This is a genomic window from Stenotrophomonas sp. STEN056 (genome assembly GCF_056759635.1).
Genome location: NZ_JBRRDL010000003.1, coordinates 114,287 through 171,957, shown reverse-complemented (window position 1 = coordinate 171,957; position 57,671 = coordinate 114,287). Strand labels below are relative to the sequence as shown.

Below are 57,671 nucleotides of genomic sequence, written 5' to 3'. Positions count from 1 at the left end.
GCTGACGCGGCTGCGCTCGCGCGCGGAGCGCGAGGCGATGAAACGCTTCCGTCTGTGGCTGTTGGCGCAGGAAAGCGGCTTGGTCCGCTAGCGACGGAGCAGGAGCAGAAGCGCCCCCTCCCCAGCCCTCCCCTTGGCTGCGCCAAAGGGAGGGGGTGGGTCATGCGCTCTGGTAGGACACCGCCAAAGCCGCATTCGCCCCGATTGCCGCTTTGGCCCCCTCCCTTTGGCGCAGCCAAGGGGAGGGCTGGGGAGGGGTTGGCTTTGGCCGTCCGCCTGCAGGAAATCCAGCACCACCGGCTTCGCGGCCGAGGCCGCTCCTACCCGGAGCCGCACCTGCCGGCGATCAGTCTTCCAGCATTTCCATCCAGGCGGCTTCGGCCTGTTCCAGCTGCTGCGCCAGCACCTCGCGCTCACTGCCGAGCTTGCCCATCTTTGCCGCGTCGGCGTAGTTGGCCGGATCAGCCAGTTGGCGGTCCACATCGGCCAGCGACGCACCCAACTGCTCCACCTTCTTCTCCGCCGCTTCCAGCTTGTGCGGGTTGACCGGCTTCTTGCCGCTGGCCGGCTTCACCGGCGCAACCGTCTGCACCACCGCCGGGGCTTCAACCTTCTCGACACGGTCGGCCTTGCTGCGTGAGCCCTGCGCGCTGGCGCGGGTGCGCAGCCATGCCGCGTATTCGTCCAGGTCGCCGGCGAACGGCTCGACCACGCCATCGGCCACGCGCCAGAACGTGTCGCAGACCAGGCCAATCAAATGGCGGTCGTGCGACACCATGACGATGGCGCCTTCAAACAACGCCAGCGCTTCGGCCAACGCCTCACGCATTTCAAGGTCAAGGTGGTTGGTCGGTTCGTCCAGCAGCAACACATTGGGCTGCTGCCAGGCGATCAGGGCCAGCGCCAGACGCGCACGCTCGCCGCCGGAGAAACCATCCACCGGCTCGAAAGCGCGGTCGCCGGGGAAGTTCCACTTGCCCAGGAAGTCGCGGAAGTTCTGGTTGATGCCGTCCGGGTCCATGTCACGGAAGTGATCCATCGGCGTCATGCCTGCGTGCAGCGACTCCACCGTGTGCTGGGCGAAGTAACCAATCTGCAGGTCCGGGTGGGCCATGCGGTCACCGGCCAGCAGTGGCAGGTCGCCGACCAGCGATTTCACCAGCGTGGTCTTACCGGCACCGTTCGGACCGAGCAGGCCGACACGTTGACCGGCTTCCAGACCGAAGCCGACCTTATCCAGGATCACCGCGTCCGGGCCGTAACCGGCTGTCACGTCGTTCAAGCGGATCAACGAGAACGGCAGCTTGGCCGGCGGCGAGAACTCGATACGGAACTCGCGCTCGGCACGCACCGCCTCGGTACCGGCCATCTTGGCCAGGCGCTTCATGCGGCTCTGCGCCTGGGTGGCCTTGCTGGCCTGCGCCTTGAAGCGGTCGATGAAGCTCTGCAGGTGGGCACGCTCGGCCTGTTCCTTTTCGTGCGCGATCTGCTGCTGGCGCAGGTGCTCGGCGCGCTGGCGCTCGAAGTCGGTGTAACCCCCGGGATACAGCCGGGCGGTGCCGCCATGCAGGTGCAGCGTGTGCGTGGCCACGTTGTCCAGGAATTCGCGGTCATGCGAGATCAGCAGCAGCGTGCCCGGGTACTTGAGCAGCCATTGCTCCAGCCAGTACACCGCGTCCAGATCCAGGTGGTTGGTGGGTTCGTCGAGCAGCAACAGGTCGCTGGGCATCATCAGCGCGCGCGCCAGGTTCAGGCGCGCACGCCAGCCGCCGGAGAACGCCGCCACCGGGCGGTCATGGGTCTCGGCGGGGAAGCCCAGGCCGTGCAGCAGCTTGCCGGCGCGTGCTTCGGCGTCATAGGCGTTGAGCTCAGCCATCTTCTGGTGCGCGTTGGCCACCGCCTCCCAGTCTTCGCGCGCGGCAGCAGCGGCTTCTTCGGCCAGCACCGCGGCGACTTCATCGTCCCCGCCCAGCACGTAGTCGATGGCGCGGTCGGGCAGCGCCGGGGTTTCCTGCGCGACGTCGGCAATGCGGATCTTGCCGGGCAGCGACACGTCGCCCTTGTCCGCCTCCAGCTCGCCACGCACGGCGGCGAACAGGCTGGATTTACCCGCACCGTTGCGCCCCACCACACCGACGCGGTAGCCGGCATGCAGGGTGAGGTCGACATTGGACAGCAACAGGCGCTCGCCCCGGCGAAGGGCGAAATTACGAAGGGCAATCATGAATAGGTCCGTTATAACGAAAAGGAATGTGCATGTGAGCAGCATTCCTGCGACGCGATTCTAGCGTTAACGAATACTTGACGTACTTCCCCTTCCCCCAAAAAAGGGATGAAGAAGTGATCGGCAACCTCTGCCGCGTGATGCGCAACCGCGCTTGCGCCGGAATTGCCATCAAAAGCAAATATTTACCCCCACCACAGACAGTTTGACTATCTGTAAATATTCCATTAATCCGTGATGACGCACCCAAACGAACCCGAGGCCAGGCCCGGGGCGCCGGTGTCGCCACTCATTACCGGAGCTGCAATCTGATGAACCGCAAGTCCAGTACGCTCGCTGTCGCCATTGCCCTCGTCCTTGGCGCCCCCGCCCTCCCCGCCCTGGCCCAATCCAGCGCCACCACCCTGGATACGGTGATCGTCACCGGCACCCGCGTGGCCGACCGCACCGTGGCCGAGTCGCAGTCCCCCATCGACATCATCACCCCGGAGGCGCTGCAGTCCACCGGCACTTCCGAGCTGGCCACCGCGCTGTCGCGCGCCCTGCCTTCGCTGAACTTCCCGCGCCCGGCCCTGACCGACGGCACCAGCGGCATCCGCCCGGCGCAGCTGCGCGGCCTGTCACCGGACCAGGTGCTGGTGCTGGTCAACGGCAAGCGCCGCCACACCTCGGCGATGATCAACGTCAACGGCAGCATCGGCCGTGGCTCGGCTGCGGTGGACATCAACGCCATTCCGATCGCCGCCATCGAGCGCGTGGAAGTGCTGCGTGACGGCGCCTCGGCGCAGTACGGCTCCGACGCCATCGCCGGCGTGGTCAACATCGTGCTCAAGGGCAGCGGCGAAGGCGGCAGCCTGGCCGTGGACTACGGCCAGTACTCGGCCGGCGACGGCAACAAGTACCAGCTCTCCGGCGACACCGGCGTCAGCTTCGCCGATGGCCGCGGCAGCCTGCACCTGGCCGGCCAGGTCAGCCAGCAGGATGAAAGCAACCGTGCCGGCCCGTACCAGGGCACCACTCCGAACACCAGCAACTTCCCGGACATCGGCGAGAAGACCTTCGTCGTCGGCGACCCGAAGGTGGATGCCAGCGCGGTGTCGGCCAACCTCAGCTTCAACTTCAGCGACAACATCACCGGCTACGCCAACGCGCTGCTGAGCAACCGCGACATCACCTCGTTCGCGTTCTATCGCTCGCCCAACCACAACAACCAGGGCGCGCTGCTGGCGCAGGTCTACCCCAACGGCTTCACGCCGCAGATCAACCAGTACTCCAAGGACCGTTCGGTCGTGGCCGGCATCAAGGGCAGCACCGAAAGCGGCTGGACCTGGGACGTCAGCGCCAACCACGGTGAGAACACCCTGGATTTCCACACCCGCAACAGCATCAACTACACCCACGGCCCGGGCAGCCAGACCAGTTTCTACGACGGCCGCCTGGAGTACAGCCAGGACATCTTCAATGCTGACTTCACCAAGGCGCTGGACTGGGGCCTGGCCTACCCGGTGACCCTGTCCTTCGGTGGTGAGTACCGCAGGGAAACGTGGAAGCAGTTGCCGGGCGAGGCGGCCTCCTACAACGACGGCGGCCTGGGCATCCCCGGCTCGCTGCTGGGCGCACAGGGCTTCGGCGGTTTCACCCCGAACAACAAGGTGGACGCCGACCGCCACAACTACGCTGTCTACGCGGGCCTGGAAGCTGACCTCACCGACAAGTTCTCCGCCGGCCTGACCGGCCGTTACGAGGACTACTCCGACTTCGGCGACAAGTTCTCCGGCAAGCTGTCGGCGCGTTATGCCTTCACCGACAAGGTTGCCCTGCGTGCCACCGCCTCCACCGGCTTCCGCGCGCCGTCGCTGGCCCAGCAGAGCTACCAGGCAGTGGCCAGCTCGATCACCGATGGCGTGTTCTATGAAAAGGGCACCTTCCCGGCCAGCAGCGCGGCGGCCCGGACACTGGGCTCGGCACCGTTGAAGGCCGAGTCGTCCACGTCCTACAGCGTCGGCCTGGTGCTGCAGCCGGTGGACCGCCTGTACCTCACCGTCGATGCCTACCAGATCGACATCGACGACCGCATCGTGCTGTCCTCCAACATCAACAGCACCCCGGCCGCGCAGGCGCTGCTGTCCGACCTGGGCCTGCCGCAGGTCACCCAGTTCGCCTATTTCACCAATGGCCTGGATACCCGCACCCGCGGCGTGGACGTCGTCTCCAGCTACACCGTGCCGTTCAGCGCCAGCAGCCTGGAGCTGACCGCGGCCTACAGCTACAACGAGACCGAGGTGAAGAAGTTCGCCGCCTCGCCGGCTGCCTTCGCCGCGCTGGGCATCACCCAGTCGCTGATCGGCCGCGATGAAATCGGCCGCGTCGAGGACAGCTTCCCCAGCGACAAGGGCATCCTCAGCGGCACCTGGCGTTCGGACCGTTGGGAGCTGGGCCTGTCGGCCACCCGCTACGGCAGCTTCACTGTGCGCAACTCGGCCAGTGCCAGCCGCGACCAGACCTACGACGCCAAGTGGATCCTCGATGCCTCGGCCAGCTTCAAGCCCAGCGAGAACTGGAAGCTCACCCTCGGTGCGGACAACCTGCTGGACGAATACCCGGACCGCGTGGAGAGCCTGGTGAACTCCACCTACGGGATGATGCCGTACAGCAACTACTCACCGTTCGGTTTCAACGGTGCCTACGTCTACGGCCGTATCAGCTACACCTGGTAAGGCCAGCCTGACGTCGTGAAAGGAATTGCCCCGGGGAGACCCGGGGCATTTTCTTTGGGGCCGGCGCGTGGGCTTACCCCTCCCCAACCCTCCCCTTCGCTGCGCGAAAGGGAGGGAGCCAAGGGCAAAGCTCGGCAAGCCCTGCAGCCTGCGCGGACTGCCCCCTCCCTTTCGCGCAGCGAAGGGAGGGTTGGGGAGGGGGGCCGTTGCACTTGCTTGCAACGGCAGCAAAGTCACTGCCCAACTTCGATCCATAAAAAAACCCAGATTTTTCATGCATTTCCCCTCACCAAACCGCGCATCGCCTTTAGAATCGAAGCACCCCACCCCCTCTGCGAGCCCTGATGCACCATGACACCGCCCTGATCAACATGATCGCCATCGGCCTGGGCCTGGCCTTCGTGCTCGGTGCCCTGGCCAACAAGGTGCGGCTGTCGCCGCTGGTCGGTTATCTGATCGCCGGTGTCATCGTCGGCCCGTTCACCCCCGGCTTTGTCGCCGACCAGGCACTGGCCAACCAGTTGGCCGAGATCGGGGTGATGCTGCTGATGTTCGGCGTGGGCCTGCATTTCTCGCTGAAGGACCTGATGGAGGTCAAGGCGATCGCCATCCCCGGCGCCATCGGCCAGATCCTGGTGGCCACCCTGCTGGGCTGGGGCGTGGCCGCGTTGATGGGCTGGCCGACACTGCATGGCGTGATCTTCGGCTTCTCACTGGCCACCGCCTCCACCGTGGTGCTGCTGCGGGCGATGGAAGAACGCCGCCTGCTGGAAACCACGCGCGGCAAGATCGCGGTGGGCTGGTTGATCGTCGAAGACCTGGCCTGTGTGCTGGCCCTGGTGATGATGCCGGTGATCGCCGAGGTATTCGGCCCGGAAGCCAGTGGCAAGGCCCCGTCGTTCGCCGGCCTGCTGGCGTCCATCGGCTGGACCTTCGTGCAGTTGGGCCTGTTCGTGGTGGTGATGCTGGTGGTCGGCCGCCGGGTCATTCCGTGGGTATTGGAAAAAGTGGCCGGCACCGGCTCGCGCGAGTTGTTCACCCTGTGCGTGCTGGCCATTGCACTGGGCGTGGCGTTTGGTGCGGCGGCGTTGTTCGGCGTGTCGTTCGCGCTGGGCGCGTTCTTCGCCGGCATGATGCTCAACGAGTCCGAACTCAGCCACAAGGCCGCGCATGACTCGCTGCCGCTGCGCGATGCGTTCGCCGTGTTGTTCTTCGTCTCGGTCGGCATGCTGTTCAACCCGGCCATCATCATCGAGCACCCGTGGCAGGTGATGGCCACGGTGCTGATCATCATGTTCGGCAAGTCGGCCGCCGCGTTCTTCATCGTGCGCGCGTTCGGCCACAGCAAGGGCACCGCGTTGACCATCTCCGCCTCGCTGGCGCAGATCGGCGAGTTCGCCTTCATCATCGCCGGCCTCGGTGTCGCGCTGAAGATCCTGCCAACCGAAGGCCAGTCACTGGTGCTGGCCGGCGCGCTGGTGTCGATCATGCTCAACCCGCTGGTGTTCGGCCTGCTCGACCGCTGGCAGGCGCGCCACAAGGAAACCACGCCCGAGCCGGAAGTCCCGGACATCCCGCCAGGCCCTTCGCTGGACCTGAACGACCACGCCATCGTAGTCGGCTATGGCCGCGTCGGCAGCGAGCTGGCCCAGGTGCTGCGTGACCGTGGCGTGCCGGTGCTGGTCATCGACGACAACCGCGAGCATGTGGAACGCGCCCACGCCGCCGGCATTCCCGGCATCCGCGGCAGCGCGGCCTCCGACAAGGTGCTGGCCGAAGCCCATCCCGAACGCGCAAAGATCGCGGTGCTGGCCATTCCGCAACCGCTGGAATCAGGCGAGGCCTTGGCCAAGCTGCGCGCCATCAACCCCAACCTGACCCTGCTGGCCCGCGCGCACAGCGATGCCGAAGTGAAGCATCTGCTTGAGCACGGTGCCGATGGCACGGTGATGGCCGAGCGCGAGCTGGCGTATTCGCTGGCGGAAATGATCATGGCCACCCCGCCCTACCGCAGCCTGCGCCCGGGCGCGACGCTGCCGCAGGCGGCCAGCAGCATCTGAACCCGCTTTTCGTAGGAGCGACCTTGGTCGCGAAGCTGACACCGCATACCGCGATGGGGCGGCTGCAATTGCCGCCCGAACGCTGCTTGCATTGCCTGTTCCGCGACCAAGGTCGCTCCTACGTTGCGGGGTTTTGTCAGCCTGCCAGCGGCAGGTAGATGTCCGCGCGCAGGATGGGCTCGGGCACCGCTTCAGGGTCGTCCAGGAAGTGGTAATGCAAGGGTGCGTCACGCAGCGCATGGCCACTGCCCGGCAGCCATTCGGCCAACAGCCAGTCCGTCGCATCCTCCAGCAGGCTGTAGCTGCCGACATGGCGCAGCCGCGCCACCGTGCCGCCAGACACGCGCAGTCGACGCAATGGCGCCGGCAGTTGCGGCAACTCCGCATCCAACGTTACCGCGCACTCAAACAACAGTTCCTCGGCCGGCAACTCGCGATGGTCACCCAGCGGGATGCCGATCAGCTGCTGCAGGTGTTCGACCAAACCCTGCTCCGCCGCCCAGCCGAACAGGTCGCCGAAGCGGTAGTCCAGATCATCAAAGGCACCCTGCGCGCGCAGTGCAACCACCTCAAACGGCTCCAGCGTGATGACTTCCACGCTCAACGGTGCATCCAGCTGACGCCGCGCCGCGGCCGGGCGTGCGAGCTGTTCGACATGCCGCGCGGACAGCGCCGGATCGGCGCGCAGTTCGGTGGGACTGGCATCCAGTGTCTCGCGCAGCACCCGGGCCAGCGCCTGCGGTGTGTCATAACCGGCCAGCAGCGCGATCTCGGTGATGCTGGCGTCGCTTTCGCGCAGCCGCTGCAGGGCCTTGAGCAGGCGCAGCCGCTGCACGGTGCGGCCAACCGTCTCGCCGGTCATGGCCCGATACACGCGGTGGAAGTGATACGGCGAGTAGTGCGCCACCGCCGCCAGCGCGTCCAGGTCCGGCAAGGGGCCGCCGGTGCTGATGGCCTGCTGCAGGCAGGCGATGACGCGATCCAGTTTCGGCAGATGCGAGGCGTTGGCTTTCATCGACGTTCTCCAATGGACGGTGCGTGCATTCCAGCGCGATGACGCCGTGGTCGCGTTTCCGATCTTGCGCTTGTATCAGCCACCCGCACCCGGCAACTGCGCCAGGTGTGCCTGGAGCAGCGATATCGCCTGCTTGACCTTGGCCGGCTGGGTCTGCCGATGCGGCGTAACCGCCCATACCGGCAAGGGCGACACTTCCCAGTCAGGCAACAGCCGCACCAGTACGCCGCTTGCCAGCAAGGGCGCCACATCCACGCAGGTCAGCACCGCCACGCCCAGCCCCGACGCGCACAACTGCCGCACCGCCGGCTGGTTCTGGCTGACGATGCGCGGGTGCTCGGGCACCAGCCGCTCCTCACCCGAGCGGGAATGCCGCCACGGCAGCCCGGGCGCCTGCGGCAGCCCCAGCCACTCCGTGGTGGGCACCTGCAGCGGATCGTCCGGCATGCCGTGCACCTGCAGCCAGGACGGCGCCGCGCACGGCCAGCGTTGCAGGGTGCCGATGCGCTGGGCCATCCAGTCGCTGTCGGGCAGCTGGCCAAAACGCAGGGCAAGGTCGATGCGCGCCTGCAGCAGATCGGTCCAGCCATCCTCGAAATACAGGTGCATCCGCAGTTGCGGGTGCTCGCGCAGCCATGGCCCGAGGGCCGGGCCGATGTGGTCGGCCATGCCCAACGGCGCGGACAGCCGCAGCTCGCCACTGGGCGCCTCGCGCGCGGCCGACAATTCGGCCTGCGCTTCGCCGGCCGCATCCAACAGCCGCGCGCAGGCGGCGTAATAACGGCTGCCGACATCGGTCAGCGCCAGGCGCCGCGTTGAACGGTGCAGCAGCGGCACCCCGGCCTCGCGCTCCAGCGCGCGCAGTTGCTGGCTGACCGCCGAGGTACTCATGCCCAGCGCGCGCGCCGCCGCGCTCAGCGAGCCGCGCTGCACCACCTGGGCAAACAGGGCCATGCGTTTGAAGCTGTCCATCGGCCACCTCCTTGGCGGCCATTGTGAAGCAAGGCTTCAAGGTAATTGTGGAATCTGGCGACTGCCGCCTTCATCCGGGCAGGAGGACACTGTTCCCCGTCCCAACCACTCCAGGAATCCCCCCATGAAAATCGCACTGATTGGCGCCACCGGCTTCGTCGGCAATGCCCTGCTGGAAGAACTGCTGGCCCGTGGTCACCAGGTCACCGCACTGGCGCGTGACCCGGCCAAGCTCGCCACCCGCCCGCAACTGCAGGTGGTCAAGGCCGACGTACAGGATGCCGCCCAGGTGCAGGCGGCTGCCGCCGGCCACGACGCAGTGATCAGCGCCTTCAACCCCGGCTGGGCCAACCCGAACATCTACCGGGACTTCATGAGCGGCACCCGCGCGATTGTCGCTGGCACCAAGGCGGCAGGCGTGAAGCGCTACATCGTGATTGGCGGCGCCGGCAGCCTGTACGCGCCGGATGGCACGCAGTTGGTGGATTCGCCCGACTTCCCGGCTGCGATCTACCCCGGCGCCAGCGCCGCACGCGATGCGCTGACCGAACTTCGCGATGAAACGGCGCTGGACTGGACCCAACTGAGCCCGCCGGTGGCGTTCCATCCGGGCAGCGCAACCGAGCGCACCGGCACGTACCGGGTGGGCAGCGACACCCCGCTCAACACCGGCGACGGCCCGGGCACGATCAGTGCTGCCGATCTGGCCGTGGCGGTGGTGGATGAGCTGGAAGCGCCGAAGCACGTGGGCAAGCGGTTTACGGTTGCCTGGTGAGTGGTTGAGGTTGCTTGTTGAAAGCTGCCCTCACCCCAACCCCTCTACCCCACGCGGGGGAGGGGCTAATGCACTACGACCCGCCGCACTCCTCGCCCCTCTCCCGGCGGGGGGAGTGGGGTTGGGGTGAGGGGAAGCTTCCAGCAAGCAGACCCAGCTCCCGATTCTCCTTCGCAGTGCCCGAGCTGCACTCAAGCCTTCGCCAGCGCCTGCTCCAAATCCGCCAGCAGGTCGTCGATATGCTCGATGCCCACCGACAGCCGCACCGTATCCAGCGTCACCCCTGCCTTCTCCAGCTCGGCCTCGTCCAACTGCCGATGCGTGGTGGATGCCGGGTGCGTTGCCAAGGACTTGGCATCGCCCAGGTTCACCAGGCGCGTGAACAGCTGCAACGCATCCAGGAAGCGCGCACCGGCCTCGCGGCCACCCGGCAGACCGAACGTCAGCACACCCGAACCCTGGCCGCGCAGGTACTTCTGCACCAGCGCATGCTCGGGGTGATCCGGCAGCGCGGCGTAGTTCACCCAGGCCACCTTGGCGTGCTTCTGCAGATACTGGGCAACGGCCAGCGTATTGCTGTTGATGCGGTCCATGCGCAGGGCCAGGGTCTCGATGCCCTGCAGAATCTGGAACGCGTTGAACGGCGAAATCGCCGCGCCCATGTTGCGCAACGGCACCACCCGCGCGCGGCCGATGAACGCCGCCGGGCCCAGTGCTTCGGTGTAGACGACGCCGTGATAACTCACGTCCGGCGTGTTCAAGCGCGGGAAGCGCTCCTTGTGCTCGGCCCACGGGAAACGCCCGGAATCGACGATGGCGCCACCCAGGCTGGTGCCGTGACCGCCCAGATATTTGGTCAGCGAATGCACGACGATATCCGCGCCGAAATCAAACGAGCGCTGCAAATAAGGCGTGGCGACGGTGTTGTCGACGATCACCGGCACGCCATGGGCGTGGGCGATCTTGGCGATGGCTTCGATGTCGGTGATGTTGCCGCGCGGGTTGCCGATGGATTCGACGAACACTGCCTTGGTGCGCTCATCGATCAACGCGGCGAAGGCCTGCGGGTCGCGGTAGTCGGCAAAGCGGGTATGAATGCCGAACTGCGGCAGCGTGTGCGCGAACAGATTGTAGGTGCCGCCGTACAAGGCACTGGACGCCAGGATGTTGTCACCGGCTTCGGCGATGGTCTGGATGGCGTAGGTGATGGCCGCCTGCCCCGAGGCCAGCGCCAATGCGCCGATGCCCCCTTCCAGTGCGGCGATGCGCTTTTCCAGCACATCGGTGGTCGGGTTCATGATTCGGGTGTAGATGTTGCCCTGCACTTTCAGGTCGAACAGGTCGGCGCCGTGCTGGGTGTCATCGAAGGCGTAGGCCACGGTCTGGTAGATCGGCACCGCCACCGCGCGCGTCGTCGGGTCGGGCGAATAGCCGCCGTGCACGGCGATGGTTTCAGGCTTCCACTGGGGGTCGGTCATTGCGGTGCTCGCGCGGGAAAGAATCGCTGACCATAGCCCAATGCCTGGATGTTGCTGTGGACGGTTGCAGTGGTTACTTGTGAGGAAGCACTATTTGCTGATGCTCTTTAAATGCTTGCATCCCTAGCTGGAAGCTTCCCCTCACCCCAACCCCTCTCCCGTAAACGGGAGAGGGGCTAATGCACTACGAGCCGCCGCACTCCTGGCCCCTCTCCCGCGTGCGGGAGAGGGGTTGGGGTGAGGGCAGCTCTTAAAGCTCTTGAAGCTTTGGCTCCGGCTCTCAACCCTTGCCAAACTGCAACTGCCCGCCACCGCCGGCTTCCACCTTGATGGTGTCGCCGCTGACGAACTCGCCGGCCAGAATCTTCTGTGCCAGCGGGTTTTCCAGCTGCGCCTGGATCGCACGCTTCAGCGGGCGCGCGCCGTAGATCGGGTCGAAGCCCACATTGCCCAGCACGTCGAACGCCGAATCCGAAACATCCAGGCGCAAGCCACGTTCGCCTAGGCGCTTCTCCAGGCCACGCATCTGGATGCGGGCGATCTGCTTGATCTGCTCCTTGTCCAGCGGGTGGAACACCACGATGTCATCCAGCCGGTTGATGAACTCCGGGCGGAAGTGTGCCTGCACCACGCCCATCACCGCGGCCTTCATCTGCATATAGGCTTCCGGGCTGTCGTCGCCGCTCATGTCCTGGATCTGGTGCGAGCCCAGGTTCGAGGTCATCACGATGACGGTGTTGCGGAAGTCCACGGTGCGGCCCTGGCCGTCAGTCAAACGGCCATCGTCCAGCACCTGCAGCAGGATGTTGAACACATCCGGATGCGCCTTCTCCACCTCGTCCAGCAGGATCACGCTGTACGGGCGGCGGCGCACGGCCTCGGTCAAATAGCCGCCTTCTTCGTAGCCCACGTAACCCGGGGGCGCACCGATCAGCCGCGACACGCTGTGCTTCTCCATGAACTCACTCATGTCGATGCGCACCATCGCGTCAGGCGAGTCGAACAGGAAGTCGGCCAGCGCCTTGGTCAGCTCGGTCTTGCCCACGCCGGTCGGGCCCAGGAACAGGAACGAACCGCTCGGACGATTCGGATCGGACAGACCCGCGCGCGAACGCCGCACTGCATCGGATACCACGCGGATTGCTTCTTCCTGGCCAACCACGCGGTTGTGCAGCATGTCTTCCATGCGCAGCAGCTTGTCGCGCTCGCCTTCGAGCATCTTGCTGACCGGAATACCCGTCCAGCGCGAGACGACCTCGGCGATTTCCTCGTCGGTCACCCTGTCCTGCACCAGGCGGAAATCCTTGCGTTCCACTTCCTGCGCGGCGGCCAGCTGCTTTTCCAGGTTGGGCAGCAGGCCGTACTGGATCTCGCTCATCTTGGCGAAATCCTGCCGGCGCTGTGCCGCTTCCAGGTCGAGCTTGGCTTTCTCCACCTGTTCCTTGATCTTGGTCGCGCCCTGCAGCGCAGCCTTCTCCGACTTCCAGATTTCATTGAGGTCGGAGAACTCACGCTCCAGCGTGTCGATATCGGTTTCCAGGTCCGCCAGGCGCTTGCGCGAGGCGTCGTCCTTTTCCTTCTTCAACATCTCGCGCTGGATCTTGAGCTGGATCAAACGACGCTCCAGGCGATCCAGCTCTTCCGGCTTGGAGTCGATCTCCATGCGGATGCGCGATGCCGCCTCGTCCATCAGGTCGATGGCCTTGTCCGGCAGCTGGCGGTCGGTGATGTAGCGGTTGGACAGCGTTGCCGCTGCGACCACCGCCGGGTCGGTGATCTCCACGCCGTGGTGCACGGCGTAGCGTTCCTTCAGGCCGCGCAGGATGGCGATGGTGTCTTCCACCGTCGGCTCACCCACGAACACCTTCTGGAAGCGGCGCTCCAGCGCGGCATCCTTTTCGATGTATTGGCGGTATTCGTCCAGCGTGGTCGCGCCGATGCAATGCAGCTCGCCGCGTGCCAGCGCCGGCTTGAGCATGTTGCCCGCATCCATCGCGCCCTCGCCCTTGCCGGCGCCGACCATGGTGTGCAGTTCGTCAATGAACAGAATGATCTGGCCTTCGTTCTTGGCCAGGTCATTGAGCACGGCCTTCAGGCGTTCCTCGAACTCACCGCGGAACTTGGCACCGGCAATCAACGCGCCCATGTCCAGCGACAGCACGCGCTTGCCACGCAGGCCTTCGGGCACTTCGTCGTTGATGATGCGCTGGGCCAGGCCTTCGACAATGGCGGTCTTGCCCACGCCGGGTTCGCCGATCAGCACCGGGTTGTTCTTGGTACGGCGCTGCAGCACCTGGATGGTGCGGCGGATTTCCTCGTCGCGGCCTATCACCGGATCGAGCTTGCCGCTTTCGGCGCGCGCGGTCAGGTCGATGGTGTATTTCTCCAGCGCCTGGCGCTGTTCCTCGGCGTTTTCGCTCTGCACGGTTTCACCGCCGCGCAGCTTGTCGATGGCGGCTTCAATCTTTTTCTTGTCAGCGCCGGCGCCGCGCAGCGCCATGCCGGCCGCGCCGCCATCGTCCACCGCCGCCAGCAGGAACCACTCGCTGGCGATGAACTGGTCGTTGTGCTGCTGGGCCAGCTTGTCGGTGTTGTTGAGCAGGCGGCTCAGGTCGTTGCCCATCGACAGGTTGCCGGCCTGGCCGGACACCTTGGGCAATGCATCCAGTGACTCGGCCAGCCGCTCGCGCAGCACCGGCACGTTGACGCCAGCCTGGGCCAGCAACGGACGGCTGCTGCCGCCAGTCTGGTCCAGCAAGGCGCTGAGCACGTGCACCGGCTCGATGATGTTGTTGTCGCGGCCGACTGCCAGGGACTGCGCATCAGACAGCGCTTTCTGGAAGTTGGAGGTGAGCTTGTCCATCCGCATGGGTCTTCTTCCTCAATGTCCGGGGGCCAGCACTGCTGGCGATACTGGTTCAGATGCGGTTGCAGCCGTGTGATTCAAGGGTGACAAGCACCCTCATTCAGCTGAAATCCGCTCTGCAGCCAGTATCGCCAGCCAGCCCGACGCAACATTGATCCAACGCAAACACCGGCTGTGCTCAGCCGCGCGTGATCGCCGCCCGGATCGACCGCAGCTGCTGCTTCACCGCCTGTTGCTGTGTTGCATCCAGGCGCAGCAGGGCTTTCTGCCCGACGGACAGCGACTGCAGCGCAGGATCAACGAAACGGTATTTGCCCTTGCCATCGGGCTCCACTGTCAGCGGCCGCGCCGGCTCGGGCGTTTGCAGCAGGTGGTCAATCACCGCCACCAGGCGGTCGTTGAAGTGCCCGTCCGGGTGGCCGATGTCGCGGTAGGCCTGTTGCACCAGCGGGTAAAACCGCACATAGGCCGCAGCAAGGTCATCCGCATCGGCGCGGGTGAACGCATCCACCCACGGCGCATAGCGCGCACTGTTGGCGGCGGCCAGCTGTTCATTGCCGGTGCTGCCGGGTTCCACCATCACACTGCCCGGCACCGGCCGCAGCGCCATCGCACTGCTGGGCAGGCTGGGCTGGGTGAGGTTGTCCACATGCACCACCACGCGCTGGATCAAGTGCTCACGCAGCAGCAGGGACAAGGCCTCGCCCGGGAGCAGGCCGCTCAGTACCTGCCAGGCCGATTCATCGCTGTCGGCCAAGGCCGGCAACGCCGCGTCGGCCGCTGCTTCCAAGGGGTGACGCGGCCCGGCGGGCGGTTCCTGTGCGACCGGCGGTGGTGTTGCCGGGCTTGCCGTCGCATCCATCGGCGGCGGCGCTACGGGCGCGGCCTGACGCAGTTGTGCCACGTCATCGCGGAACAACCACCAGCCCGCGCCGCCCACCGCGACAACACCCACCACAACCCACGGCCACACCACTGCTTTGCGCTTTTCCATCACTTGCACCTCTATTGCACGTGATGGTGTGACCCGGGCAAACCCGGCGGGTTCCCCCGCCGGTTCAATCCATTGTTTTCAGCGTGGTTTCTGCAGCGACATCAGGCCGATCACCAGCGCCAGCACCGCATAGGCCGCGCTCACCTGCAGGGTGATGGACTGACGCAGGCCTTCCAGCTGCCACGGCAGGTAAATGCCGCCGCGCGGATCGGTGGAATGGATCACACCAAACACACTGAGCACAGCAGCCACCAGCAGCAGGCTCACCGCCACGCCAGGACGTCGCTCGATCAAGGCGACCAGGGCGGCCGCCCACAGCATCGCGGTGATGATGAAACCATTGCCCAGCAGCTGCAGCGTGGCCACATCCGACAAGCCGTGGCCGTCAACCGCTGCATACAGCGGGGCCGCCGCCTCCTGGCTGACCCAGGTGCCAAATTTGATGTTGATCAGGTAGGCAATGGCCGGCAGGAAGGCCAACGCCACCGCGATGGCGTGCTCACGCCTGGTCTGCTGGAACGCCTGCACGGTGATGTCCAGGCCGACGAACACGATGATCGGTGCCAGCACTGCCACCGGCAGCCACTGCACCAGGCCGGCCACCACGCCCAGCATGCCGCCGATGCCGATGAACAGGCCGGTCAGCAGCGTGTAGCCACTGCGCGCGCCCAGGCGCTTGTATGCGGGCTGGCCGATATACGGTGTGGTCTGCGCAACGCCGCCACACACACCGGCCACCAGGGTGGCGATGGCTTCGACCAGCAGCACGTCGCGGGTGCGGTAGTCATCGCCGGCAGCGCGTGCGCTCTCGGCAACGTTGATGCCGCCCACCACCATCAGCAGGCCAAACGGCAGCAACAGCGACAGATACGGCACGGTCAACGGCAGGCCTTCGATGAAACCCAGTGACGGCAACGGCAGCGCCACCGCGAAGGAAATCGCCGGCGGCCACTGGAAGCCGGTCAACGCACCGGCCGCGCCCAGCCCGTAATACAGCGCCACGCCGACCAGCAACGAGAACAACACGCCCGGCAGGCGCAGCGGCACCACGCCGCGTGCGACCAGCACGTACAGCAGCACGCCCAGCGTCACCAGCCCGACCAGCGGCTGGCGCAGGCTTTCAATCAGCGGCAGGAAACCCAGCAGGGTCAGCGCCGCACCGCCGATGGAGCCCAGCAGCGCCGCACGCGGCACGTGGCGGGTGACTGCATCACCGACGAAAGACAGCACCAGCTTGAGCAGGCCCATCACCACCAGCGAGGCCATGCCCAGCTTCCAGGTCGCCATCGCCGCAGTATGTGGGTCCATGCCCAGTTGCTTGAAGCCGACAAAAGCCGGGCCCAGCACCAGCAGCGCCATGCCGATGCTGGTCGGTGCATCCAGCCCCAGCGGCATCGCGGTGACGTCATTGCGGCCGGTACGCGCGGCCAGGCGGTGCGCCATCAGCGTGTACATCAGGTTGCCGATCAACACACCGAGGGCGGTACCGGGGAACATGCGGCCGAACACCACCTCGGCCGGGAACTGGAAGACATTGACCAACGTCATCGCGATGAAGCCGAGGATGGACAGGTTGTCGACCACCAGGCCAAAAAAACCGTTGAGGTCGCCCGGCACGAACCAGCGTGCACGCGTGGTGGGGGATTGCGGGGAATTCATGGGGGAGTTCATCTGCAGGGCCGGCGTGGAACAGCCAGCGTAAGGGGAAGAGGAAAAGAGAGGCTCATGCCGGATCGGGCACCTTCACCCAGCCCAGCACCGGGCCGCGTGAGGGATTGTGGTAACGCACCTGCAACCAGCCATCGGCTTCGTCCAACAGTTCGACGCGGTCGCCCTTGACCAGATAACGCCGTGTGGCGGTATCACCGGCGCGGCTGTAGAGCGGCAGGCGGGCCGGCACCACCGACGCACCCCAGCCTTTCATCGGTGCGTCCTCCAGCGGCGGATCGAAGGCATCCCACAGCGCGCGCTCCAAGCGCTTGCCCGACGCATCCCAGGTGCTCCAGACCACCAGGATGCCCATGTCCTGCGGGCTATCCAGCGCCAGCACCTGCGCCATGCCGCCGGTTTCGACCAGCGCAGCGCGCATCGAGCGGTACAGGTAGAGGCGATCGCCCTGGTAGCGGTACACGTCGCTGTACCACATCGGCCCACTGCGGCAACTGCTGCTCAGCGTGCGCGCGGCGGGGTCCGGCGCCAGCGTCCACAGGCCGCCGCAGCTGACCTCCGGCGCCGTGGGCGCGTCCAGCACACGGAACTGGCCGCTGGCCGGTTCGTACAGGTACACGTTGAAGGATTCGTTGACCTGGCCCAGCGTCGCACTGGAGGCCAGGTCCTGGTAGCCATCGAAGTTGTAGTCCGCATGGTTCAAGCGCGTACCACCACCTTCCTCGTCGCTGGCAACCGGCAGTACCTGCCGGGTCTTTGAACGATTCGTGCCAACCTCAAGGGTGCCGTCTTCGTTCAGACGGGCATGCGCAGTCACACCCGAGGCAACCTCGAAGCGGATCTCACGCTCATCGGCAGCCAATGCCTCCGGCACCGGCAAGGCCAACGCCACGGCCAGCCAGGCAGCGGCGATACAGCAGCGGGAACCGGGTTCAAACAGTGTCATCGAAAGACTCATCAACGCGCGGAACAGGCCCGCAGGCTAGCCGATCCGGCCCGGTTCAGAACGAAACTTCCACCGGCTGCCGCGACCACAGCACCGACTGGTGTTGGGTGGCCTGCTTCCACGCCAGGCGAATGGCTTCGATATCGTTGCGCCGCTGCGGGGTGTCCTCGTGCAGCACCACCAAGACCTTGGTGCGCAGGCGGTTCGGCTCCGGTGCACCACGGAACAGCCATTGGCCGTAGGCGTCAAACACGGTCAGGCCATCGGGAAAACGCGGCGTCACTTCCTTGTCCAGGAAGGCCTTCCACTGCGCATCGCTGATGACGTCGGTCTGCTCACGCGCCGAGACGCCGTTCTCCTCGCCCACGCCGAAGTACAGCTCACTGCGCACCCAGCCTGCGGCCTCGGCCGGGCGCTGTGCGTCGCCGTGCAGCGCCGCACTGGCCTGCGGTGGGCTTGTCTGCGCAGCCGGCGTGGAGGCAACCGCCGTGCCGGCGATGCAGAACAACAGGGGAAAAACAACGGCGTGCAACTTCATGGGAAACCTCCGGAAACAGGAAATACGGTGGCATCCATTGCACCGCGGGGATATCGCACTTGTTCATGAGCAAATTGCCGATTGCGCTTGCAACCTGCAGCGAGTTAACGCGAAGATAATATATCGCTTCATCCGGATGGATGTAAGTCCGCATTTCCTCCCCCCCCTCGTCTTACCCCGGAGTCTGCATGTCCCGTTTCACCTCGGCCCCGCTCGGCCTGGCCATCGCGCTGGTGCTGTCTTCCCCCGCCTTTGCCCAGGACGCCCCGCAGGCGACCAACCTGGACACGGTGATCGTCACCGGCACCCGCGCGGTGGACCGCACCGTGCTGGAATCCACCTCGCCGGTGGACGTGCTCAGCGCCGAGGACATCCGCAAGGCCGGCGTGGTCAATGGCGAGCTGGGCAGCGCGCTGCAAGCGCTGCTGCCGTCGTTCAATTTCCCGCGCCAGTCCAATTCCGGCGGTGCCGACCACATCCGTGCCGCGCAGTTGCGCGGCCTGTCGCCGGACCACGTGCTGGTGCTGGTCAATGGCAAGCGCCGCCACAACAGCGCGCTGGTCAATACCGACAGCAAGATCGGCAAGGGCACCACGCCGGTGGATTTCAACGCCATCCCGGTCAGCGCGATCAAGCGCATCGAGGTGCTGCGTGACGGCGCCGGTGCGCTGTACGGCTCCGACGCGGTGGCCGGCGTGATCAACGTGATCCTCGACGACGCCCCGGAAGGCGGCGCCATCGAAGCCAGCTTTGGCGCGCACCACACCGACCTCAAGCCGATCAACCGCACCCTCACCGATGGCCAGACCAGCTTCTTCAGCGCCAAGGTCGGCACCGCGCTGACCGACGACGGCGGCTTCCTGCGCGTCGGCCTGGAGTACAAGAACCGCGAAGCCACCAACCGCGCGGGCTTTGACCAGGTTCCGCCGTGGGAAGCGCAGACGCCGGACAACCTGGCGCTGGTCGGCAAGCGCAATTACGCGCTGGGCGATGGCGCCAGCAAGGACCTCAACGCCTGGTTCAACGCCGAGATCCCGTTCGGTGCAACCTCCAAGGCCTACGCTTTCGGCACCTACAACCAGCGCGATACCGAAGGCGCCAACTACTTCCGCTACCCCGATGGCGAAGCCAACTGGAAGGAGCTGTACCCGAACGGCTACCGCCCGATTTCCGAAGGCGAGAACCTGGATGTGCAGCTGGTGGCCGGTGCACGCGGCGAGCTGGGCGACTGGAACTACGACGCCAGCCTGGACCACGGCCGCAACGAATTCACCTACCGCCTGCGCAACTCGCTCAACGCCTCGCTTGGCCCGACCAGCCCCCCCCGGTTCAAGACCGGCGCTTTCAGCTTCGAGCAGACCGTGGCCACCCTCGACGTGGGCCGCATCTTCGTGCGGCAGAACGACAGCCACAGCCTGGGCTTCGGCATCGAAGGCCGCCACGAACGCTATGAAACCGGCGCCGGTGACGCCGCCAGCTACGCCGCAGGCCCGTTCATCGACCGCCCGACCGGCTCGCAGGCCGGCGGTGGCCTGACCCCGCAGGACGAGGCAAACCTGTCGCGTGATGTGATCAGCGCCTACACCAGCCTGTCCTCCACGTTCGGTGAAAAGCTCTCCACCGACATCGCCGCGCGCTACGAGCATTACGAGGATTTCGGCGGTGAGCTGACCGGCAAGCTGGGCGCGCGCTATGCCTTTGCACCAGCCTTCGCGCTGCGCGGCTCGGTCTCCAACAACTTCCACGCACCGTCGCTGAGCCAGATTGGCTACGAGTCCACCTCCACCGGCTACACCGCCGGCGGCCAACTGGTGCAGGGCCGCCTGTTGTCGGTCAACAATCCGATCGCGCGTGCCCTGGGCGCCAGCGACCTGAAGCCGGAGAAGTCGATCAACTACAGCCTGGGCTTCACCAGCCAGATCGGCAGCCACTTCGACCTGTCGCTGGATCTGTTCCAGATCGACATCGACGACCGCATCGCGCTGTCGGAGAGCATCACCGGCGATGCGCTGACCAACTTCGTGCAGCAGCAGTTCGGCATCAGCGGCCTGGAAAGCGCGCATTACTTCGTCAACGCCGCCGACACCCGCACGCGCGGTGCCGAGTTCGTCGCCAACTGGCGGCAGTCGCTGGGCAACGGCGAGCTGCTGCTGACCGGCACCTGGAGCTACGCCAAGACCGAGCTGAAGAACGTGGTCGCCACGCCGTCGCAGCTGCTGGCACTGGACCCGGACTACGCGCTGTTTGGCGTGGAAGAAAGCAACACCCTCACCGATGCAGCACCGCGCACCCGCGCACAGCTGGCCGCCAGCTGGGCCAACGACAGCTGGTCGCTGAGCAGCCGCGTGAGCCGTCACGGCAGCGCCAAGCGCGTGTTCGACTTCGGCGGTGGTTACGAGCCGACCCAGACCTACCAGGCCGAGTGGCAGCTCGATGCGGAAGTGGAGTACCGCATCACGCCGCAGTGGAGCGTGGCCATCGGCGGCCAGAACCTCACCGACAACTACCCGGACAAGTCGAACGAGGACATCTACTACTTCGGCAACCTGCCGTATGACGTGTTGTCGCCGATCGGCAGCAACGGCGCGTACTGGTATGGGCGCGTGCGGTTTACGTTCTGATTGGGGGTTTCGGGGGATCGCTTGCCTGGAGCTTCCCCCTCACCCCAACCCCTCTCCCGCAAGCGGGAGAGGGGCTAGTGCACTAGGAGCGCGAGCGATCCGAGCCCCTCTCCCGCCTGCGGGAGAGGGGTTGGGGTGAGGGCAAGCTTCAAGCACATGAACCTCAAAACCCCCGAATTCATCCCGATTTAACAGCGCAAGGCGCTCCTTACGCCTGCCGGCCCATCCTGCCCGGTTCATCCCATGCGGAGGCGTATATGTTCGAGTCGTTGATTCGCGAAGCGGCCAACCGCTTTCATCTCGGCGACAACGCAGGGCGCCTGGTGCGCCAGCTTGTCGATACGATCTTTGACCCCGCCAGCGGTGGATTCTCCGGCCTGCGAAAACGCTTCACCGACGCCGGGCTGGACGATCTCTTCTCCTCCTGGATCGGCAAGACACCCGGCGACAACGTGCTGCAACCTGACCAGTTCAGCGCCGGCTTTGGCCAGAACCTGGCCGGCGGCATCGCCAGCAAGCTCGGCATCCCCGCCGCGGCGGTGAACATGGCCGGCGCCTGGCTGCTGCCCAAGATCGTGGGCCAGCTCACCGCCGGCGGCCGCATCCCCACCTCGCCGCCCGCCGATTACGACCGCTGGTTTGGGACTTCAACACCTGCCGCAGGCCGCGCCGATTCGGCCCTGCCCGCTGCGGCCTCCAGCAGTTGGTGGAAATGGCTGATTCCCCTGCTGGTGCTGTTGGCCGCGTTTCTGGCTTTCCGCAGCTGCAAGAAGGAAGAAGCCACCGCGCCACCACCTGCCGAACCCATGGCCGCCACGCAGCCAACCGCGGCAGTGGCTGAAGCCAATGCGCGTTTCGGCTTCGAGAACGTTGACGGCAAGGTCACCGTCAATGGCCAGGTGGCCAGCGACACCGACAAAACACGCCTGTGGGAAGCGCTCAAGGCGACCTTTGGCGAAGCCAATCTCAACGGCAACATCAGCGTGGACCCGGCCACCCTGCCCGCCGGCTGGATGGACAAGCTGGTCGTCGCACTGCCTGATTTGAAGGCAAACGGGCTCAAGTTCGGCTTCGATGGCAACAAGCTCAACATCGACACCAGCGGCCTGCCCGAAGCCGATCGTTTTGCGGTCAGCGAAAAACTGCGCAGCCTGTTCGGTGGCTTCGAGATCAGCGGCCTGTGGGACCGTGCCGCCGCCGCACTGGCCGGGCTGAAGGCCGGCTTCAGCAGCGATGCGCTGGTGAAGGCCTTGAACCTGATGAACATCTACTTCGACACCGGCTCGGCAACCATCACCCGCGACAGCGCCGAAACACTGAGCCGAGCGGCGGAAGCAATCAAGCAGGCGCCTGCCGGCACGAAGATCGAAGTCGGTGGCCATACCGACAACACCGGCGATGCTGCTGCCAATGTCACCCTGAGCCAGCAGCGCGCCGATGCCGTGGTTGCACGACTTGGCGAACTGGGCGTGGCAGCGGACTCGCTGACCGCGAAGGGCTATGGGCAGGACAAGCCACGCGCCAGCAATGACACCGACGAAGGCAAGGCGCAGAATCGTCGCATCGCGTTCACCGTGGCGAAGTGATTTTCGCTGCAGCTGTTGACGACAAACCGGCCTAAGGGTCGGTTTGTTTGCGGCATTGAATGCAGAACGCGAAAGCTGCCCTCACCCCAACCCCTCTCCCGCTTGCGGGAGAGGGGAGTGAATCATCACCGCGCGAGCTTTAAGCCCCTCTCCCGCAAGCGGGAGAGGGGTTGGGGTGAGGGCGCTTCGGCATTTGCGCCAAGGGCGCGTTCAACTCGATGGCGAAGCCACAACAAAACGCCCCTTACCTCTCCCTAACATCCATTGCGGCATAGTGGTCGGCATGCTCGAAGAACTACAGCGACCGCTTCCTCCGGCGCTGGCGAACAACGATGCGCTGTTTCTCGATGTCGATGGCACCCTTGTCGCTTTTGCCGACCATCCTGACAAGGTGATGCCAGCCGACGATCTGCCGCACCTGCTGTCCGCGCTCGCGCTGCACCTCAACGGCGCACTGGCTCTGGTCAGTGGTCGCAGCATCGCGCAGCTCGACGCCCTGTTCGCCCCGCTACGGCTTCCCACCGCCGGCCTGCACGGCGCACAACTACGACGCTCCGCCAACGCTCCAGCGCCCGCCTCCTCCACTGCCGACTGGCTGCATACGCTGCACCAGCGCGCGGAAAAGCTCGCGCACCAGCACCCCGGCATGCTGCTGGAAAACAAGGGCCAGGCGCTGGCCCTGCACTGGCGAAATGCGCCCGATGCAGCCGCAGCCATCCACGCCTTCGCACATGCACAACTGCCACGCTTGCCCGGCGTTCGTGTGCAACCCGGCAACCATGTCATCGAGTTCATCGCCGCCGACCATGACAAGGGCCAGGCACTGCGCACCCTGATGGAAATGGCACCGTTTGCCGGCCGCCGCCCGGTCTTCGTCGGCGACGACCTCACCGACGAGCATGGCTTCTCCGTGGCCGAGGCGCTGCACGGCCACGGTGTGCTGGTCGGCACCCGCGCCAACAGCCACGCCCACTACGCGCTGGCCGATGTGGAGGCGGTACATGCATGGCTGCGCGCAGCCGTGCACCCACACACGTAACCCCAGGAGGATGCAATGCACCAGTCCAACCTTGATCTGGCCGTCGTCGGCAATGGCAGCTATGGCGCCTTGATCGACAAACGCGCAAGGGTGGTCTGGAGTTGCCTGCCAGCGTTCGATGGTGACCCCGCCTTCTGCGCACTGCTCTCTCCGCGCGATCACGACGGCGGCGATTTCAGCATTGAACTGGAGGATTTCGCGGGCAGCGAGCAGCACTACATTGCCAACACCGCCATCCTGCGCACGGTGTTGCGCGACACACACGGCGGCGAGGTGGAGGTCATCGACTTCGCACCGCGCTGGAAACGCAATGGCCGCCTGTACCGGCCACCGAGCCTGATCCGCCGCATCCGGCTGCTGTCCGGCAGCCCGCGCATCCGCGTGCATGCGCGACCATTGGCCGACTGGGGCGCACGCGTTCCCGAAACCACCTGGGGCAGCAATCACCTGCGCTGGCTGCTGCCTGATTTCACGCTGCGCCTGACCACCGACGTGCCGGTGCGTTTCGTTCGTGACGCCACAGCATTCGTGCTGTCACAACCCATGGAATTCATCCTCGGTGTCGACGAAACACTGGACCGCACCCTGGCCGGCTACGCGCAGGAGGCGCAACAGCGCACCACCGAATACTGGCGCGAATGGGTGCGTTACCTCTCCATCCCATTGGAATGGCAGGAGGCGGTGATCCGCAGTGCTATCACCCTGAAGCTGTGCCAGTACGAAGACAGCGGCGCAATCATCGCCGCCATGACCACCTCCATTCCCGAAGCGCCGGGCAGCAGCCGCAACTGGGACTACCGCTACTGCTGGCTGCGTGATGCGGCCTTCGTCGTGCGTACCCTCAACCGACTGGGCGCTACCCGCTCAATGGAAGGCTTCCTGCACTACATCTTCAACCTGGCCACCAGCGACGGCAGCCTGCAGCCGCTGTACGGCATCGGCATGGAGGACAGGCTGGACGAGCACGAGGTGCCGTCGCTTGCCGGCTATCGCGGCATGGGCCCGGTGCGTCGCGGCAACCTGGCATGGATACAGAAGCAGCACGATGTCTACGGTTCGGTGGTACTGGCTTCGACGCAGCTGTTCTTCGACCAGCGCCTGGAAGCACCCGGCGATGCGCACACGTTCGCACGGCTGGAGCCGCTGGGTGAACACGCTTTCGCCCTGCACGACGTGCCCGATGCTGGGCTTTGGGAGTTCCGTGGCCGCACCTCGGTGCACACCTACACCGCAGCAATGTGCTGGGCCGCGTGTGATCGCCTGTCCAAAATCGCCACGCGCCTGCAGCTACACGAACGCGCAACGTACTGGCGCGAGCGCGCCGATGCCATCCAACAACGCGTGATGACGCGCGGCTGGAATGCGCACCTGGGCCACTTCACCGACACCTGGGATGGCCAGCACCTGGACGCGTCGCTGCTGCTGTTGGCCGACATCGGCTTCATCGATGCAATGGACCCGCGTTACGTCGCCACGGTCGAAGCGATTGGCCGCGATCTCAAACACGGCGACGCACTGTTCCGCTACATCGCCCCGGACGACTTCGGCACACCGGAAACCAGCTTCACCATCTGCACGTTCTGGTACATCGACGCGCTGGCGGCCATCGGCCGCATGGACGAAGCCCGCGAAATGTTCGAGAACGTGCTGGCGCAGCGCAACCATGTCGGCCTGTTGTCCGAGGACTTGGCTTTCAGCGATGGCGAGCAATGGGGCAACTTCCCGCAGACGTATTCGCATGTCGGCCTGATCACCGCGGCGATGCGCTTGTCGCGCAACTGGCAGGAAGCTTCGTGAGCCGGCTGGTGGTGGTTTCCAACCGTGTCGCCGTGCCGGGCGAATCGCGCGCCGGCGGCCTGGCCGTGGGCCTGCTGGCAGCACTGCAGGAGCGCGGCGGCATGTGGTTCGGCTGGAGTGGGCGCAGCGTGCAGGGCGAAAGCGGCGACATGCACGAGCAGCGCGAAGGCAGCATCCGCTACGTCACGATGGACCTGTCCAGGAAGGACCTGGACAACTACTACAACGGCTTTTCCAACCGCGCCCTGTGGCCGCTGCTGCACTTCCGCCTGGATCTGGTGGACTACGACCGCAGCAAGCGCGAAGGCTATTGGCGCGTCAACGCCCTGTTCGCCGACAAGCTGGCACCGCTGTTGCGCGAAGACGACACAGTGTGGATTCACGATTACCACCTGATTCCCTTGGCCGCCTTGCTGCGCGAGCGGGGCATTGGCTGCCGCATCGGTTTCTTCCTGCATGTGCCGGTGCCCTCGGCCGATCTGATCCAGGCCCTGCCCGACCACCGCGCCCTGTTTTCCACGCTGTACTCCTACGACCTGCTCGGTTTCCAGACACGGCGTGACGTGGACCGTTTCCAATCCTATGCGCGCCTGTTTGGCGGTGGCCGCCTGATTGACGCCAACTGGATACAGGCCTCCGACGGCCGCCGCGTGCGCACCTCGGCCTTCCCCATCGGCATCGACACCGAACACATTGCCCGCCAGGCCCGCACGGCCACCGGCAACAAGGCCGTGCGTGCGCTGCGCCAGAGCCTGGAAAGCCGCAAGCTCGCCATTGGCGTGGACCGGCTGGACTATTCCAAAGGCCTGCCCGAACGCTTCCACGGCTTCGAGCATTACCTGCGCCGTTATCCGCAGCAGAAGGGCAGCATGACCTACCTGCAGATCGCGCCGGTGTCGCGCGGCAGCGTCAACGAGTACCGCAAACTGCGGGGCGAGCTGGAACAACTTGCCGGCCACATCAACGGCAGCCACGCCGAAGCCGACTGGACGCCGTTGCGCTACGTCAACCAGAACTACGCGCACAGCACATTGACCGGCTTCTACCGCGAAGCCGCAGTGGGCCTGGTAACGCCGCTGCGCGACGGCATGAATCTGGTGGCCAAGGAGTACGTGGCCTCACAGGACCCGGAGAACCCCGGCGTTCTGGTGTTGTCCCTGCTGGCCGGTGCAGCCGATGAATTGAAGCAGGCACTGCTGGTCAACCCGCACGACCTGGACGGCGTGGCCGACGCCATCGCCACCGCCGCCAACATGCCGCGCCCCGAACGCATCGAGCGCTGGCGGGCGATGTTTGAACACTTGGGTACGCATGACATCAAGCGCTGGCGGCAGGATTATCTGCAGGCGCTGGAGGGAGAGTAATGAGCAGGGACTAGAGCGGCCCCCTCTCCCCAACCCCTCTCCCGCAAGGGGAGAGGGGCTCGGTGCACCGCAAGTTGAAGCGATGTTTGCAACTGCAGCTTTGAAGCCCCTCTCCCCTTGCGGGAGAGGGGTTGGGGAGAGGGGTTGGGGAGAGGGGAGAAGGGAGAAGGGAGAAGGAAAAAGTGCATCACTTCAGCCTCAAACCCATACCTCACTCCAAAAACCGCCCTCTCTGCTCCGCCGTCGGCAGAAAACAGGATTCATGCCGGCCAAACCATCTGTAGCGATTGCGCGCCAGCCAGCGGTATCCGCGATCACGCAGCGCCTTCGGAATCCAACGCGCCACTGCCGCCAGGCGCCACACACCGCCCAAACCACTAATCACGCGCACGATGGCATCGGTGTCGGTATAGGCCACGCTGCCCTCCACCAGCAGGAATGACAATGGGTCGTCCGGGTCCAGCCCATGCGCCGCCAGCAAACCACGCCCATGCGTGCCCTGCATCGCCGCAAACCGATAACGCCCGGCACGATCAAAACGCAGCAGGAAACGCACCCAGCGGCTGCACAACGCACAGGCGCCATCGAATACGATCACCGCGTTCTCAGTGCGCATCGGGCTCCGGCAACAGCCAGCCTTCATAACGGATCAGCCGCCCGAGCAGCGGCATCGATACATCCACCAGGAATTCATAGCGCCCGGCATGCTCGCGTTCGCGGCAATGCACCTGCGCAAACCAGCGGGTCGGCAACGGCAGGAAGCCGAACGCCCAGGCCCGCTCCGCACGCCACAGAATCTGCCCAGCCTCCTCGCGCAGGCCAAAACGGAAACGCACCGCGCCCAGTTGCTCAAACAGCCTGCCCTCGCGCTGCCACAGCCGCGAGTGCATCCGCGCCGTGCCGAACTGCCGCTGCCATTGCTCGCCCTCGGCATCCACCACGAACACCACGCTCACCGGCACGTCAGAGGTTGGCGGCAACCGTGCCAGCCACGCGCAGGGCGCCACCAGCCAATGCGTCCCGCGCAGCACCTGGCCCTGCCCGCTCCAGCATTGACGATGCTGCACCGAATGCAGCGCCCGCACCCGTGGCGGCAGCCGCTCGAACGCGGCACCCAGCACCTGCGCGAACAGCGGCTGGCGCATCAGCTCATCCACACCAGGGTGGCGATGCGGCCGCTGCGGCGGTCACGTCGATGCGAGAACCAGCGTGCCGGGTCGGCAATCGTGCACAGGTCGCCGCCGTGGATATCGGCCGGATTCATGCCAGCCGCCTGCAACCGTTGCCGGGCCAGCGCGTACAGATCCACCCGCCAATGCCCGGGCCGGGTGGCGACGAAGGCTGCCTCCGCCGCCGAGTGCGCCAGGAAGGCATCACGTACGTCGGCACCAATCTCGTAGTGCGCCGGCCCCGCTGCCGGGCCCAGCCAGGCGATGACCGCGTCGGCCGACGTGTGCATGGCTGCCAGGGTGCGCTCCAGCATGCCGTCGGCCAGCCCGCGCCAGCCGGCATGGGCGGCCGTCACCTCACGGCCGTCGCGCGCGGCAAACACCACCGGCAGGCAATCGGCGGTGAGGATGGCCAACACCACGCCAGGCACCGACGTCACCGCCGCATCGGCGGTCGGCTCGGCGTCGATGCCCTGCCCCAGCGGCGGCGCATCGAAACGCTGCACGCCGGTGCCATGCACCTGCCGCAGCCAATGCGGCGCCGAGGGCAAACCGGCCAGTTGCTGCAGCTCGTCCCGGTTGCGCTGTACCTGCAGCGGGTCGTCACCGTCAGCGGCGGTGCGGTTGCCCAGATTGAAGCTGTCAAACGGCAGCAGCGAGCCGCCGGCACCGTGGCGCTGCGTGGTGAACGCACGCACGCCAGCCGGGGCCGGCCAGTCGGCATCCCACAGCGGCGATGCCGGTTGCATCACCAGCGGCCCCGCTCACGTTCGGCAAAGGCCTGCGAATCCTCCCGTAGCGCCTTCATCAGCGCCAGCAGGTCAGCCGGGGTCGGCGCGGAGTTGCGGATCGCCTCGCCGCTGATCGGGTGCTGGAACTCCAGCGTCTCGGCATGCAGTGCCTGCCGCTTGAAACCGCGCAGCTGGGCGACCAGTTCGTCGCTGGCGCCCTTGGGCAGCTTCAGCGCGCCGCCGTACAGCGGGTCGCCGACAATCGCATGCTTCAGGTGCGCCATGTGCACGCGGATCTGGTGGGTACGGCCGGTCTCAAGGCGACATTCCAGCGCGGTATGCGCACGGAAACGCTCGCGCAGGCGGTAATGGGTGACCGCGTCCTTGCCGTCCTCGCGCACGCCCATCTTCAGGCGGTCGCGCGGATGGCGGTCAATGGCCGCGTCCACGCTGCCACCGGACACCAGCGCGCCCACCACCACGGCCAGGTACTGGCGATGCACTTCACGTGCGGACAGCTGCTCCACCAGGGCGGTCTGCGCCTGCACGGTGCGGGCCACCACCATCACCCCGCTGGTGTCCTTGTCCAGGCGGTGCACCACGCCCGCGCGCGGCACCTTGGCCATCTCCGGGTGGCGGAACAGCAGCGCGTTGACCAGCGTGCCGGTCGGGTTGCCCGCACCCGGGTGGACCACCAGCCCGGCCGGCTTGTCGATCACCAGCACATGCTCGTCCTCGTACAGGACCGACAGCGGGATGTCCTCCGGCAGCGCGGTGGTCTCGACCTCCAGCACCGCATTCAGGGTGGCCATCTCGCCGCCACGGACCGGATCACGCGGCCGTACCGGCTCGCCATCCAGCAGCACCGCGCCGGTTTTGATCCATTCGGTCAGCCGCGAGCGCGAGAATTCGGGGAAGAGCTCAGCCAGCACCGCATCGAAGCGGCGGCCGGCGGCCGAGTCGGGGACCTGCGCCTGGCGCAGGTTGGGGGAGGTGTTCTCGGACATGTTTCTGGACCGGGTAAATAGACGATTTGGGGGTCCTGACGGCAACAGTCAGTCGCAGGACAGGCCACTAGGCTATCATCGCCCCTTCGTATTCCTGCCGCGTCCTGCCCTGAACCCATGATCCGACGCTCTTCGCTGCTGTCCGCGCCCGTCCGCCTCACCGCCCTGCTGCTGGTCCTGGTTTTCGCCGCCACCGGCTGCCACCGCGGCGACAAGAAGAAGGACGCCGACGAAGGCGCCCCGGTTGAGCAGCTCTTCGAGAAGAGCCACAAGCTCATGGAAGGCGGCAACTGGTCCGGTGCCGAGAACAGCTTCAAGCGCCTGATCGCGCAATATCCGTATGGCCCGTACACCGAGCAGGCGATGATCGAAACCGCCTACGCCCAGTACAAGGCCGGCAAGAACGACGATGCCGTGTCCAGCATCGACCGCTTCATCCGCACCTATCCGACCCACCGCAACATCGCCTACATGTACTACCTGCGCGGCCTGGCCAACGGCAACCGCGACACGGTGTTCCTGCGCCGGGTGTGGTCGCTGGACCCGAGCCGCCGCGACCTGTCCACCCCGCGCCAGGCCTACGCTGACTTCAACATCGTCGCCGACCGCTACCCGAACAGCCGCTACGCCGCCGACGCGCGCCAGCGCATGGTGGTGCTGCGTGACGTGTTCGCCCAGCACGAGCTGGACGACGGCCTGTACTACGCCCGCCGCGGCGCCTGGGTATCGGCTGCCGGCCGCGCCACCTACCTGCTGGAAACCTACCCGCAGAGCGCCTTCCAGTACGACGCCGTGGCATTGCTGGGCGAGGCCTACACCCACCTGGGCAACAAGACCCTGGCCGACGACGCCCGCCGCGTGCTGGAGCTGAACCAGCCGCAGCACCCGTGGCTGGCCGGCAACTGGCCGAAGTACCCGTGGATGATCCGCAAGCTCAACCCGTTTGCCGGCGAGAAGTCGGTGGCCACCGGCCAGCGCAACGCCACGATTGGCAAGTAAGCGCGACTGCCGCAACGGAAACAGAAAAGGGGCCTGATGGCCCCTTTTCTTTTGGGTGATTGGGCGGCGGCTTTTCCCCCTCTCCCCACCCCCCCGCTCCGCGCCCCGGCCTTCGCTAGACGCGAAGGCGCTAGGAGAGCAGCGAATCAATGATTCGCAAGCTGCTCTCCGTCGCCCCGCAAGGGGAGAGGGGCTCGATGCACCACAAGTTGATGCGATATCTGCAACTGCAGCCTTGGAGCCCCTCTCCCTTTATGGGAGAGGGGTTGGGGAGAGGGGGAAGTGAAACCCTCAGCCCCGATACCCGTTGCTGATCGGATACCGCCGCTCGCGGCCGAACGCACGGCGTGACACCTTCGGCCCCGGCGCGGCCTGGTGCCGCTTCCACTCGCTGATGCGCACCAGTCGCAGCACCCTGTCCACCACCTCCGGCGCATAACCGGCACCGACGATGTCCTCGCGCGACTGCTCCTGGTCGATATAGCGGTACAGGATGCCGTCCAGCACGTCATAGGCCGGCAGCGAATCCTGGTCAGTCTGGTTTTCACGCAGCTCCGCCGAAGGCGCCCGCGTAATCACCGCCGGCGGAATCACTGGCGCCCCGCCCACCGTGTTGCGCCATTTCGACAACCCGTAGACCTCGGTCTTGTACAGATCCTTCAACGGCGCGTAGCCACCGCACATGTCGCCGTAGATGGTGGCGTAACCCACCGCGTATTCGCTCTTGTTGCCGGTGGTCAGCAGCAGCCCGCCGAACTTGTTGGACAGCGCCATCAGGATCACCCCGCGGCTGCGCGACTGCAGGTTCTCCTCGGTCACATCCGCAGCCTGGCCCTCGAACATCGCCGACAGCGACTGCATCAGCCCCTGGAACGCAGGTTCGATCGGCACTGTGTCCAGCTTCACGCCCAGCGCGCGGCACTGCTCCACGGCAAGGTCATTGGACAGATCGGCCGTGTAGCGCGACGGCAGGCTGACCGCGCGCACGTTCTCCGCACCCAGTGCGTCCACTGCCAGCGCCAGCACCAGCGCCGAATCAATACCACCGGACAGCCCCAGCCACACCGTGCTGAAGCCATTCTTGCGGCAATAGTCCTGGATGCCCCGGGTCACTGCGCGCCACGCCAGCGCGTCCATGCTCTCGTCGCCATCGTCGATCCAGCGCAGGGGCATGAAGCTGCGCGCGGCCACGTTGTACTCAACCAGCAGCATTTCCTCGGCAAAGGCCACCGCCGCCGGGTGCACGGTGCCGTCGCCATCGGCCACCACCGATGCGCCGTCAAACACCAGGGCATCCTGGCCGCCAATGGTATTGAGATAGGCGATACCCACCCCGCCCTCGGTGCAACGCTCTGCCAACAAGGCATCACGCTGGGCATGCTTGCCGCGTTCGTAAGGTGAGGCATTGGGCACCAACAGCAGCTCGGCGCCTGCCTGGATGCTGCCCATCATCGGCTCGGAGAACCACAGGTCCTCACAGATCACCAGGCCCACCTGCACGCCATTGACCTCGAACACACAGTTGCCGCCGTCCGGGTCCACGTCAAAGTAGCGGCGCTCGTCGAAGACTGCGTAGTTGGGCAGCTCGCGCTTGCGGTAAGTGGTGGCGACAGCACCGTCGCGCAACACGCTGGCGGCGTTGTAGACCACCGCCCCGGCGCTCTGCGGCCAGCCCACCACCGCCACGATGCCCTGCGTTTCGGCGGCGATGCGGCCCAGCGCCTGCTCGCAGTCGTGCAGGAAACCCGGGCGCAGCAGCAGGTCCTCCGGCGGATAACCGCTGATGGCCAACTCCGGGAACAGCACCACGTCGGCACCGTATTCATCGCGTGCCAGCTGCATCAACTCGATGATGCGCCCGGTGTTTCCAGCCACATCCCCGACCGGGAAGTCGAACTGGGCCATGGCGATGCGTAGCGATTGGGACATATCAACAACCTTCTGCTTGGCCCTCGCACCCGGCGCGGGCTGGATTGACCGACATTTCGCGGAGGATGCTTTCGCAGACCGCAGCGGTGTGCTTCAGCGCCTCATTATTCCAGAAGCGCAGCACCCGGTAGCCCCTGCTCCTCAGGAAGGCTTCACGCGTGATGTCGTTCAGGTCATCCGCGTGCTGGCTGCCGTCCAGCTCGATGATCAATTTGTGTTCAAGGCAGACGAAATCGACCACATACGGCCCGACAGGATGCTGCCGACGGAACTTGAACCCGAGCAGATGCCGGCCCCGAAGGAAGTACCAGATCCGCCGCTCGGCATCGGTCATCCGCCGGCGCAAGGCGCGGGCATTGTTGGTCTTGCTTCCTTTGCGCATGAACGTCTCCTTGGTCAGGGGACGATTGCCTGCCTGCGCGTTGATGGTGATCGGGAGAAGCAACCGGGTGGGATGGGAGATCTTCGCCGGCTGCAGTGCTGTTGGATTGCTGGAAGCCAGAGGCAAAACCCTGCCCTCACCCCTACCCCTCTCCCGCTGGCGGGAGAGGGGACAGCAACAGCAAAAAGCAAAACTTCCGACTTCGTTGGCTTCGTTGGCTTCGTTGGCTCCGGTAGCTCCTGCTCCTGCTCCCGCTCCCACTCCAGTTCTGGCTCTGGCTTTGGCTTGGGCTGTAGCTGTGGCTTGGGCCTTGCTGTGGCTGTGGCTGTGGCTGTTGCTGTGGCCTTGCCTTTGGCTGCTTTTTTTTTGCTGTCCCCTCTCCCGCCTGCGGGAGAGGGGTAGGGGTGAGGGCAAGCTTTCGCCTTTGATTTTGCCTCGGCTTCCGCCCCTCCCACCAACCCCAAAACAAGAAAGGCCACCCGAAGGTGGCCTCTCTCACATCACTGAAGCGCAGTCTTACTTGACCAGCTTCGCGATGGCAGCGCCCAGGTCGCCCGGCGAACGGACAGTGACAACACCGGCAGCTTCCATCGCTGCGAACTTGCCTTCCGCCGTGCCCTTGCCGCCCGAGGCGATCGCGCCGGCATGGCCCATGCGCTTGCCGGCCGGAGCCGAAGCACCGGCGATGAAGCCAACCACCGGCTTCTTCACGAACTGCTTGATGTACTCGGCACCGGCTTCCTCGGCGTCGCCGCCGATTTCGCCGACCATGATGATGCCTTCGGTCTGCGGGTCTTCGTTGAACAGCTTCAGGCAGTCAACGAAGTTCAGGCCGTTGATCGGGTCACCACCAATACCGATGCAGGTCGACTGGCCCAGGCCCACTTCCGTGGTCTGCTTGACCGCTTCATAGGTCAGGGTGCCCGAACGCGACACGATGCCGATCTTGCCCGGCATGTGGATGTGGCCCGGCATGATGCCGATCTTGCACTCGCCCGGGGTGATCACGCCGGGGCAGTTCGGCCCGATCAGCACGGTGTCCGGATGCGAACGGGTCAGCACGTTCTTCACGCGCAGCATGTCCAGCACCGGGATGCCCTCGGTAATGCAGACGATGACCTTGATGCCGGCAGCAGCGGCTTCCAGGATCGCGTCGGCAGCAAATGCCGGCGGCACGTAGATGACCGACGCATCGGCGCCGGTGCTCTGCACGGCGTCAGCAACGGTGTTGAACACCGGCAGGTCGATGTGGGTGGTGCCGCCCTTGCCGGGGGTCACGCCGCCAACAACCTGGGTGCCGTACTCGATCATCTGAGTGGCGTGGAAGGTGCCCTGCTGGCCGGTGAAGCCCTGCACGATCACCTTGGTGTTCTTGTTGATCAAAACTGACATTGGATTTCCTTCGGTGTCGGATCAGGCGGCGTTCTTGACAGCTTCAACGATCTTCTTGGCGCCGTCGTTGATGTTGTCAGCCGGGATGATGGCCATGCCGCTGTCGCGCAGCAGCTGCTTGCCTTCTTCCACGTTGGTGCCTTCCAGGCGCACCACGACCGGAACCTTGACGCCCACTTCCTTCACAGCGGCGATGATGCCTTCGGCAATCATGTCGCAGCGGACGATGCCGCCGAAGATGTTGACGAAGATGCCTTCGACCTTGTCCGAGGACAGGATCAGCTTGAAGGCTTCAATGACGCGCTGCTTGTTGGCACCGCCGCCCACGTCCAGGAAGTTCGCCGGCTCGCCGCCGTTGAGCTTGATGACGTCCATGGTGGCCATGGCCAGGCCTGCGCCGTTGACCATGCAGCCGATGTTGCCGTCCATGGTGACGTAGTTGATGTCCAGCTCCGAAGCGATCACTTCGGTCGGGTCTTCCTGGGTCTTGTCGCGCATGGCGACCAGGGCCTTCTGGCGGAACGCGGCGTTGTCGTCGCTGTCGAACTTGCCGTCCAGCGCGTACAGGTTGCCGTCGTCCAGGATGGCCAGCGGGTTGATCTCAACCAGCGCCAGGTCCTTTTCGTTGAACAGGCGGTACAGGTTCACCATGATGCTGGCGAACTGGCCGGCCTGCTTGGCGGTCAGGCCCAGCTTGAAGCCGAAATCACGGCCGTGGTAACCCTGCACGCCTTCAACGAAATCGACGTTGAGCGAGTGGATCAGCTCCGGGGTTTCAGCAGCAACCTGCTCGATCTCCACGCCGCCTTCCGAAGAAGCGATGTAGGTGATGGTCTTGGTGCCACGGTCAACCAGCACCGACAGGTACAGCTCCTTGACGATCTCACCGGCAGTGGTCACCAGCACCAGGTTGACCGGCAGCTCGACGCCTGCGGTCTGGTAGGTGGCCATCTTGGTGCCGAGCATCTTGGCCGCAGCGGCCTTCACGTCGTCGGTGGTCTTGCAGAACTTGACGCCGCCTGCCTTGCCGCGACCGCCAGCATGGATCTGCGCCTTGACCATCCAGGGGCCCTGGCCCAGCGACTGGGCAGCTGCAACGGCTTCGTCCGGGGTCGCAGCGACCTTGCCGGCCGGGACCGGGATGCCGTATTCGGCAAGCAGTTGTTTTGACTGGTATTCGTGGAAATTCATGCGTCACCGTGGGAATAGGAACGACCGCACGCATCTCCTCGGGCCCCCGGCTTGGGGCGCCAGCATGGACCGCGGCGGGCCCACTATTGTGGCCGAGCCGGCGGCGGCACGCAAAGAAGTCTGTACAAAAGGCCACGAGCAGCATGGTTTTTAGCGTTTTTTCAGCAACTTGCCGCCCCCGCCGGTTGTCCACAAACGTGTCGTGCCCAGTCCATGCGCGCCTATACTTGTCCGGTTCGCCCCTGGATAGGAGTCCGGATTGGCCCCCAGCCCCTCGCTCATCGACCGGATCGAGTCGATACCCCGGCGCGAGCTGTACTTTTTCGCGTTGTACCGGGTGCTGGTCGCCTCCCTTCTCTGTGCACTGGTGTTCGGCCCGCTGACCCTGCTGGTGGGTGAGGCACATCACCCCCTGCTGGCTGCCGCCGTCTCCATCGGCTACCTGCTGCTGGCTGCGGTACTGCTGTTCTGGGGGCGCGACGAGCGCTGGCTGCAGGGCATCGTGTTCTGGAGCGTGATGGTCGACATTGTCGCTGCCACCCTGCTCAGCCATGCACTGCCCGGGGCCAGCGCCGGCATCTCCATGTCGCTGCTGTTCAACATCGCCGCGGCCGCCCTGCTGCTGCCATTGTCACGGGCCTTGCTGGTGGCGCTGCTGGCCGGCATCGCCACGGTTGCCGAATTCGTCTGGGCCACGTTCGAGGCCATCAATACAACCCGCACCCTGGCCGAGCTGGCGATGTTCGTCACCAGCTATCTCGCGCTCGCGTTCATTTGCTACCAGATCGGCAGCCGCACCCGCCGCACCCAGCAATTGGCCGATCAGCGTGGTGCCGAGGTGGCCAACCTTGTCGAAGTCAACGAACTGATCATCCGGCGCATGCGCACTGGCGTGCTGGTGGTGGATACCAGCGGCCGCATCACCCTGGCCAATGAGGCTGCCACTGCGCTGCTGGGCGACATGGAAGGCAACCTGGCCACCGAACGCCCGACGCTGGCATCGGCCTCGCCCGAGTTGGCGCGTCGCCTGCAGCGTTGGCGCGGCGGCTCCCATGAAGAACAACAGCCACTGCAGCTCGCACCAGAACAGGTCGAAGTGTTGCCCCGTTTCGCGCGGCTGCTGGCCGACAGCGACATGACCCTGGTGTTTCTGGACGACACCAGCGTCGTCTCCAAGCGCGCGGAGTCCTTGACGCTTTCCACCCTGGGCAGGTTCTCGGCCAGCCTGGCCCATGAAATCCGCAACCCCTTGGCGGCCATCAACTACGCCACACAGTTGCTGGAGGAATCCGAAGACATCGGTGACGCCGACCGCCGCCTGCTGAAGATCATCCATCAGCAATGCCAACGCACCAACGGCATTGTTGAAAGCGTGCTGGCACTGGCTCGTCGTGAGCGCGCCAATCCGGAGAACCTGGACTTGGCCGCGTTCGTGCGCCGCTTCGTGATCGAGCACAAGCAGACGCTGTCATCGGACAAGGACAGCCTGGAAGTGATGATCAGTGAATCCTCGGTGCCGGCAATGATGGACCCGCGCCATCTGCATCAGGTACTCACCGCGCTGGTCCACAATGCGCTCAAGTATGGCCGCATGAACGATGAGCCGGCGCGGGTACGCATCCGCGTGGCCTCGGCCGAGCGCCATGCCGTCATCGACATCATGGACCGCGGCCCGGGCATCGCCGATGGCGTCGCTGCCCAGTTGTTCCGCCCGTTCTACACCACCTCCGAGCACGGCACCGGCCTGGGGCTGTATATCGCCCGCGAACTGTGCCGTGCCAACCAGGCCGAGCTGGACTATGTTTCGGTCCCCAGCGGGGGCGCCTGCTTCCGCCTCACCCTGTCCACCGCCCAATCCACCTTCACCCGCACCGCCCACTGATGCCTTCGGCCACGACGGCCGGTTTGGTGGACAGGGCGTTCCTCGGATATCGTTTTGCCCATGAATGCAGCACACAGCGCCCTGATCGTCGATGACGAACGCGATATCCGCGAGCTTCTGGTCCTGACCCTCGGCCGCATGGGCCTGCGCATCAGCACCGCAGCCAACCTGGCCGAGGCACGCGAACTGCTGGCCAGCAACCCCTTCGACCTGTGCCTGACCGACATGCGCCTGCCTGACGGCAACGGCATTGAACTGGTCACCGAAATCGCCCGCGACTACCCACGCACGCCGGTGGCCATGATCACCGCCTTCGGCAGCATGGACCTGGCGGTGGAGGCACTGAAGGCCGGCGCTTTCGACTTCGTCAGCAAGCCGGTGGACATCAATGTGCTGCGCGGCCTGGTTCGGCACGCGCTGGAGTTGAACAACAGCAGCCGCGCCCAGCCGCCCGCCCCACCGGAGAACGCAACCCGCCTGCTGGGCAGCTCACCGGCCATGGACGAGCTGCGCGCCACCATCGCCAAGGTCGCCCGCAGCCAGGCGCCGGTCTACATTCTTGGTGAATCGGGCGTAGGCAAGGAGCTTGTCGCCCGCACCATCCACGACCAAGGCGCGCGTGCCAGTGGCCCCTTCATTCCGGTCAACTGCGGCGCCATCCCAGGCGAGTTGATGGAAAGCGAGTTCTTCGGCCACCGCAAGGGCAGCTTCACCGGCGCCCACGCCGACAAGCCGGGCCTGTTCCAGGCGGCCAACGGCGGCACCCTGTTCCTGGATGAAGTGGCCGAGCTGCCGCTGCAGATGCAGGTCAAACTGCTGCGTGCCATCCAGGAAAAGTCGGTACGCCCGGTCGGCGCGTCGGCGGAATTGCCGGTGGATGTGCGCATCCTGTCGGCTACCCACAAGGATCTCGGCACGCTGGTGCAGGATGGCCGCTTCCGCCACGACCTGTATTACCGCATCAATGTCATCGAACTGCGCGTCCCGCCCTTGCGCGAGCGTCGCGGCGACCTGCCCCTGCTGGCCACCACCATCCTCAACCGGCTGGCCCAGGCCCAGGGCCAGGGCCAGACACCGCCGCAGCTGACACCCGGGGCACTGGATGCACTGACCGGCCATGCTTTCCCGGGCAACGTACGCGAGCTGGAGAACATCCTGGAGCGCGCACTGGCCCTGGCGGACGATGAAAACATTGGTGCCAGCGACCTGCGCCTGCCCCAACCCACCAACCCTGCCCGCACCGAACAAGCCATCTTCACCCCTGCCCCGGCAGAGGAAGAAGACGCTGACGAACTCGACAGCGCCGCCGGCGCCCTGCCGTCCTACATCGAGCAGATGGAGCGGGCCGCCATCCAGAAGGCGCTGGAAGAGAACCGCTGGAACAAGACCAAGACAGCCGTGCAACTGGGCATCACCTTCCGTGCCCTGCGCTACAAGCTGAAAAAGCTGGGAATGGAATAACCGCGCAGAGCGCCCTCATCCGACTGCTTCCCTTCTCCCGCACACGGGAGAAGGGAAGCAGTCGGAACAAGCCGACACACCACACGACCGCATGAAAAGCCCCTCTCCCGCCTGCGGGAGAGGGGTTGGGGTGAGGGCGTTTCTAAGCTTTGCCAGGCTCCGCTTCTGCCAAGCTCGCCTCGGCACTTACGACAGAACCTGCATCAATCCTTGGTCACGCGGTTGATCTCGGCCAGGCTGGTAATACCCTGTCCCGCCTTGACCAAGGCCGACTGCCGCAGATCATTGACCCCGATCTTCTGCGCCGCCTCGGCGATATCCATCGCATTGCCGCCTTCCAGCACGATGGCCGCAATCTCGTCGGTCATCGGCATCACCTGATAGATGCCGGTACGGCCCTTGTAGCCCTCGGTGCATTCCTCGCAGCCAACCGGCTCAAACAGCTGGATGCCGCGATCAATCTGCTTTGCAGTGAAGCCTTCGGCCAGCAACGCGTTCTCCGGCAACTGCTGCGGACGCTTGCAGTTGCTGCACAGGCGGCGTGCCAGGCGCTGCGCGATCACCAGCGTCACCGACGAGGTGATGTTGTACGGCGCGATACCCATGTTCATCAGTCGCGCGATGGTCTGCGGTGCGTCGTTGGTATGCAGCGTGGACAGCACCATGTGGCCGGTCTGCGCGGCCTTGATCGCGATTTCCGCCGTCTCCAGGTCACGGATTTCGCCGACCATGATGATGTCCGGATCCTGTCGCAGGAACGAGCGCAGTGCGGCGGCAAAGGTCATACCGCGCTTGTTGTTCTGCTGCACCTGGTTGACGCCGGGCAGGCGGATTTCCACCGGGTCTTCGGCGGTGGAGATATTGCGCGTGTCGTCGTTGAGGATGCCCAGCGCGGTGTACAGCGACACCGTCTTACCCGAGCCCGTCGGGCCGGTGACCAGCACCATGCCGTAGGGCTTGTGGATGGCTTCCAGGAACAGCTTCTGCTGCTCCGGCTCATAACCCAGCTTGTCGATACCCAGCTTGGCCGCACTGCCGTCCAGAATACGCAACACGGTCTTCTCGCCGAACAGGGTCGGCAGCGTGCTGACGCGGAAGTCGATCTGCTTGGTCTTGGACAGGTTGAGCTTGATGCGCCCATCCTGCGGCACGCGCTTCTCGGCGATATCCAGCTGCGCCATCACCTTCAGGCGCGCCGCGATACGCTGGTTCAACTTCACCGGCGCCTTGGCCACCGTCTTGAGCAGGCCATCGATACGGAAACGGACGCGGTAGTCGTCTTCATACGGCTCAAAGTGAATGTCCGAAGCGCCCTTGCGGATCGCATCGACCAACACCTTGTTGACGAACTTGACCACCGGCGTGTCGTCGCCCTTGGCGTCGATACCCGCATCGCCACCGGCCCCCATGTCCTCGTCACCAGCGGCGACGTCCAGGTCGCCCATGTCCTCATCGTCACCGCCAAGCGCGCTGCCGATGCTGTCATTACTGGCCAGCCACAGGTCCAGCGTGCGGCGGATCTGGTCTTCGTCCACCAGGATCGGCTCGACCACCAGATTGGTATGGAACTTGATCTCGTCCAGCGGCTGGGTCGGGTTGAACGTCCCCACAAACAACTTGCCACCGCGCTTGAACAGCGGCAGCACCTGATGCTTGCGCAGCAGTTCCTCGCTGACCAGCTTCATCGCATTCTGGTTGGCATCGAACACCGACACATCCATCAGCGGCATGCCGAATTCCATGGCATTGGCCGCCGCCATGTTCGCCGCGGACACCAGCTTCTTGTCGGCCAACCACTGCGCCAGCGGCACCCTGGCATCCGCCGCCTGCGCCATCGCCGTACGGGCAACCGCCTCATCCAGCGCTCCATCCTGAACCAGACGGCGGGCAATCCCGGTGATGCCAACCAGGTTGGCGGTAACGGCGGTGTTCATTGAGTTCCCCAGGGTGAGACGGTAGCCCGGTGATTGTACGCACGGGGATAGCCGCTTGTAGAGCCAACGCAGCTCCCCCGCTCCAAATTCAGCACTGCACGAGAGACCTGCCGCGACCGTCGAGAATCAGCTTTTGCAACCATGCATCCGCCCCTTCAACCAACTCAACCCGGATTGTCACCGATCTTGAACGGGAGCATGTACTGCCTGATCAGTTCATGGTCGCCCACTCCCGGCACACCCAGCTCGGCCTTACATGGGCCAGGGCAGTAATACGTTCCAAACAAACGGTCAAATATGGAGAACACAGAGGCAAAGTTTTTCCCCACGCCTTCCCCCTCAAGGACGTGATGCCAACGGTGCATTGCCGGGGATACAAGAATGTGACCAAACCACCCCAGGGTCCATGGCTGATTTATATGCACAAAAGCCCCGTAATAGTGACGAACCAGGGAATTCAGCAATACAGCCCACCAAGGAAAGCCAATGGCGGCTATCGCCACACCATCAATCACCGTCGTCGTCACCCGATTTATCGGATGAAATCGGTAAATGGTTGTCCAATTCATATGACGATCACTGTGATGCATCACATGCGCTTTCCAGAACCAGCCAACATGCTCCAGCCGGTGTCGCCAATAAGCAAAAAAATCCCCGAGGAAAACCGCTGCGACACCATATACAACAGCCGCCCAGATCCCTGTGGGCGCAGGCAAGGAAAGCATCAACCCGCCACGCTCACTCGCACCAATCACAAAAGCCGACAGTGCCGAAAGTGGCGCAAGAAGAAAGACCAGATCCAACCCATAGACACAGACGTTGAAGGCTATTGGTCGAACCTCAATAGCCAAGAGAGCAGCACGAAGATCCCGTCTGTTTACCCACAAAGCAAAGCAAAGCATGACAGCCGCCAGCGTCAGCACTCCTGCCAAGCTGTCAAATATCATCTGAAAATACCGATCTGGGCTCATGCATTTCCCCGACAACTTTGAACAGGCGCCCGCCTCACCCGTCGATCTCGAACCCAGGCTTTCTCTGATGAAAACCGATCATCGCGAGAACAACCGGCTATCGCCCAGCATACAAAAAATGATTGATCGCCAATAAAAATCAGGGATCGATGCTGCAGTTTCCGGAATTCATGCCACAGGTAATGCCTTGTTTACCTGGAGCCTTCGGCGTACCAGTGATTGCCGTACCGATCACTGTCGCATCCTCCGTCGTGGCACATGCTTTCGCCGGCGCCGATGCGGGCGCCTCATTGTTGTAAAGCGCAATCAAAGAGAAACGCGCATAGTTGGTCATCTCAGCCAAGCATGCACTTTCAGCGGCACGGACACGGTATGCATTGTACGCAGGCAGTGCCACCGCACTTAGCAGCGCAATAATCGCAATTACGATCATCAGCTCAATCAGCGTAAAGCCCGCTTGAAGTTTACGATCCATTTTCATGCCTCCCCATGGCACTCAAGGAACCCAACACCCTCGTCGGACCCCAAAAAAACGGGGGCCACAAGGCCCCCGCTCTTACTCCTCGCTACAACCCGCAGCCTTTACGGCACCGGAGCGGGGGTAGTGGCCGCTACCAGCGAACAGGTACCAGTGCCAGCCTCGCACGAGGTGTTGCTCTGACCCTTCGGTGCATCTTTTGCGGTGAATACAATAGGCGTATTGGCTGCAACAACGGCATCGTCCACGTCTGCGCTTATGCCCTTACAGGCCTTCGGCACGAAGTCTTCCACCTTCATTTCTGCATGCACCGCAGCAATGGCCGAATTCATGTATGCCTTGGCTTCGCCCAGGCAGGCATTCTCAGCCGACTTGACGCGGTAGTTGTTGTAGGCCGGCAGCGCGATGGCGGCCAGGATGGCAATGATCGCAACCACGATCATCAGTTCGATCAGGGTAAAGCCCTGCTGCTTCTTCATGAGTACATCCCCTAGAGGTTGGTTTGTGAACATGGTTGCAGGCTTGCGCCTACTCGCATGGGGTTACAAAGCAGGTTGCGTGCCAACTCTCGGCTCTTGCCTACTCCCCGCCAACAATGATGGCAGCATCGAAGAAGAAGGGAAGCCCCCAGTGATGCAATTCAGGAACAAGGCCACAGCCTGACCTATTACGTCACTTTGTGACGCAACTCAGCGGCATTGATTGCCATCGGGTGGCGACCCACTTGCCGGCAGAGTCACAGAATGCAGGATTGCCGCCCAATACGAACGGGCCCACCACAGATCGGGTGGCGCCGGCTCAAGACGTTAGGAGCGGCCTCGGCCGCGAAGCTGGCAATGCAATGGCAGACGGGATACCTGCAATTGCAGGTTCTGTGCAGCCTGCACCCTCTCAGCGCTTCGCGGCCGAGGCCGCTCCTACCAAATGCTTGATGTGCGCGAGGCAGTCCGGCAGCCAGAGCCTCCCGGACGGCCACCCTGGTGCGCGGATGGATCGCTTGCCGCTCCCGGCCTGACCACTGATGTGACCCGTGCCGCCAAAGCTCATTGCCGGGCTGTGCCTACAGCCGCCTGACCAGCTACCATGCGGCTGTTGTCTGGCCTGGGGATGGCCGGACGGGGAGAGTGAAGAGTGGCCGTTACCCGTAACGCGATCAATAAAGAGACTGCTGGGCGCAGCACCAGCCAGATGCAACCGTTTGTCTGGGAGGGAACAGACAAGCGCGGCGTGAAGATGAAAGGCGAGCAGGACGCCAGGAACGTCAACCTGCTCAGGGCAGAGTTGCGCCGCCTGGGCATCACCCCGACGGTGGTCAAACCCAAGCCCAAGCCACTGTTCGGCTCTGCCGGCAAGCCTGTAAAGCCCAAGGACATTGCCTTCTTCAGCCGCCAGATGGCGACGATGATGAAATCCGGCGTGCCTATCGTCAGCGCCCTGGAGATCATTGGCAGCGGCCACAAGAACCCGCGCATGGCCAAGCTGGTGGGCACGATCCGCGCCGACCTGGAAGGCGGCTCCTCGCTCTACGAGGCCATCAGCAGGCACCCGGTCCAGTTCGATGAGCTGTATCGCAACCTGGTCCGCGCCGGCGAAGGTGCTGGTGTGCTGGAAACGGTGCTGGAGACCATCGCCAACTATCAGGAAAACCTTGAGACCCTGAAGGGGAAGATCAAGAAGGCGCTGTTCTACCCCGCCATGGTGATCGCGGTGGCACTGATGGTCAGCTCGGTGCTGCTCATCTGGGTGGTGCCGCAGTTTGAAGACATCTTCAAGAGCTTTGGTACCGACTTGCCCGTCTTCACCCAGATGATCGTGGCTGCTTCACGCTTCATGGTTGGCTGGTGGTGGGCAATCCTGCTGGTGGTGATCGGCGTGGTCGGTGGCTCGATCTTCGCCTACAAGCGCACACCAAAGATGCAGGAGATGATGGACCGCCTGATCCTCAAGGTCCCTGTCATTGGCCAGATCATGCACAACAGCTCCATTGCGCGTTTTGCACGCACCACGGCTGTGACATTCAAGGCGGGCGTACCCCTGGTGGAGGCGCTTGGCATCGTCGCGGGCGCTACCGGCAACAAGGTCTATGAAGAAGCGGTTCTTCGCATGCGGGACGATGTCTCGGTGGGCTACCCGGTCAACATGGCGATGAAGCAGGTCAACATCTTCCCGCACATGGTGGTACAGATGACCGCCATCGGTGAGGAAGCCGGCGCCCTGGACACCATGTTGTTCAAGGTGGCCGAATACTTCGAGCAGGAAGTGAACAACTCCGTGGATGCGCTCACCAGCCTGCTCGAACCGTTGATCATGGTGTTCATCGGTGTGGTCGTCGGCAGCATGGTGGTGGGCATGTACCTGCCTATCTTCAAGCTCGCCTCTACAGTTGGATAATTGACGCATGGCATTTCTCGACCAGCACACCGCCATTGGCTATCCCGCAGCGGCGGCGCTGGGGCTGCTGATCGGCAGTTTCCTGAATGTGGTGATCCTACGCCTGCCCAAGCGCATGGAGTGGCAATGGAAGCGCGATGCCCGCGAAATCCTCGGCGAGCCGGATATCTATGAACCACCACCGCCGGGGATCGTGGTCGAGCCCTCGCACTGCCCGCACTGCAAGCACAAACTGAGCTGGTACGAGAACATTCCGCTGTTCAGCTGGCTGATCCAACGCGGCAAGTGCCGGCATTGCCAGGCGCCGATCTCACTGCAGTACCCGCTCGTGGAACTGGTCACCGCCTTGATGGTGCTGGCCAGCGTGTGGCAGTTCGGCTTCGGCTGGCAAGGCTTTGGCGCGATTGTGCTGAGCTGCTTCCTGGTGGCCTTGTCCGGCATTGACCTGCGCACGCAACTATTGCCCGACCAGCTCACCTTGCCGCTGATGTGGCTGGGCCTGATCGGCAGCATGGACAACCTGTACATGCCGGCCAAGCCGGCATTGATCGGCGCGGCCGTGGGGTATCTGTCGCTATGGACGGTGTGGTGGTTGTTCAAACAGCTCACCGGCAAGGAAGGCATGGGCCACGGCGACTTCAAACTGCTGGCGGCGCTCGGCGCGTGGTGTGGACTGAAAGGCATTCTGCCGATCATCCTGCTGTCCTCGCTGGTGGGCGCCATCGTCGGCTCGATCTGGCTGTATTCGCGTGGCCGCGACCGCGCTACCCCCATTCCATTCGGCCCCTACCTGGCCATCGCCGGCTGGCTGGTCTTCATGTGGGGCGACCAGATGATTGGTGGCTATATGCGCCTGGCCGGCCTCCAGCCTTGAGCAACGCCGCACTGTAGAGCGGAGCCATGCTCCGCCCTACAGCGGAAAACCCTTGCCGAGCATGTGCTCGGTACTGCTGAAAATCCCTCGCCCCTATTCCTGGCCCGCCCATGAGCACTTTCATCGTTGGCCTTACTGGCGGTATTGCCTCAGGCAAGAGTGAAGTCAGCCGTCGCTTTGAGGCACTTGGGATCATCGTGGCCGATGCGGATATCGCAGCGCGCGAAGTCGTGGCCAAGGGCAGCTCGGCACTCGCCCAGATCGCCGAACGATTCGGTGCCGCTGTCCTGCAGGACGATGGCAACCTGGACCGCGCGTGGTTGCGTCAGCGCATCTTTGCTGACGCGGAACAACGGCGGGCATTGGAAGCCATCACCCACCCTGCCATCCGCGCACGCGTGCGGGAAATCTGTGAAACCGCCGAAAGCCCTTACGCAATCGCGGCGATCCCGCTGCTGACGGAAGCGGGCGGAAGCGCGGCGTATCCGTGGCTGCATCGCATCCTGGTGGTTGACGCACCCGAAGCCATCCAGCACGCACGTCTGCTACGCCGCGACAACATTGATACCGAACTGGCCAACCGCATGATCCAGGCCCAGGCCAGCCGCGAACAACGCCTGGCATTGGCCGACGATGTAATCGTCAACGATGGCCACCCGGAGCAATTGCAGGCACATATCGAAGCACTGGATCTGCGTTACCGGGAATTGGCTGCCGGGAAAGGCTGAGCGGGAAGCCCTCTCATTCGGCGCTGCGCGCCACCTTCTCCCGCATGCGGGAGAAGGGAAAGTGGCTGCATTTCCGCCGCGTCGGGTCTTCTGTGATTCTGGCTTTCCACATCTCTGACTTGCAGTGGTGCTTTCCGGCGCACCTGCTCTTCGGCTCTGCTGGCTTTTTAGCGATACCAATGCGATCAATCGTTCCAGCTCGCACTTGCTTCGCGGCCGACGCAACCCGCTGAAACACGATCAGCCCGGGGTGAACGTCAGCGTCGCAACCACACCACGCTCCTCACCCGGACGGATGCTGACCTGCCACCCATAGAGCGTGCATAGCCGGCTGACGATGGACAAGCCGATGCCGCCGCCCTGCGAATGGCCTGCGTGCGTGCCGCGATAGCCACGCTGGAACAGGCTGGCAGCATCTTTCTCGCTCAGACCTGGGCCGGTATCGATCACCTCCACCGCCCCCGTGCCCACCCGCACCAACACCCGCCCTTCCTGGGAATACTTCACCGCATTGCCGATCAGGTTCCCAAGCGCCACTGACAGGGCTGCTTCCGGCGCCTCGACCACAAGATCCCGCTCACCTTCCAGCGCCAGCTCCAGCGGCTTGCCGCCCAATTGAGCGCGGTGTGATTCCAGTAATTGCTCGGCGACCCGCGCCACATTGCTGCTGCCCTGCCCCCGCTCGTTGCGGGACAACAACAGCAACGAGCCGATCAGATCACTGCACTGCTGCTCGGCACGCTGGATACGCTGCAAACGCTGCAGCACCTTTTCATCCAGCCCCGGTCGCGCCAGCAGCAGCTCTGTTGCGCCACGAATCACCGCAAGCGGCGTGCGCAGCTCATGGCTGACATCGGCGTTGAATTCGCGGTCGCGCTGGACCACTTCCGTCAGCCGCGTCGAGTAATCATCCAAGGCTTCGGCCAACTGCCCGACTTCGTCGTCGGGGAAGCGTGGTGCCAAGGGCTCCGGATGGGTGTTGCCACCACGAAAGGCCCGCAGGCGTGCAGCCAGATCCGAAACCGGACGCATCACACGTGATGCAGACCACCAGCCCAACACCCATGACAACACGCTGAAGAAAATCACCGACAGCAGCAGTGCCCGCTTGAGCTGCTGCTCACCGCGGATACTGTCGGTCATGTCATACGCAAGGAAAAACCAGGCGTCGGGTGTCTTGCGCACCGCCAACTTGTAAGAGAAGGAATTGCCCTGCTCGTCGACGCCCGACAATCCGTGGATTCCGTCCTGGAATTCATACCAGTCCGGCTCTTCGCCACGCAGTGCTTCAAACTTGTCCGGCTTGATCAGCCGCGCTCGCATCTGCTGCAGAGGAAGGTCCGGATTGCGACTGGGATCCATCGCATATCGACGCGCGTACTCGTTGATATTCCGGTTCATCACGTCTTCGACCAGCTGGTTCTCCACCCGCTGCCGCGCCCAGTTCGTCGCAAACGCAAAAAGTGCCGTCAGGCAGAAGCCCAACAGCACGAAGGAAACGATGATGCGGCTGCGCAGGCGGCGCCGATAACGCCCCCGCTTTCGGACCGCCCCAGGCAATGCAGGTTCAGGCATCGGGAGCGCAGATGCGATAGCCGATGCCGTGGCGGGTCTGAATCATCGGCGCCTCGAACGGCTTGTCGACCACCGCACGCAGCCCGTGGATATGCACACGCAGCGAATCGGAGTCCGGCAGTTCCTCACCCCACACACGGGTTTCCAGTTCCTGGCGTGTCACCACGGCCGGCGAGGCCTCCATCAGCGCCTGCAGTATCTTCAGCGCGGTGGGATTGAGCTGCAGCAGCTTGGCCTGACGACGCACTTCCAGCGTGTCCAGGTTGTATTCCAGTTCACCGACTTCCAGAACACGCGTATGCGCGCCCTTGCCGCGCCGCGACAGCGCATTGAGGCGCACTTCCACTTCCTGCAACGCGAACGGCTTGATCAGGTAGTCATCCGCGCCGGAATCAAACCCGGCCAGCTTGTTATCCAGCGAATCGCGCGCGGTCAACATCAAGACCGGCGTCTGCTTGCGCGCATCGTTGCGCAACTTGCGGCAGACCTCGATGCCGTCCATGCCCGGCAGGTTGAGATCGAGCACGATCGCATCGAAATCATGCACCACGGCCAGATGCAGACCAGTGACGCCATCGGCGGCGAAATCCACCGTATGGCCGCGATCCTCGAGGTAGTCCCCGAGGTTGGCCGCGATGTCGCTGTTGTCTTCGATTACAAGAATGCGCACATGAACCTCTATTTATTCTGCTGACTTAAACGCGCATCGTGAATCAAAATGCCTTAATTCACGCCATCCCGGGTTTGCGAACGATACATATTCCGCATGGCATCCGTACCACTTTCGCGAGCTTCCCGGCGCTGAGCCACCGTGATGCAGATGTTCTGAGGACGATTGCTGCCCACCGGCCGTTCGCGCTTGCAGATCAGGCGACTATCTTCCCGCGCCTTGTCCAGCAATGCATTTACGCGCTCCTGCTCGTTGAAGACGAGCAACTTATCCGCCTCGGACAGAGCACCATCGCCGGTGTTACCCAGCTTTTCCGCAATAAGATCCAAAGCCGACACCACCTGCCGCTGATCCTCAAAAGTGATCTCGCTGTAAGTCTGTCCTTCGGCCAAGTCCTTGAGAATCTGCTGCTTCTGTTGAGAGAACGGTATGCCCTCCTGCAACGCTGGAGCCTTCGGGGCCCCCGTAGCGGAAGCGGATACGAACAACGCTGCCAGGACAATCATGAACGACTTTGCGGACATACCCATTCCTTTGTAGATGAAAGGCGGACTCTACCGAGCCCCGCCCCTCTCAGGCAAGAAGCAAAAAACAAGGCCCTGGCGAAAACCGCCAGGGCCATAAGAATTCCCGATCACCGGACCCACTGAGGAGGGCTGGGTACAGTGGAAACAGGCTAATGCCAGGGCAATTAAAGGCTTGTTAAATCCATGCAAACAAATTGGCAGCCCGGCCTCAGCGCTTGAGTTGAGTCACGTATTCGATCATCTGCCCGGCCACGTCCCCTCCTGAGACGCCCTCGATGCCCTCCAGCCCCGGGGTTGAATTGACCTCCAGTACCAACGGGCCACGCCGGGAGCGGATCAGGTCCACACCTGCGATCCCCAGGCCCAGCGCCCGTGCCGAACGCACTGCCACTTGCTGCTCGGCCTTGCTGCAGACCACCGCATCGGCCGTGCCGCCGGCATGCAGGTTGGAGCGGAAATCTCCCTCCTGGGCCTGCCGGCGCATGGTTGCCACCACCCGGTCTCCCACCACCAGACAGCGCAGGTCGGCGCCCTGCGCCTCGGCAATGAATTCCTGCACCAGGAAATTGGCATACAGCCCGCGCAGGGCCTCAACCGTTCCCTTGGATGCACTCAACTTCTCGGTGAGGATCACCCCCCTGCCCTGGGTGCCCTCGCTGAGCTTCACCACGTGCGGCGGTGGCCCGAGCATGGACAGCAGGTCGTCGGTGTCGTCCGGGTTGTCACCGAATACGGTCACCGGCATGGCAATGCCCTTGGCCGCAAGTATCTGGTGTGCCCGCAGTTTGTCGCGTGCGCGCAGGATCGCATCGGAAGGATTGGGCGTGCGCGCGCCCATCATTTCAAACTGACGCAGCACCGCCGTGCCGTACCGGGTCACCGAGGCGCCAATGCGTGGAATGACCGCATCGAAGCCCGCCAGCGGCTTGCCCTTGTAATGCATGCTGAAGCCACTGGCGGTGATCCGCATGTAGCAGCGCAGCGGGTCGAGGATCCGCACCGTGTGTCCGCGGGCTCTACCGGCTTCAACCAGGCGCCGGGTGGAATAAAGTTTGCTGTTGCGGGAAAGAATGGCGAGTTTCATCGCGGCGGTGCCGGGCGGGAGGCGCGCAGCATAACGTGCCGCAGGCAGGCCCGGACGAAGATCCCGGGCATGACCATGACACCGCCGGAGCGGAGGGTTCAGCGTCACCACGGGAAGGGATTACGGCCGGAGAACGCGGGCCAATGGCGCCGAGCGCAGGGGATCGATTGCAGCGTTGGAGCGGGTGAAGGGAATCGAACCCTCGTCGTAAGCTTGGGAAGCTTCTGCTCTACCATTGAGCTACACCCGCACAGCGTGGCAAGTCTATGCGGCGCAGGCCATTGCGGGCAAGCGTTACTGCGTCTGAATCATCCGCAGGGGCAAACTGGAAAAGGCAGCGATCGCCGCTGCCTTTCCCCGGGGCCTGCTACCTGTGGCCCTGCACCGCTGCCGCTCAGAAACCGCCGCTGAAGCTGGCAAACAGCGTGGCGTCCCGTGCGGACTTCTGCATCGTGGTGGTGCTCACACCGATGTTGCTGTTCAAGCCCCACAGGTTCAAACGGGCTCCCACAACAGCCGTGGCGTAGTCGCGGTCGAACTTCAGGCCCGGCACCTTGTAGCTGCCCACGTCGGCCACGGTCTGCAACCACGCGCTGGCCTGCTTGCCGTCCTCGAACTCGTGGTCGTAGGTCACCTGTACATACGGCTGCACGGTGCCGCCGTCGAAGCGGGCCTGCCAGCCAACGCGGCCAACAGTGGAATCCACATCCTGGTCGCCATAACCCAGCGCGGTGGCGCTGCGGTTGCTCTCGGTATAGCCATCGAGCTTGACCTTCTGCCAGATGACCGCAGCCACCGGGCCATGACGGAAGCCGCCCTGCTGGCCGAATTCGTAGCCGGCGTTGATTGCAGCGGTCAAATTGCTGCCGTCCGGCGAGCCAGTGTGCTCGCGGGTGGCCGGGCCGAGCTGGACCTTGCGGGTCACGTCATAGCTCAACCAGCTGTAGCTGAGCTGGCCATTGACCCACGCCCGGTCGCCATACCAGCCGGCGAACAGGCCCAGGGTGGTGTCGTCCTGGGTGAAGTCGCCCTTGCTGTTGCCGAAATCGGCATCCATGCGGCCGTAACCGGCGAAGCCGCCCAACACCAGGCCATCACGCGTCCAATCCACACCGAACAGGCCTGCCGGAGCCATGCCGTCGTACAGGTCGGCGTGGGCGTAACGCTGTATGTCGCCGCGCAGGCTGCCCCACCAGGCCAAGCCGTCGTCCGGGCGGCCGGCCACATGCATGCCCACCTGGTCGGCACGGGCGCGGCCGGTGGTCTGTGCCGAGTGGCTCAATATCTGCTGGAAGCGCGGAGCCTCCAGCACCGAAATGGCGTACTCCCCCAGAATCTGGTGGGCGGCGGTGGTTGGGTGCACGCCGTCGGCGAACACATGGGTATTGCCCGCGTTGGGCGCGGTGAAGTCCCGCTGGGTGCAGGTCAGCGAAGAAACCGAGCTGCAGGCCTTGTCACTGACATTGGTAAAGCCATAGGCAGCCGGGGCGGCCACGATTTCCTGCAGGATGGTGAAGGTATCCAGCGGAATGAAGTCGATGCCTGCCTGCTTCAACCCGCCGTACAGTGCATCGTTGTAGAGCTTGGCCACGGCCGTGCCCTGGGCCATGCCCGCTGCACCGCCGGCACGCGCGTCCGGGGTCAGGCCGATATCCGGCAAGTTGGGCACCAGAATGTACTGGGCACCGGCTGCTTTCAGAGTGCCCACCAGGGTGACCTGGTCCATCACCGCCGCACCAATGATGGCTGGCGCCTGTGCCGCAGGCACCTTCTGCGCAGCGAACAGATCGTTCGGCCCGCCCCATACGGTGTACAGCACACTGGCGTCGGCCTTGCCGCCATTGGCGGCCAGATAGCCTGCTGCCTGGGTCTTCAGCGACGGCGTCGGCCCGAGCGGCCCCATCTCATCCACGCCCACGCGGGCGCCGCCGACGGCGTAGTTGTCCCCGCCCTGGCCGTTGCCATTGGGCAGCGCATTGGTGCCGTAGTGCTTGGCCAGATAATCCGACCACACCCAGCCAGGATTGGTGGTGAAACGGCCCACCATCGCCGCATTCGGGTCGAGCTTCTGCAGCACCGGGCGGAAGTGCCCGGTATCGGTCAGGCTGTCGCCGAAGAACACGGTCTTGGAAAACGGCGACTGCGCCATGGCCGGCACAGCAGCCAAGGAGAGCGCAACGGCCAACGCCGAACACAATGGACGGGAAACAAGGGACATGGGGAACTCCTGACGTGGGAAAACGGCGGCGCATACGCCCCCGAACGGTGTTAGTTTTTCATTCCGCCGTAAGAGGCACACGCTGCGCCGCCGCATCGCGGCTGGGCTTTTCCTGCCGCGCTGGCCAAAATGGCCCAATGAACATCCAGCTCAACGGCGAAACCCGCCCCCTTCCCGCCCCCATGACCGTGATCGAACTGCTGGCTGCCGAAGGCCTTGCCGAGCGCCGCGTGGCAGTGGAGGTCAACAACGAGATCGTGCCGCGCAGCCGCCACGGCCAGTACCAGTTGAACGATGGCGATACCGTGGAGATCGTCCACGCGCTGGGCGGCGGCTGAGCCTCATCACGGTGCCGGCGGCGACGCAAACCACAGCACCGGCAATGCAAGGAAATCCCCGGGCCCTGCCTGCCGCGCGCCGTTGCTCCTTGCCCTTCAGCGCACACAACGAGCAACCGCACCGCACTGATGACCAGGCCCATCAAGCCAGCCGCGTGGCATCCAGACACTGCCCGGCAAGCCTTTGCCGAACATGGCCCGGCACTACAGGCCGCCGTGATGGGTGATAATTCGCGGCATGAACGCAACTGCTCCCACCGATTCGCTGGTCATTGCCGGCAAAACCTATTCCTCCCGACTGCTGACCGGCACCGGCAAGTTCAAGGATCTGGAAGAAACCCGCCTGGCCACCGAGGCCGCTGGCGCCCAGATCGTCACCGTGGCGATCCGCCGCACCAACATTGGCCAGAACCCGGGCGAACCCAATCTGCTGGACGTGTTGCCGCCGGACCGCTACGCCATCCTGCCCAACACCGCCGGCTGCTACACCGCCGAAGATGCCGTGCGCACCTGCCGCCTGGCCCGTGAGCTGCTGGACGGCCACAACCTGACCAAACTCGAAGTGCTGGGCGACCAGAAAACCCTGTACCCGGACGTGATGGCCACGCTCAAAGCCGCCGAACAGCTGGTCAAGGACGGCTTCGACGTGATGGTCTACACCTCCGATGACCCGATCCTGGCCAAGCGCCTGGAAGAGATCGGTTGCGCTGCGGTGATGCCGCTGGCCGCGCCGATCGGTTCGGGCCTGGGCATCCAGAACAAGTACAACCTGATCGAGATCATCGAAAACGCCAAGGTGCCGATCATCGTCGATGCCGGCGTCGGCACCGCTTCCGATGCTGCCATTGCCATGGAGCTGGGCTGCGACGGCGTACTGATGAACACCGCCATCGCCGGCGCCCGCAACCCGGTGCTGATGGCCAGCGCCATGCGCAAGGCCGTGGAAGCCGGCCGCGAGGCCTTCCTGGCCGGGCGCATTCCGCGCAAGCGTTACGCCAGCGCATCCTCGCCGGTGGATGGGTTGATCGGCTGATGACCAATCCTTTCGACAGCGCCGGTTCCAAGGCCCCGCCCAAGCCCTTCACCGTGACCGAAGGCCGCCGCGAAGTGCGCAGCTTCGTGCTGCGCCAGGGCCGCTTTACTCCCGCCCAGCAGCGCGCGTTCGACGAACGCTGGCCGCGCTTCGGCATCGACTACAACGGCCAGCCGCGTGACCTGGACGCCACCTTCGGCCGCAGCGCACCCAAGGTGCTGGAAATCGGCTTCGGCAACGGCGCCGCGCTGCGTTATGCCGCGCAGTTCGACACCTCCAAGGATTACATCGGCATCGAAGTGCATGCCCCCGGCGTGGGCCGCCTGCTCAATGCACTGGCCGATGACGGTGCCGACAACGTCAAGCTCTACCACCACGACGCGGTGGAAGTGCTGGAGAAGGAAATCGCCGACGGCGCACTGGACGAAGTGCGCATCTACTTCCCCGATCCTTGGCACAAGAAGCGCCACAACAAGCGCCGCCTGGTGCAGCCGGCGTTTGCCGACCTGCTGGTACGCAAACTGCGCATTGGCGGGCGCCTGCACTGCGCCACCGACTGGGAAGACTATGCCGAGCAGATGTGGGAAGTGCTCGATGCCACGGCCGGCCTGGTCAACCGCGCCGGCCCGCGCGGCAGCGTGCCCCGCCCGGACTGGCGCCCACAGACCCACTTCGAGACCCGCGGCCAGAAACTGGGGCATGGCGTCTGGGATCTGGTGTATGACAGGGGCTAGGGATTCGGGATTCGGGATTCGGGATTCGTAAAAGCGTAAGGTGCAATGGCTACTTCACTTTCCAGCAGAAACGAATCATCAAACGCGCTCATCGGCGTGCAAGCTGAGTTTGGCCTCGCGCGTCCTTCTGCCACCGCTCGCCAGCGAACCCTGCCGTCCAGGCTGACCGGCTTCAACGAATCCCCAATCCCCACTGCCGAATCCCCGCTCTGATGGATACCGCGCTGACGCTGACAACCGACATGAAGCTCGTTCTCGGGCTGGTCGGTTTCACGATGGCGATGTTCCTGTTCGAGCGCATCCGTGCCGACGTAGTTGCGTTGGTGGTGATGGTGGTGCTGGGCGTCACCGGCTTGATCGCGCCGGAGGAAATTTTCGGCGGCTTCTCCGGCAACGCGGTGATGAGCATCATCGCCACCACCATCCTCGGTGCCGGGCTGGACCGCACCGGCGCGCTGAACCGTCTTGCCGGCTGGTTGCTGCGGCGTTCGCACGGCCTTGAGCAGCGGCTGCTGCTGTTGACCACCGCCACTGCCGGCTTGAACTCCTCGTTCATGCAGAACCCGTCGGTGATGGCCTTGTACCTGCCGGTCGCCTCGCGTCTGGCCTCGCGCACCGCACTCACGCTCAAACGCCTGCTGCTGCCGATTTCCGCGGCCATTGTGATGGGCGGTGCGTTGACCATGGTCGGCAACTCACCGCTGATCCTGCTCAACGACTTGCTGGTATCGGCCAACAACAACCTGCCCTCCGGCACTGCGACCATCGAGCCATTGCGCATGTTCGCGCCGCTGCCGATCGGCGTGGCGCTGCTGGTCGCGTCGCTGCTCTACTTCCGCTTCTACGGCAGCCGCAAGCTGCAGGAAGAGGAAGGCGCGAGCGAGGACGGCCAGGCACCGGCGCGCACGGAAAGCTACTTCGCCAAGGCCTATGGCATTGAAGGCGACGTGTTCGAGCTGCTGGTCACCGCTGAAAGCCCGCTGGTCGGCATGACCGTCGGCGAGGCCGAAAACCTGTTTGATGCGCCGCTGTTCCTTGCGCTGAAAACCGGCGATGACACACGCCTGTCGCCCCCGGCGGACATGCGCATCTGGGTGGGCAGTGCGCTGGGGGTGATGGGCCCGCGCCAACAGGTTTCCGACTTCGCACAGAACCAGTTCCTGCGCATGTCCTCGCGCCTGAAGCAGCTGGGCGACCTGTTCAATCCGGCCCGTGCCGGTATTTCCGAAGCCGTCATTCCCCCCACCTCGAAGATCATCGGCAAGACCGCCGGTGAACTGCGCCTGCGCAAGGAGCGCGGCATCAGCCTGCTGGCCATCAACCGCGACAAGCAGGTCATCCGCGAGGACGTGCGCAATACGCCGCTGCGTGCCGGCGACATGCTGGTGTTCCACAGCATCTGGCAGGACCTGGCCGCCGCGGCGGGAAGCCGTGATTTCGTGGTGGTCACCGATTACCCGAAGGGCGAGCAACGCCCACACAAGTTCAAGATCGCCATGGCGATCTTCGCCATCACCATCATCATCGCGCTGACCTCGCACCTGCCGGTCGCGCTGACCCTGCTCACCGGCGTGGCCGGCATGTTGCTGACGGGCGTGCTGCGCATGGATGAGGCCTATGCGGCGATCAACTGGAAAACCATCTTCATGATGGCCGGCCTGATTCCGCTGGGCTGGGCAATGGACAGCAGCGGCGCGGCCGCATGGATCGCCGGCCACACCATCGACAAGCTGCCGGCCGGCATCCCGGTCTGGGTATTGGAAATCGCCCTGGCCCTGCTGACCACCGCCTTCTCGCTGGTGATCAGCCACGTGGGCGCGACCATCGTGATGGTGCCCATCGCGGTCAACCTGGCATTGGCCGCCGGCGGCAACCCCACCGCATTTGCGTTGATCGTGGCGCTGTCGGCCTCCAACAACCTGATGACCGCGTCCAACCCGGTCATCTCGATGGCGATGGGCCCGGCCAAGTACACCCCGCGCGAGATGTGGCGCGTCGCCGGGCCGTTGTCGCTGCTCTACACGCTCGTCGTCGTGGTGATGATCAACCTCATGTTCTGAGCCCGGTCGGCCTACACTGGCCGATATCGCCACAGCGCAGGATGCAGGGTGAACCACATGAAGTGCCTGTTGTCGGCCATTGCCATTTGCGCTGCCGCTTTGACGGCCCACGCCGCAGAACCTCCTTCACCGCATTGCATGGCTGCCCATCTGGTCACCGATGCCCATGCGATTGATCCACGTACTGTCGCGATGCGCCTGAGCAATGGGCAGCGTTTCCAGCTCACCTTGGCACATGACTGCGCGCCGCCCCGGCAAGGCCTGTCATTGCGCGGTGCAGGTGGCTGGATCTGCGGTGCCGCCGGTGATTCCCTGCGGGTGGGCGAGCAGACCTGCCCGATTGCCGCAGTCATGCCCATGGATGCCGCCGCCTATGCGGACCTGTTGCGGCAACGCGCCACCACAACCCTGCAGGCCCTACAGGTCCAGGGCCAGCAGGCGCGCGGCTTTCGCGGTACGAGCGACTATTGCGTCTCCACCCGGAACGTCCGCAGCTGGAGTGAAGATCCGGAAGGCCTGATTGTCGAAGTCTCCCCCAGACGCTCAGGCGGCAATCGTTACTATCGGCTGGAACTTGGCAGCTCCTGCGGCGACCTGACCAACGCAGAAAGCCTTACGCTGGTCTCGAAACTGGGCATCGGCATGGTCTGTGGTCACCCCGGTGACCATTTGAAGCTGGGACGCTCGCAACCCACCCTGGTCAACGGCGTGATCGATGAACGGATGATCCGCCCACAGATGCAGTCAGCCATCGGCTCGGAGTTCTTTGGCTGCCCGATTACCCGGGTTTATCCGCTGCCAAGCAAGGGCTAAGGCCCACGCCTCAACCCGCGTCGAGCAACACCACGCCATCACGGACGCATACCGGCACCGCACGCAGTGCATCGCCCCGGCAGGGACCGGCCACGCAGATGCCGCCCTGCAGCTCAAAGGCAGCGCCGTGGACGGCACAGACAAGATGGCCTTCGCGGCTCTTGAGGAACTGCCCGGGCGCCCAGTCCAGCGCGCGCCCGGCATGCGGGCAGACGTTCAACCAGGCGCGCACCTGCTCACCGTCGCGGTACAGCACCAGCGTTTCCGCATCGCCATCAACCACGGCAGTCACGGCGTGGAAGCCCTGATCCGGCACCGCATCGAGCCGCGCCAATTCAGTTTCGGGGGTCGGAATCGTGGTCATTGGAACACCGCAGTCATCAGGCCGATGATTGTCGCATGCGTGTGTCAACTACATGGACGAAGCATGACCCAACGGC

At 64.5% G+C, this 57,671-nt stretch carries 47 protein-coding genes and 1 tRNA gene (1 of these 48 cut by a window edge); 20 read left to right on the top strand and 28 right to left on the bottom strand.

The window, feature by feature from the left end; translation table 11 throughout:
- A protein-coding gene (locus ACVOLO_RS03100) for a LysR family transcriptional regulator (protein ID WP_481568810.1) crosses the window boundary here: on the top strand, window positions 1-91 show its final stretch. The gene continues 788 nt to the left of window position 1, outside the view; only the last 91 of its 879 coding nucleotides appear in the window; its start codon lies beyond the left edge, outside the window; it ends in the stop codon at window positions 89-91.
- 255 nt (window positions 92-346) lie between these two features.
- On the opposite strand, the gene ACVOLO_RS03095 is transcribed toward ACVOLO_RS03100, so the two are convergent.
- The gene (locus ACVOLO_RS03095) at window positions 347-2,224 is read right to left on the bottom strand and encodes an ABC-F family ATP-binding cassette domain-containing protein (RefSeq protein ID WP_481568809.1); all 1,878 of its coding nucleotides are present in this window, start codon (window positions 2,222-2,224) and stop codon (window positions 347-349) included.
- 311 nt (window positions 2,225-2,535) lie between these two features.
- Between ACVOLO_RS03095 and ACVOLO_RS03090 the strand changes: the two genes are divergently transcribed.
- On the top strand, window positions 2,536-4,941 hold the full coding sequence (locus ACVOLO_RS03090; protein ID WP_481568808.1) for a TonB-dependent receptor plug domain-containing protein: 2,406 nt from the start codon (window positions 2,536-2,538) through the stop codon (window positions 4,939-4,941).
- 344 nt (window positions 4,942-5,285) lie between these two features.
- Complete coding sequence (gene ybaL, locus ACVOLO_RS03085) at window positions 5,286-7,001, top strand: YbaL family putative K(+) efflux transporter (RefSeq protein WP_481568807.1); 1,716 nt, start codon at window positions 5,286-5,288, stop codon at window positions 6,999-7,001.
- Between the two features lie 136 nt (window positions 7,002-7,137).
- Here the strand turns inward: ybaL and ACVOLO_RS03080 are convergent, their stop codons facing one another.
- Together ACVOLO_RS03080 and ACVOLO_RS03075 are read right to left on the bottom strand one after the other, a co-directional pair.
- On the bottom strand, window positions 7,138-8,016 hold the full coding sequence (locus ACVOLO_RS03080) for an AraC family transcriptional regulator (protein WP_481568806.1): 879 nt from the start codon (window positions 8,014-8,016) through the stop codon (window positions 7,138-7,140).
- Window positions 8,017-8,091: 75 nt separating this feature from the next.
- Window positions 8,092-8,988 (bottom strand): LysR family transcriptional regulator, encoded by an 897-nt coding sequence (locus ACVOLO_RS03075; RefSeq protein ID WP_481568805.1) that lies wholly within the window; start codon window positions 8,986-8,988, stop codon window positions 8,092-8,094.
- 124 nt (window positions 8,989-9,112) lie between these two features.
- Here ACVOLO_RS03075 and ACVOLO_RS03070 point away from each other — a divergent pair, with 124 nt between their 5' ends.
- Complete coding sequence (locus tag ACVOLO_RS03070) at window positions 9,113-9,763, top strand: NAD(P)-dependent oxidoreductase (protein WP_481568804.1); 651 nt, start codon at window positions 9,113-9,115, stop codon at window positions 9,761-9,763.
- Window positions 9,764-9,954: 191 nt separating this feature from the next.
- Here the strand turns inward: ACVOLO_RS03070 and ACVOLO_RS03065 are convergent, their stop codons facing one another.
- The 6 genes from ACVOLO_RS03065 to ACVOLO_RS03040 form a co-directional block, all read right to left on the bottom strand.
- Window positions 9,955-11,241, bottom strand: a complete 1,287-nt coding sequence (locus tag ACVOLO_RS03065; RefSeq protein WP_481568803.1) for an O-acetylhomoserine aminocarboxypropyltransferase/cysteine synthase family protein — start codon at window positions 11,239-11,241, stop codon at window positions 9,955-9,957.
- Window positions 11,242-11,521: 280 nt separating this feature from the next.
- Window positions 11,522-14,110 carry an ATP-dependent chaperone ClpB gene (clpB, locus tag ACVOLO_RS03060; protein ID WP_481568802.1) on the bottom strand — a complete coding sequence of 863 codons (2,589 nt, stop codon included), beginning with the start codon at window positions 14,108-14,110 and terminating at the stop codon, window positions 11,522-11,524.
- A gap of 175 nt (window positions 14,111-14,285) precedes the next feature.
- Window positions 14,286-15,101 carry a DUF3014 domain-containing protein gene (locus ACVOLO_RS03055; RefSeq protein ID WP_481568801.1) on the bottom strand — a complete coding sequence of 272 codons (816 nt, stop codon included), beginning with the start codon at window positions 15,099-15,101 and terminating at the stop codon, window positions 14,286-14,288.
- A 78-nt stretch (window positions 15,102-15,179) separates the two neighbouring features.
- The gene (locus ACVOLO_RS03050) at window positions 15,180-16,760 is read right to left on the bottom strand and encodes a hypothetical protein (RefSeq protein WP_481568800.1); all 1,581 of its coding nucleotides are present in this window, start codon (window positions 16,758-16,760) and stop codon (window positions 15,180-15,182) included.
- A 64-nt stretch (window positions 16,761-16,824) separates the two neighbouring features.
- Entirely contained in the window at window positions 16,825-17,715 is an 891-nt protein-coding gene (locus tag ACVOLO_RS03045) for an XAC2610-related protein (RefSeq protein ID WP_481568799.1), read from the bottom strand.
- A 55-nt stretch (window positions 17,716-17,770) separates the two neighbouring features.
- A complete protein-coding gene (locus tag ACVOLO_RS03040) occupies window positions 17,771-18,253 on the bottom strand; it encodes a DUF3574 domain-containing protein (RefSeq protein ID WP_481568798.1) in 483 nt (160 codons plus the stop codon).
- Between the two features lie 188 nt (window positions 18,254-18,441).
- Between ACVOLO_RS03040 and ACVOLO_RS03035 the strand changes: the two genes are divergently transcribed.
- The 5 genes from ACVOLO_RS03035 to otsA all read left to right on the top strand — a co-directional run bounded on the left by ACVOLO_RS03035 (window position 18,442) and on the right by otsA (window position 26,660).
- On the top strand, window positions 18,442-20,874 hold the full coding sequence (locus tag ACVOLO_RS03035; RefSeq protein ID WP_481568797.1) for a TonB-dependent receptor plug domain-containing protein: 2,433 nt from the start codon (window positions 18,442-18,444) through the stop codon (window positions 20,872-20,874).
- Window positions 20,875-21,131: 257 nt separating this feature from the next.
- The gene (locus tag ACVOLO_RS03030; protein ID WP_481568796.1) at window positions 21,132-22,460 is read left to right on the top strand and encodes an OmpA family protein; all 1,329 of its coding nucleotides are present in this window, start codon (window positions 21,132-21,134) and stop codon (window positions 22,458-22,460) included.
- Between the two features lie 283 nt (window positions 22,461-22,743).
- Window positions 22,744-23,499, top strand: a complete 756-nt coding sequence (gene otsB / locus ACVOLO_RS03025; protein WP_481568795.1) for a trehalose-phosphatase — start codon at window positions 22,744-22,746, stop codon at window positions 23,497-23,499.
- 15 nt (window positions 23,500-23,514) lie between these two features.
- Window positions 23,515-25,296 carry a glycoside hydrolase family 15 protein gene (locus ACVOLO_RS03020; RefSeq protein WP_481568794.1) on the top strand — a complete coding sequence of 594 codons (1,782 nt, stop codon included), beginning with the start codon at window positions 23,515-23,517 and terminating at the stop codon, window positions 25,294-25,296.
- Window positions 25,293-26,660, top strand: coding sequence for an alpha,alpha-trehalose-phosphate synthase (UDP-forming) (gene otsA, locus ACVOLO_RS03015; RefSeq protein WP_481568793.1), 1,368 nt, complete (start codon window positions 25,293-25,295; stop codon window positions 26,658-26,660). Before ACVOLO_RS03020 ends, otsA begins: the two co-directional genes overlap by 4 nt.
- Window positions 26,661-26,871: 211 nt before the next feature.
- Here otsA and ACVOLO_RS03010 read toward each other — a convergent pair whose 3' ends face one another.
- From ACVOLO_RS03010 to rluD, 4 genes are read right to left on the bottom strand one after another with little or no spacing between them, the layout of a single operon-like run.
- A complete protein-coding gene (locus tag ACVOLO_RS03010; protein WP_481568792.1) occupies window positions 26,872-27,303 on the bottom strand; it encodes a thiol-disulfide oxidoreductase DCC family protein in 432 nt (143 codons plus the stop codon).
- A complete protein-coding gene (locus tag ACVOLO_RS03005; protein ID WP_481568791.1) occupies window positions 27,266-27,805 on the bottom strand; it encodes a DUF4166 domain-containing protein in 540 nt (179 codons plus the stop codon). Before ACVOLO_RS03005 ends, ACVOLO_RS03010 begins: the two co-directional genes overlap by 38 nt.
- Window positions 27,805-28,578 (bottom strand): peptidoglycan editing factor PgeF, encoded by a 774-nt coding sequence (gene pgeF, locus ACVOLO_RS03000; protein WP_481568790.1) that lies wholly within the window; start codon window positions 28,576-28,578, stop codon window positions 27,805-27,807. The genes ACVOLO_RS03005 and pgeF overlap by 1 nt, the downstream gene beginning before the upstream one ends.
- Complete coding sequence (gene rluD / locus ACVOLO_RS02995; RefSeq protein WP_481568789.1) at window positions 28,578-29,567, bottom strand: 23S rRNA pseudouridine(1911/1915/1917) synthase RluD; 990 nt, start codon at window positions 29,565-29,567, stop codon at window positions 28,578-28,580. Before rluD ends, pgeF begins: the two co-directional genes overlap by 1 nt.
- Before the next feature lie 117 nt (window positions 29,568-29,684).
- On the opposite strand from rluD, the gene ACVOLO_RS02990 reads away from it, so the two are divergent.
- Window positions 29,685-30,566 (top strand): outer membrane protein assembly factor BamD, encoded by an 882-nt coding sequence (locus ACVOLO_RS02990; protein ID WP_481568788.1) that lies wholly within the window; start codon window positions 29,685-29,687, stop codon window positions 30,564-30,566.
- A 291-nt stretch (window positions 30,567-30,857) separates the two neighbouring features.
- On the opposite strand, the gene ACVOLO_RS02985 is transcribed toward ACVOLO_RS02990, so the two are convergent.
- From ACVOLO_RS02985 to sucC, 4 genes are all read right to left on the bottom strand, one after another.
- On the bottom strand, window positions 30,858-32,495 hold the full coding sequence (locus ACVOLO_RS02985; protein WP_481568787.1) for an NAD+ synthase: 1,638 nt from the start codon (window positions 32,493-32,495) through the stop codon (window positions 30,858-30,860).
- A gap of 1 nt (window position 32,496) precedes the next feature.
- Window positions 32,497-32,877 carry an endonuclease domain-containing protein gene (locus ACVOLO_RS02980; RefSeq protein ID WP_481568845.1) on the bottom strand — a complete coding sequence of 127 codons (381 nt, stop codon included), beginning with the start codon at window positions 32,875-32,877 and terminating at the stop codon, window positions 32,497-32,499.
- A 516-nt stretch (window positions 32,878-33,393) separates the two neighbouring features.
- Window positions 33,394-34,269 (bottom strand): succinate--CoA ligase subunit alpha, encoded by an 876-nt coding sequence (sucD, locus tag ACVOLO_RS02975; RefSeq protein ID WP_481568786.1) that lies wholly within the window; start codon window positions 34,267-34,269, stop codon window positions 33,394-33,396.
- Between the two features lie 21 nt (window positions 34,270-34,290).
- Window positions 34,291-35,460 carry an ADP-forming succinate--CoA ligase subunit beta gene (gene sucC / locus ACVOLO_RS02970; protein ID WP_057629765.1) on the bottom strand — a complete coding sequence of 390 codons (1,170 nt, stop codon included), beginning with the start codon at window positions 35,458-35,460 and terminating at the stop codon, window positions 34,291-34,293.
- A gap of 259 nt (window positions 35,461-35,719) precedes the next feature.
- Here sucC and ACVOLO_RS02965 point away from each other — a divergent pair, with 259 nt between their 5' ends.
- Complete coding sequence (locus ACVOLO_RS02965; RefSeq protein WP_481568785.1) at window positions 35,720-37,342, top strand: sensor histidine kinase; 1,623 nt, start codon at window positions 35,720-35,722, stop codon at window positions 37,340-37,342.
- A 60-nt stretch (window positions 37,343-37,402) separates the two neighbouring features.
- Window positions 37,403-38,803 (top strand): sigma-54-dependent transcriptional regulator, encoded by a 1,401-nt coding sequence (locus ACVOLO_RS02960; RefSeq protein WP_481568784.1) that lies wholly within the window; start codon window positions 37,403-37,405, stop codon window positions 38,801-38,803.
- A 203-nt stretch (window positions 38,804-39,006) separates the two neighbouring features.
- Here the strand turns inward: ACVOLO_RS02960 and pilB are convergent, their stop codons facing one another.
- From pilB to ACVOLO_RS02940, 4 genes are all read right to left on the bottom strand, one after another.
- Window positions 39,007-40,737: a type IV-A pilus assembly ATPase PilB gene (gene pilB / locus ACVOLO_RS02955; protein ID WP_481568783.1), complete on the bottom strand. Its 1,731-nt coding sequence runs from the start codon at window positions 40,735-40,737 to the stop codon at window positions 39,007-39,009.
- A gap of 164 nt (window positions 40,738-40,901) precedes the next feature.
- Window positions 40,902-41,684: a sterol desaturase family protein gene (locus tag ACVOLO_RS02950; protein WP_481568782.1), complete on the bottom strand. Its 783-nt coding sequence runs from the start codon at window positions 41,682-41,684 to the stop codon at window positions 40,902-40,904.
- A 163-nt stretch (window positions 41,685-41,847) separates the two neighbouring features.
- The gene (locus ACVOLO_RS02945) at window positions 41,848-42,183 is read right to left on the bottom strand and encodes a type IV pilin protein (RefSeq protein WP_481568781.1); all 336 of its coding nucleotides are present in this window, start codon (window positions 42,181-42,183) and stop codon (window positions 41,848-41,850) included.
- Between the two features lie 107 nt (window positions 42,184-42,290).
- The gene (locus ACVOLO_RS02940; RefSeq protein ID WP_481568780.1) at window positions 42,291-42,665 is read right to left on the bottom strand and encodes a prepilin-type N-terminal cleavage/methylation domain-containing protein; all 375 of its coding nucleotides are present in this window, start codon (window positions 42,663-42,665) and stop codon (window positions 42,291-42,293) included.
- A 652-nt stretch (window positions 42,666-43,317) separates the two neighbouring features.
- Here ACVOLO_RS02940 and ACVOLO_RS02935 point away from each other — a divergent pair.
- From ACVOLO_RS02935 to coaE, 3 genes are all read left to right on the top strand, one after another.
- A complete protein-coding gene (locus tag ACVOLO_RS02935; RefSeq protein ID WP_481568779.1) occupies window positions 43,318-44,577 on the top strand; it encodes a type II secretion system F family protein in 1,260 nt (419 codons plus the stop codon).
- A 7-nt stretch (window positions 44,578-44,584) separates the two neighbouring features.
- Window positions 44,585-45,451 (top strand): prepilin peptidase, encoded by an 867-nt coding sequence (locus ACVOLO_RS02930; protein ID WP_481568778.1) that lies wholly within the window; start codon window positions 44,585-44,587, stop codon window positions 45,449-45,451.
- Between the two features lie 110 nt (window positions 45,452-45,561).
- A complete protein-coding gene (gene coaE / locus ACVOLO_RS02925; protein WP_481568777.1) occupies window positions 45,562-46,179 on the top strand; it encodes a dephospho-CoA kinase in 618 nt (205 codons plus the stop codon).
- A gap of 240 nt (window positions 46,180-46,419) precedes the next feature.
- Here coaE and ACVOLO_RS02920 read toward each other — a convergent pair whose 3' ends face one another.
- The 6 genes from ACVOLO_RS02920 to ACVOLO_RS02895 form a co-directional block, all read right to left on the bottom strand.
- Window positions 46,420-47,754, bottom strand: a complete 1,335-nt coding sequence (locus tag ACVOLO_RS02920; RefSeq protein WP_481568776.1) for a sensor histidine kinase — start codon at window positions 47,752-47,754, stop codon at window positions 46,420-46,422.
- Complete coding sequence (locus ACVOLO_RS02915; RefSeq protein WP_481568775.1) at window positions 47,747-48,424, bottom strand: response regulator transcription factor; 678 nt, start codon at window positions 48,422-48,424, stop codon at window positions 47,747-47,749. The genes ACVOLO_RS02920 and ACVOLO_RS02915 overlap by 8 nt, the downstream gene beginning before the upstream one ends.
- A 53-nt stretch (window positions 48,425-48,477) precedes the next feature.
- Complete coding sequence (locus ACVOLO_RS02910; protein WP_481568774.1) at window positions 48,478-48,948, bottom strand: hypothetical protein; 471 nt, start codon at window positions 48,946-48,948, stop codon at window positions 48,478-48,480.
- Between the two features lie 211 nt (window positions 48,949-49,159).
- Window positions 49,160-50,035: a 30S ribosomal protein S6--L-glutamate ligase gene (gene rimK / locus ACVOLO_RS02905; protein ID WP_481568773.1), complete on the bottom strand. Its 876-nt coding sequence runs from the start codon at window positions 50,033-50,035 to the stop codon at window positions 49,160-49,162.
- Between the two features lie 176 nt (window positions 50,036-50,211).
- Window positions 50,212-50,285, bottom strand: a tRNA-Gly gene (locus ACVOLO_RS02900).
- A gap of 144 nt (window positions 50,286-50,429) precedes the next feature.
- Window positions 50,430-52,220: an autotransporter outer membrane beta-barrel domain-containing protein gene (locus ACVOLO_RS02895; protein ID WP_481568844.1), complete on the bottom strand. Its 1,791-nt coding sequence runs from the start codon at window positions 52,218-52,220 to the stop codon at window positions 50,430-50,432.
- A gap of 170 nt (window positions 52,221-52,390) precedes the next feature.
- On the opposite strand from ACVOLO_RS02895, the gene thiS reads away from it, so the two are divergent.
- The 5 genes from thiS (at window position 52,391) to ACVOLO_RS02870 (ending at window position 57,231) form a co-directional block, all read left to right on the top strand.
- A complete protein-coding gene (gene thiS / locus ACVOLO_RS02890) occupies window positions 52,391-52,591 on the top strand; it encodes a sulfur carrier protein ThiS (RefSeq protein ID WP_481568772.1) in 201 nt (66 codons plus the stop codon).
- Window positions 52,592-52,829: 238 nt separating this feature from the next.
- Window positions 52,830-53,624, top strand: coding sequence for a thiazole synthase (locus ACVOLO_RS02885; protein WP_481568771.1), 795 nt, complete (start codon window positions 52,830-52,832; stop codon window positions 53,622-53,624).
- Window positions 53,624-54,358, top strand: a complete 735-nt coding sequence (gene trmB / locus ACVOLO_RS02880; protein ID WP_481568770.1) for a tRNA (guanosine(46)-N7)-methyltransferase TrmB — start codon at window positions 53,624-53,626, stop codon at window positions 54,356-54,358. The genes ACVOLO_RS02885 and trmB overlap by 1 nt, the downstream gene beginning before the upstream one ends.
- A gap of 212 nt (window positions 54,359-54,570) precedes the next feature.
- Complete coding sequence (locus tag ACVOLO_RS02875) at window positions 54,571-56,418, top strand: SLC13 family permease (RefSeq protein WP_481568769.1); 1,848 nt, start codon at window positions 54,571-54,573, stop codon at window positions 56,416-56,418.
- A gap of 138 nt (window positions 56,419-56,556) precedes the next feature.
- Window positions 56,557-57,231 (top strand): hypothetical protein, encoded by a 675-nt coding sequence (locus ACVOLO_RS02870; protein ID WP_481568768.1) that lies wholly within the window; start codon window positions 56,557-56,559, stop codon window positions 57,229-57,231.
- Window positions 57,232-57,241: 10 nt separating this feature from the next.
- On the opposite strand, the gene ACVOLO_RS02865 is transcribed toward ACVOLO_RS02870, so the two are convergent.
- Entirely contained in the window at window positions 57,242-57,595 is a 354-nt protein-coding gene (locus ACVOLO_RS02865; RefSeq protein WP_481568767.1) for a Rieske (2Fe-2S) protein, read from the bottom strand.
- Between the last annotated feature and the right edge of the window lie 76 nt (window positions 57,596-57,671).

Excerpts from the sequence above, each read along its gene's own strand:
- ACVOLO_RS02950 (WP_481568782.1), bottom strand. The coding sequence starts at position 41,684 with ATGATATTTGACAGCTTGGCAGGAGTGCTGACGCTGGCGGCTGTCATG.
- ybaL (WP_481568807.1), top strand. The coding sequence starts at position 5,286 with ATGCACCATGACACCGCCCTGATCAACATGATCGCCATCGGCCTGGGC.
- ACVOLO_RS03070 (WP_481568804.1), top strand. The coding sequence starts at position 9,113 with ATGAAAATCGCACTGATTGGCGCCACCGGCTTCGTCGGCAATGCCCTG.
- ACVOLO_RS02940 (WP_481568780.1), bottom strand. The coding sequence starts at position 42,665 with ATGAAGAAGCAGCAGGGCTTTACCCTGATCGAACTGATGATCGTGGTT.
- ACVOLO_RS03030 (WP_481568796.1), top strand. The coding sequence starts at position 21,132 with ATGTTCGAGTCGTTGATTCGCGAAGCGGCCAACCGCTTTCATCTCGGC.
- ACVOLO_RS02910 (WP_481568774.1), bottom strand. The coding sequence starts at position 48,948 with ATGTCCGCAAAGTCGTTCATGATTGTCCTGGCAGCGTTGTTCGTATCC.
- ACVOLO_RS02930 (WP_481568778.1), top strand. The coding sequence starts at position 44,585 with ATGGCATTTCTCGACCAGCACACCGCCATTGGCTATCCCGCAGCGGCG.
- sucD (WP_481568786.1), bottom strand. The coding sequence starts at position 34,269 with ATGTCAGTTTTGATCAACAAGAACACCAAGGTGATCGTGCAGGGCTTC.
- ACVOLO_RS03040 (WP_481568798.1), bottom strand. The coding sequence starts at position 18,253 with ATGAAGTTGCACGCCGTTGTTTTTCCCCTGTTGTTCTGCATCGCCGGC.
- sucC (WP_057629765.1), bottom strand. The coding sequence starts at position 35,460 with ATGAATTTCCACGAATACCAGTCAAAACAACTGCTTGCCGAATACGGC.
- trmB (WP_481568770.1), top strand. The coding sequence starts at position 53,624 with ATGACCAATCCTTTCGACAGCGCCGGTTCCAAGGCCCCGCCCAAGCCC.
- ACVOLO_RS02960 (WP_481568784.1), top strand. The coding sequence starts at position 37,403 with ATGAATGCAGCACACAGCGCCCTGATCGTCGATGACGAACGCGATATC.
- rimK (WP_481568773.1), bottom strand. The coding sequence starts at position 50,035 with ATGAAACTCGCCATTCTTTCCCGCAACAGCAAACTTTATTCCACCCGG.
- clpB (WP_481568802.1), bottom strand. The coding sequence starts at position 14,110 with ATGCGGATGGACAAGCTCACCTCCAACTTCCAGAAAGCGCTGTCTGAT.
- ACVOLO_RS03020 (WP_481568794.1), top strand. The coding sequence starts at position 23,515 with ATGCACCAGTCCAACCTTGATCTGGCCGTCGTCGGCAATGGCAGCTAT.
- ACVOLO_RS03095 (WP_481568809.1), bottom strand. The coding sequence starts at position 2,224 with ATGATTGCCCTTCGTAATTTCGCCCTTCGCCGGGGCGAGCGCCTGTTG.
- ACVOLO_RS02990 (WP_481568788.1), top strand. The coding sequence starts at position 29,685 with ATGATCCGACGCTCTTCGCTGCTGTCCGCGCCCGTCCGCCTCACCGCC.
- ACVOLO_RS02870 (WP_481568768.1), top strand. The coding sequence starts at position 56,557 with ATGGCTGCCCATCTGGTCACCGATGCCCATGCGATTGATCCACGTACT.
- coaE (WP_481568777.1), top strand. The coding sequence starts at position 45,562 with ATGAGCACTTTCATCGTTGGCCTTACTGGCGGTATTGCCTCAGGCAAG.
- ACVOLO_RS03010 (WP_481568792.1), bottom strand. The coding sequence starts at position 27,303 with ATGAAGGCTGGCTGTTGCCGGAGCCCGATGCGCACTGAGAACGCGGTG.
- rluD (WP_481568789.1), bottom strand. The coding sequence starts at position 29,567 with ATGTCCGAGAACACCTCCCCCAACCTGCGCCAGGCGCAGGTCCCCGAC.
- ACVOLO_RS03005 (WP_481568791.1), bottom strand. The coding sequence starts at position 27,805 with ATGCGCCAGCCGCTGTTCGCGCAGGTGCTGGGTGCCGCGTTCGAGCGG.
- ACVOLO_RS02865 (WP_481568767.1), bottom strand. The coding sequence starts at position 57,595 with ATGACCACGATTCCGACCCCCGAAACTGAATTGGCGCGGCTCGATGCG.
- ACVOLO_RS02920 (WP_481568776.1), bottom strand. The coding sequence starts at position 47,754 with ATGCCTGAACCTGCATTGCCTGGGGCGGTCCGAAAGCGGGGGCGTTAT.
- ACVOLO_RS03080 (WP_481568806.1), bottom strand. The coding sequence starts at position 8,016 with ATGAAAGCCAACGCCTCGCATCTGCCGAAACTGGATCGCGTCATCGCC.
- ACVOLO_RS03035 (WP_481568797.1), top strand. The coding sequence starts at position 18,442 with ATGTCCCGTTTCACCTCGGCCCCGCTCGGCCTGGCCATCGCGCTGGTG.
- ACVOLO_RS03065 (WP_481568803.1), bottom strand. The coding sequence starts at position 11,241 with ATGACCGACCCCCAGTGGAAGCCTGAAACCATCGCCGTGCACGGCGGC.
- ACVOLO_RS02875 (WP_481568769.1), top strand. The coding sequence starts at position 54,571 with ATGGATACCGCGCTGACGCTGACAACCGACATGAAGCTCGTTCTCGGG.
- ACVOLO_RS02985 (WP_481568787.1), bottom strand. The coding sequence starts at position 32,495 with ATGTCCCAATCGCTACGCATCGCCATGGCCCAGTTCGACTTCCCGGTC.
- ACVOLO_RS02945 (WP_481568781.1), bottom strand. The coding sequence starts at position 42,183 with ATGGATCGTAAACTTCAAGCGGGCTTTACGCTGATTGAGCTGATGATC.
- ACVOLO_RS02980 (WP_481568845.1), bottom strand. The coding sequence starts at position 32,877 with ATGCGCAAAGGAAGCAAGACCAACAATGCCCGCGCCTTGCGCCGGCGG.
- ACVOLO_RS02885 (WP_481568771.1), top strand. The coding sequence starts at position 52,830 with ATGAACGCAACTGCTCCCACCGATTCGCTGGTCATTGCCGGCAAAACC.
- ACVOLO_RS03090 (WP_481568808.1), top strand. The coding sequence starts at position 2,536 with ATGAACCGCAAGTCCAGTACGCTCGCTGTCGCCATTGCCCTCGTCCTT.
- ACVOLO_RS03055 (WP_481568801.1), bottom strand. The coding sequence starts at position 15,101 with ATGGAAAAGCGCAAAGCAGTGGTGTGGCCGTGGGTTGTGGTGGGTGTT.
- pilB (WP_481568783.1), bottom strand. The coding sequence starts at position 40,737 with ATGAACACCGCCGTTACCGCCAACCTGGTTGGCATCACCGGGATTGCC.
- ACVOLO_RS03075 (WP_481568805.1), bottom strand. The coding sequence starts at position 8,988 with ATGGACAGCTTCAAACGCATGGCCCTGTTTGCCCAGGTGGTGCAGCGC.
- ACVOLO_RS03045 (WP_481568799.1), bottom strand. The coding sequence starts at position 17,715 with ATGACACTGTTTGAACCCGGTTCCCGCTGCTGTATCGCCGCTGCCTGG.
- ACVOLO_RS03050 (WP_481568800.1), bottom strand. The coding sequence starts at position 16,760 with ATGAATTCCCCGCAATCCCCCACCACGCGTGCACGCTGGTTCGTGCCG.
- otsB (WP_481568795.1), top strand. The coding sequence starts at position 22,744 with ATGCTCGAAGAACTACAGCGACCGCTTCCTCCGGCGCTGGCGAACAAC.
- pgeF (WP_481568790.1), bottom strand. The coding sequence starts at position 28,578 with ATGCAACCGGCATCGCCGCTGTGGGATGCCGACTGGCCGGCCCCGGCT.
- thiS (WP_481568772.1), top strand. The coding sequence starts at position 52,391 with ATGAACATCCAGCTCAACGGCGAAACCCGCCCCCTTCCCGCCCCCATG.